44 protein-coding genes and 1 pseudogene are annotated in these 47,393 nt (G+C 70.9%); 26 read left to right on the top strand and 19 right to left on the bottom strand.

The genetic code is table 11. The features are described 5' to 3' along the window. Positions 1-172 precede the first annotated feature (172 nt). Complete coding sequence (locus F7R91_RS37215) at positions 173-562, bottom strand: hypothetical protein (protein ID WP_150957619.1); 390 nt, start codon at positions 560-562, stop codon at positions 173-175. Between the two features lie 70 nt (positions 563-632). Here F7R91_RS37215 and F7R91_RS37210 point away from each other — a divergent pair, with 70 nt between their 5' ends. After that, positions 633-1,547, top strand: a complete 915-nt coding sequence (locus F7R91_RS37210; protein ID WP_150957617.1) for an IS982 family transposase — start codon at positions 633-635, stop codon at positions 1,545-1,547. 90 nt (positions 1,548-1,637) lie between these two features. Beyond that, positions 1,638-2,090 carry a YbhB/YbcL family Raf kinase inhibitor-like protein gene (locus tag F7R91_RS37205; protein ID WP_150957616.1) on the top strand — a complete coding sequence of 151 codons (453 nt, stop codon included), beginning with the start codon at positions 1,638-1,640 and terminating at the stop codon, positions 2,088-2,090. A 17-nt stretch (positions 2,091-2,107) separates the two neighbouring features. Here the strand turns inward: F7R91_RS37205 and F7R91_RS37200 are convergent, their stop codons facing one another. Both F7R91_RS37200 and polX read right to left on the bottom strand, forming a co-directional pair. Next, positions 2,108-2,533, bottom strand: coding sequence for a CBS domain-containing protein (locus tag F7R91_RS37200; RefSeq protein ID WP_150957614.1), 426 nt, complete (start codon positions 2,531-2,533; stop codon positions 2,108-2,110). Positions 2,534-2,553: 20 nt separating this feature from the next. Beyond that, a complete protein-coding gene (polX, locus tag F7R91_RS37195; protein WP_150957612.1) occupies positions 2,554-4,317 on the bottom strand; it encodes a DNA polymerase/3'-5' exonuclease PolX in 1,764 nt (587 codons plus the stop codon). Positions 4,318-4,864: 547 nt separating this feature from the next. Here polX and F7R91_RS37190 point away from each other — a divergent pair. Further along, positions 4,865-6,574 (top strand): FAD-dependent monooxygenase, encoded by a 1,710-nt coding sequence (locus F7R91_RS37190; protein ID WP_225321007.1) that lies wholly within the window; start codon positions 4,865-4,867, stop codon positions 6,572-6,574. Positions 6,575-6,668: 94 nt separating this feature from the next. Here F7R91_RS37190 and F7R91_RS37185 read toward each other — a convergent pair whose 3' ends face one another. The 3 genes from F7R91_RS37185 to F7R91_RS37175 all read right to left on the bottom strand — a co-directional run bounded on the left by F7R91_RS37185 (position 6,669) and on the right by F7R91_RS37175 (position 10,736). Further along, on the bottom strand, positions 6,669-7,922 hold the full coding sequence (locus tag F7R91_RS37185; RefSeq protein ID WP_150957608.1) for a vWA domain-containing protein: 1,254 nt from the start codon (positions 7,920-7,922) through the stop codon (positions 6,669-6,671). Continuing rightward, positions 7,919-9,184, bottom strand: a complete 1,266-nt coding sequence (locus F7R91_RS37180) for an AAA family ATPase (RefSeq protein ID WP_150957606.1) — start codon at positions 9,182-9,184, stop codon at positions 7,919-7,921. The genes F7R91_RS37185 and F7R91_RS37180 overlap by 4 nt, the downstream gene beginning before the upstream one ends. A 115-nt stretch (positions 9,185-9,299) precedes the next feature. Then, the gene (locus tag F7R91_RS37175) at positions 9,300-10,736 is read right to left on the bottom strand and encodes a hypothetical protein (RefSeq protein WP_150957604.1); all 1,437 of its coding nucleotides are present in this window, start codon (positions 10,734-10,736) and stop codon (positions 9,300-9,302) included. A 405-nt stretch (positions 10,737-11,141) separates the two neighbouring features. On the opposite strand from F7R91_RS37175, the gene F7R91_RS37170 reads away from it, so the two are divergent. Next, a complete protein-coding gene (locus F7R91_RS37170; RefSeq protein ID WP_150957603.1) occupies positions 11,142-11,834 on the top strand; it encodes a hypothetical protein in 693 nt (230 codons plus the stop codon). A 56-nt stretch (positions 11,835-11,890) separates the two neighbouring features. Here F7R91_RS37170 and F7R91_RS37165 read toward each other — a convergent pair whose 3' ends face one another. After that, a complete protein-coding gene (locus F7R91_RS37165) occupies positions 11,891-12,157 on the bottom strand; it encodes a hypothetical protein (RefSeq protein WP_150957601.1) in 267 nt (88 codons plus the stop codon). Positions 12,158-12,243: 86 nt separating this feature from the next. Between F7R91_RS37165 and ligA the strand changes: the two genes are divergently transcribed. Continuing rightward, positions 12,244-14,331, top strand: coding sequence for an NAD-dependent DNA ligase LigA (gene ligA, locus F7R91_RS37160; protein WP_150957599.1), 2,088 nt, complete (start codon positions 12,244-12,246; stop codon positions 14,329-14,331). 60 nt (positions 14,332-14,391) lie between these two features. Here ligA and F7R91_RS37155 read toward each other — a convergent pair whose 3' ends face one another. After that, positions 14,392-16,134: a serine/threonine-protein kinase gene (locus tag F7R91_RS37155; protein WP_150957597.1), complete on the bottom strand. Its 1,743-nt coding sequence runs from the start codon at positions 16,132-16,134 to the stop codon at positions 14,392-14,394. Between the two features lie 174 nt (positions 16,135-16,308). Here F7R91_RS37155 and F7R91_RS37150 point away from each other — a divergent pair, with 174 nt between their 5' ends. Next, on the top strand, positions 16,309-17,208 hold the full coding sequence (locus tag F7R91_RS37150) for a restriction endonuclease (protein WP_225321006.1): 900 nt from the start codon (positions 16,309-16,311) through the stop codon (positions 17,206-17,208). Position 17,209: 1 nt separating this feature from the next. Here F7R91_RS37150 and F7R91_RS37145 read toward each other — a convergent pair whose 3' ends face one another. From F7R91_RS37145 to F7R91_RS37130, 4 genes are all read right to left on the bottom strand, one after another. Further along, positions 17,210-18,418 (bottom strand): cysteine desulfurase-like protein, encoded by a 1,209-nt coding sequence (locus F7R91_RS37145; protein ID WP_150957593.1) that lies wholly within the window; start codon positions 18,416-18,418, stop codon positions 17,210-17,212. 292 nt (positions 18,419-18,710) lie between these two features. Continuing rightward, positions 18,711-19,982, bottom strand: a complete 1,272-nt coding sequence (locus F7R91_RS37140; RefSeq protein ID WP_191971805.1) for a PP2C family protein-serine/threonine phosphatase — start codon at positions 19,980-19,982, stop codon at positions 18,711-18,713. 99 nt (positions 19,983-20,081) lie between these two features. Further along, complete coding sequence (locus tag F7R91_RS37135) at positions 20,082-20,840, bottom strand: IclR family transcriptional regulator (protein ID WP_150957592.1); 759 nt, start codon at positions 20,838-20,840, stop codon at positions 20,082-20,084. 68 nt (positions 20,841-20,908) lie between these two features. Then, on the bottom strand, positions 20,909-21,640 hold the full coding sequence (locus tag F7R91_RS37130) for a YqjF family protein (RefSeq protein ID WP_225321005.1): 732 nt from the start codon (positions 21,638-21,640) through the stop codon (positions 20,909-20,911). Between the two features lie 176 nt (positions 21,641-21,816). On the opposite strand from F7R91_RS37130, the gene F7R91_RS37125 reads away from it, so the two are divergent. Together F7R91_RS37125 and F7R91_RS37120 are read left to right on the top strand one after the other, a co-directional pair. Then, a complete protein-coding gene (locus tag F7R91_RS37125) occupies positions 21,817-23,472 on the top strand; it encodes a serine/threonine-protein kinase (protein ID WP_150957588.1) in 1,656 nt (551 codons plus the stop codon). Continuing rightward, positions 23,469-24,152 (top strand): hypothetical protein, encoded by a 684-nt coding sequence (locus tag F7R91_RS37120; protein ID WP_225321004.1) that lies wholly within the window; start codon positions 23,469-23,471, stop codon positions 24,150-24,152. Before F7R91_RS37125 ends, F7R91_RS37120 begins: the two co-directional genes overlap by 4 nt. A 14-nt stretch (positions 24,153-24,166) precedes the next feature. Here the strand turns inward: F7R91_RS37120 and F7R91_RS37115 are convergent, their stop codons facing one another. Next, complete coding sequence (locus tag F7R91_RS37115; protein ID WP_150957586.1) at positions 24,167-24,445, bottom strand: hypothetical protein; 279 nt, start codon at positions 24,443-24,445, stop codon at positions 24,167-24,169. A 174-nt stretch (positions 24,446-24,619) separates the two neighbouring features. Between F7R91_RS37115 and F7R91_RS37110 the strand changes: the two genes are divergently transcribed. Next, positions 24,620-25,264, top strand: a complete 645-nt coding sequence (locus tag F7R91_RS37110; RefSeq protein WP_150957624.1) for a class I SAM-dependent DNA methyltransferase — start codon at positions 24,620-24,622, stop codon at positions 25,262-25,264. A 125-nt stretch (positions 25,265-25,389) separates the two neighbouring features. Here F7R91_RS37110 and F7R91_RS37105 read toward each other — a convergent pair whose 3' ends face one another. Next, positions 25,390-26,781: a pyridoxal phosphate-dependent decarboxylase family protein gene (locus F7R91_RS37105; RefSeq protein ID WP_150957584.1), complete on the bottom strand. Its 1,392-nt coding sequence runs from the start codon at positions 26,779-26,781 to the stop codon at positions 25,390-25,392. Positions 26,782-26,896: 115 nt separating this feature from the next. Here F7R91_RS37105 and F7R91_RS37100 point away from each other — a divergent pair, with 115 nt between their 5' ends. The 7 genes from F7R91_RS37100 to F7R91_RS37070 all read left to right on the top strand — a co-directional run bounded on the left by F7R91_RS37100 (position 26,897) and on the right by F7R91_RS37070 (position 32,637). Next, the gene (locus F7R91_RS37100) at positions 26,897-27,388 is read left to right on the top strand and encodes a MarR family winged helix-turn-helix transcriptional regulator (protein WP_150957582.1); all 492 of its coding nucleotides are present in this window, start codon (positions 26,897-26,899) and stop codon (positions 27,386-27,388) included. Positions 27,389-27,424: 36 nt separating this feature from the next. After that, positions 27,425-28,963, top strand: a complete 1,539-nt coding sequence (locus tag F7R91_RS37095; RefSeq protein WP_150957580.1) for a CYTH and CHAD domain-containing protein — start codon at positions 27,425-27,427, stop codon at positions 28,961-28,963. Positions 28,964-29,299: 336 nt separating this feature from the next. Further along, on the top strand, positions 29,300-29,983 hold the full coding sequence (locus F7R91_RS37090) for a lipoprotein (protein ID WP_150957578.1): 684 nt from the start codon (positions 29,300-29,302) through the stop codon (positions 29,981-29,983). Positions 29,984-30,071: 88 nt separating this feature from the next. Beyond that, positions 30,072-30,641 carry a 3'-5' exonuclease gene (locus F7R91_RS37085; RefSeq protein ID WP_150957576.1) on the top strand — a complete coding sequence of 190 codons (570 nt, stop codon included), beginning with the start codon at positions 30,072-30,074 and terminating at the stop codon, positions 30,639-30,641. Positions 30,642-30,826: 185 nt separating this feature from the next. Further along, complete coding sequence (locus F7R91_RS37080) at positions 30,827-31,237, top strand: hypothetical protein (protein WP_225321003.1); 411 nt, start codon at positions 30,827-30,829, stop codon at positions 31,235-31,237. 124 nt (positions 31,238-31,361) lie between these two features. Then, complete coding sequence (locus F7R91_RS37075) at positions 31,362-32,066, top strand: class F sortase (protein ID WP_150957574.1); 705 nt, start codon at positions 31,362-31,364, stop codon at positions 32,064-32,066. 115 nt (positions 32,067-32,181) lie between these two features. Next, on the top strand, positions 32,182-32,637 hold the full coding sequence (locus tag F7R91_RS37070; RefSeq protein WP_150957572.1) for a hypothetical protein: 456 nt from the start codon (positions 32,182-32,184) through the stop codon (positions 32,635-32,637). Positions 32,638-32,664: 27 nt separating this feature from the next. On the opposite strand, the gene F7R91_RS37065 is transcribed toward F7R91_RS37070, so the two are convergent. Then, on the bottom strand, positions 32,665-32,997 hold the full coding sequence (locus F7R91_RS37065; RefSeq protein WP_150957570.1) for a helix-turn-helix transcriptional regulator: 333 nt from the start codon (positions 32,995-32,997) through the stop codon (positions 32,665-32,667). Positions 32,998-33,128: 131 nt separating this feature from the next. Here F7R91_RS37065 and F7R91_RS37060 point away from each other — a divergent pair, with 131 nt between their 5' ends. The 8 genes from F7R91_RS37060 (at position 33,129) to tgmB (ending at position 44,368) form a co-directional block, all read left to right on the top strand. Then, positions 33,129-33,845: an anti-sigma factor antagonist gene (locus tag F7R91_RS37060; protein ID WP_150957568.1), complete on the top strand. Its 717-nt coding sequence runs from the start codon at positions 33,129-33,131 to the stop codon at positions 33,843-33,845. 218 nt (positions 33,846-34,063) lie between these two features. Next, entirely contained in the window at positions 34,064-36,622 is a 2,559-nt protein-coding gene (locus F7R91_RS37055) for a SpoIIE family protein phosphatase (RefSeq protein ID WP_150957566.1), read from the top strand. Between the two features lie 82 nt (positions 36,623-36,704). Beyond that, positions 36,705-39,500: a SpoIIE family protein phosphatase/ATP-binding protein gene (locus F7R91_RS37050; protein ID WP_150957564.1), complete on the top strand. Its 2,796-nt coding sequence runs from the start codon at positions 36,705-36,707 to the stop codon at positions 39,498-39,500. Positions 39,501-39,685: 185 nt separating this feature from the next. Continuing rightward, positions 39,686-41,050 carry an FAD-dependent oxidoreductase gene (locus tag F7R91_RS37045; RefSeq protein WP_150957562.1) on the top strand — a complete coding sequence of 455 codons (1,365 nt, stop codon included), beginning with the start codon at positions 39,686-39,688 and terminating at the stop codon, positions 41,048-41,050. A 381-nt stretch (positions 41,051-41,431) separates the two neighbouring features. After that, positions 41,432-42,529: a hypothetical protein gene (locus F7R91_RS37040; protein ID WP_150957560.1), complete on the top strand. Its 1,098-nt coding sequence runs from the start codon at positions 41,432-41,434 to the stop codon at positions 42,527-42,529. 222 nt (positions 42,530-42,751) lie between these two features. After that, complete coding sequence (locus tag F7R91_RS37035) at positions 42,752-43,042, top strand: YkvA family protein (RefSeq protein WP_150957558.1); 291 nt, start codon at positions 42,752-42,754, stop codon at positions 43,040-43,042. A gap of 134 nt (positions 43,043-43,176) precedes the next feature. Next, on the top strand, positions 43,177-43,368 hold the full coding sequence (gene tgmA, locus F7R91_RS37030; RefSeq protein ID WP_150957556.1) for a putative ATP-grasp-modified RiPP: 192 nt from the start codon (positions 43,177-43,179) through the stop codon (positions 43,366-43,368). A gap of 16 nt (positions 43,369-43,384) precedes the next feature. After that, a complete protein-coding gene (tgmB, locus tag F7R91_RS37025; protein WP_150957554.1) occupies positions 43,385-44,368 on the top strand; it encodes an ATP-grasp ribosomal peptide maturase in 984 nt (327 codons plus the stop codon). Positions 44,369-44,372: 4 nt separating this feature from the next. Here the strand turns inward: tgmB and F7R91_RS37020 are convergent, their stop codons facing one another. From F7R91_RS37020 to F7R91_RS37010, 3 genes are all read right to left on the bottom strand, one after another. After that, complete coding sequence (locus F7R91_RS37020) at positions 44,373-44,594, bottom strand: hypothetical protein (protein ID WP_150957553.1); 222 nt, start codon at positions 44,592-44,594, stop codon at positions 44,373-44,375. A 154-nt stretch (positions 44,595-44,748) separates the two neighbouring features. Then, positions 44,749-45,003, bottom strand: a complete 255-nt coding sequence (locus F7R91_RS37015) for a DUF5133 domain-containing protein (RefSeq protein WP_150957550.1) — start codon at positions 45,001-45,003, stop codon at positions 44,749-44,751. A 135-nt stretch (positions 45,004-45,138) separates the two neighbouring features. Further along, positions 45,139-45,684: a hypothetical protein gene (locus tag F7R91_RS37010; protein WP_150957621.1), complete on the bottom strand. Its 546-nt coding sequence runs from the start codon at positions 45,682-45,684 to the stop codon at positions 45,139-45,141. A 271-nt stretch (positions 45,685-45,955) separates the two neighbouring features. Between F7R91_RS37010 and F7R91_RS37005 the strand changes: the two genes are divergently transcribed. Together F7R91_RS37005 and F7R91_RS37000 are read left to right on the top strand one after the other, a co-directional pair. Further along, on the top strand, positions 45,956-46,186 hold the full coding sequence (locus F7R91_RS37005) for a DUF397 domain-containing protein (RefSeq protein ID WP_150957549.1): 231 nt from the start codon (positions 45,956-45,958) through the stop codon (positions 46,184-46,186). A 124-nt stretch (positions 46,187-46,310) separates the two neighbouring features. After that, positions 46,311-47,231, top strand: a complete 921-nt coding sequence (locus F7R91_RS37000; protein WP_150957547.1) for a helix-turn-helix domain-containing protein — start codon at positions 46,311-46,313, stop codon at positions 47,229-47,231. Positions 47,232-47,292: 61 nt separating this feature from the next. Here F7R91_RS37000 and F7R91_RS43320 read toward each other — a convergent pair. Then, positions 47,293-47,393, bottom strand: a pseudogene (locus F7R91_RS43320) (IS982 family transposase); the annotation flags it as partial.

Here is a 47,393-nt window from a genome sequence, read left to right as displayed (position 1 = left end):
CCGTCCTCGATGACGCGGTGGCCACCCAGGATACCGTCACCCAGATCATCTCCGCGGTCCGCCGTGTGATCCGTGAGGTTCCCAGGGGCGAGGAGACCGCGGCGCAGTGGTGCCGCGCGCACGACTATGCTGGCGGCTACGGCACCGAGTCTCTACGCCCCGGCAAGTCCCATTAGGCGTCAGGGTCGACTTCGGGGTGCGTGAACCGCACGGGCTTGCCCAGCGACCGGGCGTAGGCGATTTCGGCTCGGGTGCTGTCTCCGATGTAGTCGCCGACTACGAGCACCTCATCAGCGAGCCGGATCTTCGCCCGGTGCAGATCGTCGAGTCGAACCTTCAGCGCCTCGGCCTCGACAGGATCGGACCAAAGTTCGTGCGGCGACTTCATGTCACAGCCCGGTTTGACGACAATCTTTCCGGCTTTGGTCTCCCGCAGATCTGCCTCGTTCATCTCGGTCATGAAGCGGGTGGAGCCGCAGATCACGACGATACGCGGGAGGCTCAGCTGCTTCTTCGCGTCGGCGAGCCTCTCCTCGGGGGTGAGCAGTTGCGGGTATGACACTGGTTCCTCCTGGTGGTGTGGTCCAAGGGGTGCCTGCGGAGACGAGAACGAGGGTGTCCAAGATCGTTTTGTGACGAACGACGTGGACACCCTCGCGACAGCACTCTATGCGACGACCGACGACATGCTGAAGGAGCATCCTGGGCTGGCGCCGTGGCGCCCGCCGGTCGGCATTACGCCCCGCCTGAGCGATGCCGAACTGGTCACCCTCGCCACGATGCAGGCCATACTCGGCTTCACCTCCGAGGCCAAATGGCTCCGCCATGCCCGTGCCCACCTGCGCCACCTCTTCCCCTACCTGCCCCAGCAGCCCGGCTACAACAAGCGGCTGCGCAAGGCCGCCGGTCTGATGCGAAGCATCAACCGGATCCTGGCCGCCACCACCTCGGTGTGGAGCGACGACGTATGGGTCGTGGACTCCACCCCGGTGGAATGCGGCCGCTCCCGCGAGACCGTCAAACGCTCCGACCTGGCAGGCTGGGCCGAATACGGCTACTGCGCCAGCCACAGCCGCTTTTTCTGGGGCCTGCGCCTGCACCTGGTGTGCACCCTTCAGGGCCTGCCCATCGCCTTCGTCCTGACCGGGGCCAAGGCCGACGAACGCGAGACCCCCCTTGACCTCCTGGCCGCCGAATGCGAGCTTCTGCGAGAGCGCCCCCGACAGACTCTCATCGGCGACAAGAACTACTTCGGCCGTGGTTTCGAACGCGAACTGTCCGAGCATGGAGTCCAGTTGCTGCGGCCTGCCCGTAAAGGTGAACGGGAACGGCCTGGTGCCGCCCTGTTCAAGCCGCTGCGGCAGGTCATCGAATCGATCAACGAGACCTTCAAGGGACAGCTTGACCTCGAACGGCACCGAGGGCGCACACCCGGAGGTGTCATAGCCCGCGTCATGCAACGCATCCTCGCGCTGACCGCCGCGATCTGGCACAACGACGCGACCGGACAAACCGTCCTACGCTCGCTGATCGCCTACGATCACTGACCCCTTGGAATAGATCATCTAGAGCCCGAGCCAGGGCGCGGGGACGGGCGACGCCGCATGTCAGGCCCCTCAAGGGGTACCCCGGGGCACATGACTGACATCGATCTCAAGAGCAGCGCGTTCAGTGATCAATCGTTCATCGCGCGCCGGTACGCGTTGGAAGGAGAGAACATCTCCCCTCCGCTGACGTGGAACGGCGCTCCGGACGACGCGGCCGAACTGGTTCTGCTGTGCGAGGACCCCGACGCGCCGTCGGGTACCTTCATGCACTGGGTCGTGGTCGGCATCGATCCGCACAGCGACGGCGTCGATCCAGGTCAGCGCCCGCCCGGCGGCACGGAGCTCGTCAACGGCTACGGCAGAGAGGGCTGGGGAGGACCGCATCCACCCCCGGGAGACGAGGCGCACCACTACGTCTTCCGGCTCTACGCCCTCACGGAACCCTGTGTCCTGCCCGACGCTCCGAGCGCCGAGCAGGTGCACCGGGCGGTGGACGAGCGGCAGATGGCCAGTGGGACGCTCGTGGGGCTGTACCAGCGCTGAGAGCCTGTGTCGGCGGCTCAGTGGTTCGCGGCGGCCTTGCTGATGTCCGCCAGGGCGGAGTGCGGGTCCTCGGTGGTGGCGAGGTCGCCCAGGCTCACCATGCCGACGGGGCAGCCACCGCGTTCGACGACCGGCAGCCGGCGTACCGCGTACTGTCGCATCAGCTCCACCGCACGGTCGGTCGTGTCGTCCGGCGACAGCGTCACCACCGGCGGACGCGTGCACAGGGAACCCGCCGTCGCGGTGTCGGGGTCGAGTCCCTCGGCGACGGCCCGGACCACGATGTCACGGTCGGTGAGCACACCGAACAGATCGCAGTCGTACACCACCAGGACGTCACCGATGTCGTGCTCGCGCATCAAACGGGCCGCGCGCGCCAGTGTGGTCATGGGCTCGACGGCAGCCGTGCCGGGCGACATCACGTCACGTATCAGTCGGGTCATGGACGCCTCCCAGGTCGGGATCAGTGGGGTGGCACACGCCGGCCGGGCGTCCCTTTGCGCAGGAAGCGCCGCAGCCGGGTCTCGGGCCAGGTGTTGATCACGTCGTCCTTGGTCAGCCAGCCGCGCTGCGCCGTCCCCACGCCGTAGCGCATGCCGGCCAGGTGCAGGGTGGCATGGGCGTCGCTGTCGATCGCGAACTTCACCCCGTGCCGTCTGGCCCGCAGGATGTCCTCGTCGCGCAGGTCGAGCCGGTCCGGATGGGCGTTGACCTCCAGGGCGGTACCCGTTCGCGCGCAGGCGGCGAAGATCTCGTCGAGGTCGGCGTCGATGCCCGGACGCTTGCCGAGGAGGCGGGTGGTGGGGTGGCCGATGATGTTGACGTACGGGTTCTCGCAGGCCCGTACGATCCGGCGGGTCATCTCCGCGCGCCCCTGGTTGAAGTGCGAATGCACCGAGGCCACGCACAGGTCGAAGCCGTCCAGGAACTCCTCCGGCCAGTCCACCTCTCCGTCCGGGTCGATGTTCAGCTCGGCGCCGTGCAGCAGCCGCATGCCGCCCCGCCGGCCCCGCTTGCCGTACGTGCGGTCGAGTTCCCGTACGTGATCACGCTGTTCCAGCATCCGCTCGTCGGTCATCCGCTGCATGTACAGGTTCGGCCCGTGATCGGTGACCGCGAAGTAGGCGTAACCGCGATCGGCGGCCGCCTGGACCATCTCCTCCAGCGGGGCGAGGCCGTCGGTGAGGTCGGTGTGCGTGTGCAGGTCGCCCCGGATGTCCGCCTCGAGGACCAGGTCGGGCAGCTCGTCGTGCAGCCCGGCCTCGATCTCCCCGCGGTCCTCGCGCAGGGTCGGCGGGATCCACGGCAGGCCGAGACGGGCGTACACCTCCTCCTCGGTCTCCGAGACGATCTTCTCGCCGCTCTCGACGTCGAACAGCCCGTACTCGGAGAGCTTGAAGCCCTTGTGCACGGCCAGCTCGCGGGTGCGGATGTTGTGCGCCTTGGAGCCGGTGAAGTACTGCAGTGCCGCGCCCCAGGAGTCCGGCGGCACGACCCGCAGATCGACCGCCAGGCCCTCGGTGGTGCGCACGGACGTCTTGGTCCGGCCGCGCGCGACGACCTCCGTGACGTACGGCAGCTCGGTGAACGCCTGCATGAGCGGTGCCGAGTCCTCCGCGGCGGTGAGGATGTCGATGTCGCCGATCGTCTCGCGGAAACGGCGCAGCGATCCGGCGTACGCGCACCGGCGACAGCCGGTCACCTCGGACAGCTCGGCGACGATGCGCTCGGCGAGGTCCAGGGCGACGTCGAGCAGGACGCGGTCGCCGGAGGCCTGGAGAAGGCCGATGCCGTGGAGGATGTTCTCCTCCGTCTTCGGCCCGAAGCCCTTCAGATCGCGCAGGCGCTCCGCGCGGATGGCGTCGGCCAGCTCGTCGATCGAGGAGATGCCCAGTTCCTCGTACACCGTCAGAGCCTTCCGCGGGCCGAGTGTGGGGATGGCGGTCAGCCGCCGTACCCCGGCGGGGATTCTCGCCCGGAGCTCCTCGACGGCGGACACGCTGCCGGTGCGGAAGTACTCGACGATCTTCTCCGCGATCGACTTGCCGACATTGGGTATCTGCTGGAGTCCCTTGACGTCCAGCGTGGAGGCATCGGCGTGGTAGCCGCCGATCGACCGGGCAGCCTTCTCGTAGACACGTGCTTTGAACGCGTCTCCTCCGGTGATCGAGATCAGGTCCGCGTATTCCTGGAACAGCGCGGCGACCTCGTCGTTGGACCGAGCCACACTTCCAGGGTAGGGCGCCGCCCGCCTTCTCGGTCGGCGGCCGGGACCGCACGGACGGAGCGGCGGTGGACAGCCGGTCGCGGTCACGATCGTCGGCGTTCGCACGATCGCCGGCATGCGCACGACCGCCGGCGTTCGATCGCGGCCCAGACCTCCGGTGCCATGTGCGGCTGTGACATCGGCGCGGAAGGGTCGAAGGGAGGGCGCTGTGGCCGGACCGCCTCGCGGCCCCAACGACAACGGACCCCACCCTCACAGAAATCGGGGGCGGGGTCCGCAACTCGAGCGCCGGGCAGGCCTTGCACCTGCATCTCCCCGCAGGAAGCGGGACGTCTTTCCTTGGACCACCAACGCACGGCCGACCAACCGGAGTTCGGTGGCCTGCTCGAAAGGCAAGCATAGCCCAGTCCATCGCCTGGTAGGACACCCCCCTTGGCTACGGGGCCTGGAACCCCCGGTCCCCGGCCCCGGCTCGCGACCCGTCCGCCGCCGGGTGACTATGGAGTACGGGACCGGTCCGGGGGCCAAGCACTGGGGAGGCACACCCGTGGCTCACACCCCGACAACCGACGTACTGATCGCAGGCGCCGGCCCGGTAGGGCTGAGCGCGGCCGCCGAGCTGAGCCGGCACAGAGTGCGCTGCCGTCTCGTCGACCGGCTGCCGGCCCGCCTCCCGTACGCGAAGGCGGTCGGCATCCAGCCGCGCACCCTGGAGATCTGGGACCGCATGGGCCTGGCCCGAACAGTCCTGGAGGCAGCGAGTGTGCTGCGCGGCCAGCTGATCTACGTCAACGGCAAGGAAAAGGCACGGATCGATCTCACGCTGCCGCCCGAGGTGCCGTACGAATTCGCCGCGCTGCCGCAGTACGAGACCGAGCGCCTCATCGAGGAGTACGTCGCCGGCCTGGGCACGTTCGTCGAACGCGGCACCGAGCTGCTGTCGTTCACCCAGGACGCCGACGGGGTCACCGCCCAGCTGCGCACCGCCTCCGGCACCGAGGAGGAGTTGCGTGCCGGCTATCTGATCGGCTGCGACGGAGCGCACAGCATCGTCCGCAAGCGGCTGGGTCTCACCTACGAGGGTTCGGCCTTCCCCGAGGAGTACATGCTGGGCGACGTCGAGACCGATTGGGACGTGCCGCCCGGGTACGGCCTGCGGTCGAGCCATCTCGCCGACGACGGATCCACGGACGACATACTGGTCTGCATCCCGTTGCCCGGCACGGGCCGCTACCGCATGTCGATGCTGGTCCCGCCCGAACTCTCCACGCGGGAGGCAGGCACACGGCCTGAGCAGGGCGACGGCGTGGCGCACGGCCTGGAGGGCCTGCGCGCCCCGGAACTGGCCCACATCCAGGCCGTGGTGGACCGCCTCTCCCCCAAGCCGGCCACCGTCTCCCAGCTGCGCTGGTCCTCCGTCTTCCGCATCAGCCACCGCATCGTCGACCGCTACGCCAAGGGGCGCGTCTTCGTCGCGGGCGACGCCGCCCACATCCATCCGCCCACCGGCGCCCAGGGCATGAACACCGGCATCCAGGACGCCTGCAACCTGGCCTGGAAGCTCGCCCTCGTCATCCGGGGCGAGGCGGGGCCCGCCCTGCTGGCCAGCTACGACGCCGAGCGCCGCCCGGTCGGCGAGGAGGTGGTCGGCCGGACCGTACGGCATGCACGGCAGGGCATCGAGACCGACCCCGAGGACCCACGGACCCTGATGCTCCGCGAGGCCCAACTCCTCGTCGGCTACCGGGGCGGCCCGCTCGCCGGCAGCCCGTACGGCCCGTCCGACGCACCCCAGCCCGGCGACCGGGCCCCGGACTGCCCAGGGCTGACCGCACCCGTGGCCGCCTACCCACTGCGCCTGCTGGACGTCCTGCGCGGCCGCACGGGCCACGTGCTGCTCCTGTACGCGGCCCACCTGGACGACCTCACCAAGGCGGCCGACACGACCGCGGCCGCCATCGCGGCTGCCGCGTCGCCGCCTGCGTCCAACCACAGCACGGGTACTACCGACCGTCCACCCGGACCCGACGTCCAGACCATCGCCCTCCTCGCCCGCGAGGCCTCGCTCCAGGCCGCCGACACCCTGGCCGTCCCCGCATACCGGGACGCCGCCGGAGAGTTCGCCCGGCTCTACGGCCCCGACGGCTCGACCGGATTCGTGGTGCGCCCGGACGGCTACGTCGGCGCGCGCTTCCCCCTCACCGACACGGCAGCAGCCCTGTCCGACTACTTCGGGACCCTCTCCTCGCCGAGGTGAACGCCGCGGCGCACGCCCACTTCAACGCTCTGAAGAGGCCCGAAGGGCCGGGACATGAACTTCGAGGCGGCCCTCGCTCACATGCGTAAGCTGCTCACCGAGTCGCGGTCGCCTGTCCGATGTCCACCACGCGTGCCCAAGCGGGCGGTGAGTCCGGTACGTAGTCGGGGTCGTCCTCGTTCCATGACGCGGCTGACCGGGGGAACAGGCCCACCACCGTCCGGCACGGTGGACGCGTGCCGGGCCAGGGTGTCTGTCCGTCGGTCAGGGCGACGATGACGTCCGGTCGGGGTCGCGCTCGCAGCGCCCTGGTGAAGCCCGCACGGAGATCCGTACCGCCGCCGCCCACCAGCGGAATGCCCTCGGCTCGGCACAGGGGGCGCACAACCCGGGCAGAGGAGTCGCAGGGCAGCACGGTGACCAGGTCACGGCGGCCGCCCACGGCACGGGAGATCGCGGCAACCTCCAGGAGCGCGCTGCCCAGTTCGGCGTCACTGACCGAACCGGACGTGTCGATGACCACGGAGACCCGAGGCGGCCTGCGCCGCAGACTCGGCAGAACCACGCCGGGCATCCCGGCCGAGCGCCGGGACGGCAGGCCGTAGGTGTAGTCCTCGCCCGCGCCGGGGCCGGACGCTGCCGAACGGACCGCCGCTCCCAGCAACTCCCGCCACGGCTGCGGCGGATGGAACGCCTCGTCCGCCCAGCGCTGCCACCCCTTCGACACGCTCCCCGGTCGGCCGGTGATGCCCTGCGCCACCCGGAACCGGACCGCGTCCCGTTCCTGCTCGCTCAGGCCGTGCGCGCCGTCCGGACCGAGGTCCCACTCCCGTTCCAGCCCGTCGGCGCCACTGCCGCAGTCCAGCCAGGCCAGATGCTGCATCCGCGGCCCGAGCCGGAACTGGCGCAGATAGTCCTCCATCAGCTGCCCCTCGGGCAGCATCAGGGTGGCCGGCTCGACGACGTCTTCGGGCCGGACCAGCCCCTCGCCGAAGACGTCGTCGTTGATCTCGCAGTCGGCGGCGATGTTCATCCGCAGCCGCTCCCCCGGACCGGTCAGCCCGCGCTCCTTCGCGACGCGGTCGCTGCGCCCGTGGTGGTCGCGCAACAGATGCGACACCTCGTGCACCCACACACCCGCCAGCTCCTCCACCGGCGTCCGGTCCACGAACGCGGGTGAGACGTAGCACCGCCAGTGCCGGTCGACGGCCATCGTCGGTACGCGCCTCGACTCCACGGTGTGCAGGGCGAACAATGCCGTCGCCAAGTACGGCCGGACGCGGGCGGCGTGCAGCCGGGCGGCGAAGAGCTTGTCGAGGTCCAGTGCCCCGGGTACGTCCGTCTTCATCGTCGTTCCTTCGCCGTGGCGAGCGCGGCACGGGCCGTCGCCTGGTCGGCGCGCCGGGACAGGGACACCGCTCCGGCGAGTTCCTCGATCGATGCCGGAACGTCCCAGTCCTCGCGGCGCAGCGTGGCGAGGGTGGTCGCCGGGACGACCACCAGGTCCGGGGCTCCCGTCTCCACCGCCCGGACCAGGAGCTCCCACGCGGCGTCCCAGCGGGCCCTCTCCGGGCGATTCCGTACGGCCGCCACCACACCGTCGAGGACGGCCTGCCGCAGGTCTCCGCGCTCGGGCAGGGCGGCGCCGGCCGGGTCGGCGAGCAGCACCTCGGGGTCCGGGAGGTCCATCCGGTCCAGGCCGGCCAGCAGCTCCAGTCCCGGACCGTCCCCCACCGTCCCTCTGACGAGCAGGGACAGTACGTCCCGTGAGGAACCGGCCGCGGTGGCGAAGGCGATCAGACACAGTGTCATCTCCCAGCTCCGGGGCGACGGCCAGGGGCCTCCCCGGCGCGTTTCGCTGCTGGGCAGTTGGTGCACGAGCTTGGGGCGGGCGGCCAGCAGCTCGCACACCGCGCGACGCGCGAAGTCCACCGCTTCCGGCAGCCTTTCCTGGGCGAGCCGGGGCAGGGCCGCCCGGGGCCATGTTCCGCCGAGGCCGCGGACCACGACCTCGTGGTCGTGGGTCCGCTGGAGATGAACGAACCGGTTGGCCAGAGGAGGACTCAGCTCCCACCCGTCGGCCGCCGAGGACCGCGGGTTGGCGGCGGCCACGATCCGTACTCCGGAAGGGAGTTGGAGGGCACCGATGCGCCGTTCGAGGACGAGACGGAGCAGGGCGGCCTGTACGGCCGGTGGGGCGGTGGACAGTTCGTCCAGGAAGAGCAGTCCTCGGCCGGCCCGCACCAGTCGCACCGCCCAGTCCGGCAGGGCCATCGGGACCCCCTGCTCAGCGGGATCGTCGCCGACGATGGGCAGTCCGGAGAAGTCCGACGGCTCATGGACACTGGCGATCACCGTTGTCAGAGGGACGTCGAGGGCCGCGGCAAGCTGTGTCAGCGCCGCGGTCTTGCCGATCCCCGGCTCCCCCCACAGGAGCACCGGCAGATCGGCGGCCACCGCCAGGGTCAGGGCCTCCAGTTGTGTGTCGGGGCGCGGTTCCGTGGTGGTGTCGCGCAGCAGGGCCAGCAGATCGCCGGCGATGTCGAGTTGGGTGGTGGGGGTCGGGTCGAGAGCGGTGTTGGGAGCGGCGAACGGGGTGTATGCAGGCATGGTTGGTCACCTTTGGGTCGGGGTCGGGTGAGTCGGGTGAGTGCGCGGGACGGAGGTCTGCCACGCACGTCGGCGCGCGCGTACAGGAAAGGGACTCAGGTCCCCCCGCCCCGCGTCAGCGAAAGGTCGCGTGCCGCCTGCGTGCACCGCGTACGCGGGGTCGGCCACGGCCCGGCAGCATGCGCCCGGACGTGGGCCCGGGACCGATCAAGCCCGCCCGGTACAGCCCGTACGTGATACGCCGCAGCGCTGCCGCCTCCAACTCGTCGCGCAGGGCGCCGTCGCGCAGCAGTGCGTCGGGGCCGAGCAGGCCCTCGACCACGGCCAGCGCACCGGCGGTGTCACCGTGGTCCAGGCGTTCGCGGACGCCGCTCAGGCAGTGCGGATGACGGTGCGCCTCGTCGATGGCCTGCAGGCAGGGCAGCGGAGAACCGGTCAGGGCTGCCAGCAGTTCCTCGCGCCGGATCTCGGCCGGGTCGTGGTCCAGCGGGGCCAATACGCCGTCGACCAGGCCGATCCGGTGCTGAGCCCCCCGGCATTCCACCACACGCGGTCGTCCTGCCGGGTCGGGTGGCCGGGACGGAACGGCAGCCGGTGCATGTCCCGGTACGAGGGCCGCAGCCACCAGCGGATGCAGTCGATCGGCGTCGATCAGTCCGGCGCGGAGCAGTTCCAGGTCAGGCAGTACCCAGGTGGCGGCGTCGGGCAGAGCCGGTAGCTCAAGGGCGCCGCGATCTGTGGACACCGACGCGATCCGCAACGCAGGAGGCCCGACGCCTGCGACGGCCTCGCCCCCGTCCGCGACCAGGTCCAGGACCAGCCGATGCCGGGCAGTGCCGAGCCGCACGAGGACGCTGCCGGCAGGCCGCCCCTCGGCATGGATCAGGATCGCCGCCTCCGCCGCCCACCGGTCCACGGCACAGCGGCGCTCCTCCGGCACCAACCGCGACAGTTCCGACTCCCATCCGAGGCTCCCGAGGCTGTCGTCTGCGGGCAGCTGATCGGCCCCGGACCGGCTCCGCAGCTCCTCCGTCCTGCGCGCGTCCCACAGGTGACGGTGCAGGTCCAGGCGGAACCTCAGGTTGGGATGGGGATGCGGATGGCGGGCCGCCCCGGCATCGGAGTGCGATCCGTCCCACAGGGCGAGGCTGATCCGCTGACCGGCGTCCGCCCAGGCCGGCGGAGTCCGGGCCACGAGATCCACTGGACGTGCGCGGCTGCCCCCCGCAGCGTCATACCGGGCCAACGAGAGGGTCAGCCCCGGACGCAGCAGGCCGTCGGGGCCGATCCTGGGCATGTGCCAGCGCAACAGGTCAGGGGCCAAATGACGTAGATCTGACCGTACTTGGGCCGTGAGTCCCCGACCATGCATACGCGCGACGGAACGCAGATCGAGATCGAGATCGACGCCTGCGGCAGCACACGCCCCTGCCCAGTCCCCGGAAAGGCGGCGAGTGGTCGCTGTCTCGATCATGGAGGGCGGCACGGCGAACTCACGCACGCGCCGCCAGAAGGAAAGCCGGGAATCCCCGTTCGCGATCTGAGTGAGCATCAGCACTCACCTTGCGCGGACGGGACCCCCAATCTGTGAACAGAGTGAGTCATCATCGCGAGGGATCGTACCGGACCCAACTCCGATCGGCGAGGCGTTATTCGGCGAGCACATGAGTCACGCCGGCGCCCGGACGTCACCACACGAAACACACAGCCTCTGCGCATCGTTGTACGGGGGGTCGCCCGTCGTTCATGCGGCCTTATCATCGGCGGACACGTGAGAGAGCGGGACAAGTGCATGCACGAGGCGAACGGTGCCTTCCGCTTGTCCGTACTATCTCTGCAACAAGGCACTGTGCTTTGGCTTGTTCCAGCGCCCCCGCAGGCATCAGGCCCGGAGTTCGACACACGTTCGACTGGCCGGACATCTCCGGCCCCGCATCGAGGAAAGGCTGTACACCCCATGTCCGAGAACACCGCAGTCACCGAACTGACATCGCACTACACCGCTCAGGTCACCTCCGACCTCGAACACAACGCCAAGGAACAAGAACGTATCGGCGTGGAAATCGCCACGCTGCAGGAGCAGTTGGCGGCTCTCCAGCGTGACCACACCGTGCTGGTCAACATTCAGCGAGCCATCGGCACCGCTCCGACGCCGGAGGCCGCTGAGCCTGCGGCTCCCGCTGACGGCAGCGTGGTGCCCGGCCCCCGCAAGAGGACGACCTCCAAGTCCGCTACGACCGCCAAGTCGACCAAGTCGGTCAAGTCCGCCACCGGCAAGCGCGCACGGCCGAAGAAGACCTCCGCCGAAACCCCGTCCGCCACCGTTCGGAAGCCCGGCACCACCAAGCGCGCGGCCAAGGACACGGCCGCGAAGACCGCACAGCCGACGCTGGTCGACCTGGTGCGCCGTCACCTCACCGAGCAGAGTGAACCGCGTTCGGCCGCGGAGGTGGCCACCGCTCTCGGCCAGACCCATCCCGAGCGCACCATCAAGACGACCGTCGTACGCACCACGCTCGAAGGCCTGGTGGCCAGGACCCAGGCCCAGCGCAGCAAGCAGGGCTCGTCCGTCTTCTACACGGCGCCCGAGGCTCCGGAGCAGACAGCAGCCCCGCAGGCCAAGGAGGAACCCGCACCGGCCGACGCCTGACATCGCCGCCGGACCGGAGTACGGGCTACGGGCACCGCTCCCGGGCCGGGTGAGCGTCAGGGTGTGTCGCCGCGCCAGTCGAAGCGGCGGCTTCCCTCGGCGCGGGGTGCGTACAGGGCACGGCCGCCCGGGCCGTAGCCACCTATCTCCGTCGGCAGGGCCACGCCCTCACGCAGCTCATGGCCGGGCCGGCTCGTGATATCCAGCAACAGGCCGTCCAGTGGCCCGCCGACCAGCTCCACATAGGCACGGCCGGGCACGGGACCGGCGTCGTCGTGGTCGGCGCCGTAGACCCGTCCACGCATGAACTCGAGCTCATCCATGCCGTGCAGCCTCGCACCCGGCACTGACATTCGACCTAAAAGTGCAGGTCAGCGGCGCTGTCAGTGGTGGAAGGCAAGATGGCGGCATGACATCACCTGCAGCAGTCATCGTGGATACCGCCGCCTACGCACAGGCCGTGGAGGACGCCGTGAAGGCCTCGGCCGCCTACTACTCGGGCGGCACCTCGGTGCTGGACGACGAGAGTTACGACCGGCTGGTGCGCGGTATCGCCGCCTGGGAGGCCGATCATCCCGACGAAGTGGTGCCCGACTCGCCGACCGGGAAGGTCGCCGGCGGCGCCGTGGAGGGGGACGTGCCGCACACCGTGGCGATGCTGAGCCTGGACAACGTCTTCTCGCCCGAGGAGTTCAGCGCCTGGACCGCCTCGCTGGCCCGGCGGATCGGCCACGATGTCACCCGGTTCAGTGTCGAACCCAAGCTCGACGGCCTCGCGATCGCCGCCCGCTACAGTCACGGCCGCCTCACGAGACTGATCACGCGCGGCGACGGGACGGCCGGGGAGGACGTCTCGCATGCGATCGGCACCATAGAGGGACTGCCGGAGGAGTTGGCCGAGCCCGTCACCGTGGAGGTGCGCGGCGAGGTCCTGATGACCACCGCCCAGTTCGAGCACGCCAACGAGGTGCGCACCGGGCACGGCGGGCAGCCGTTCGCGAACCCGCGCAACGCCGCGGCGGGCACCCTGCGCGCCAAGGAACGCGCCTACACGGTGCCGATGACATTCTTCGGCTACGGCCTGCTCCCCCTCGCCGACAGCGATACGGCACTCGCCGCACGGCTGAGCGACCTCGCGCACAGTGACCTCATGGCCCAGGCAGCCGAGCTCGGGGTGAACACCACGGCCACCACCGCCGTGCCCGGCATCACCGCCGAGACCGTCGAGCAGGTCCTGACCCGGGTCCAGGAGATCGCCGCGCTGCGCGCACAGTTGCCGTTCGGGATCGACGGGATCGTCATCAAGGCCGATCCGGCCGCCGACCAGCGGGCCGCAGGGTCGGGGTCGCGTGCGCCGCGGTGGGCGATCGCCTACAAGCTGCCGGCCGTGGAGAAGATCACGCGGCTGCTGGAGGTGGAGTGGAACGTGGGCCGCACCGGCATCATCGCCCCGCGCGCGGTCCTGGAACCTGTCGAGATCGACGGCTCCACCATCACATACGCCACCCTCCACAACCCGGCCGACATCACCCGCCGCGACCTGCGCAGGGGCGACCACGTCATGGTGTATCGCGCCGGCGATGTCATCCCCCGTATAGAAGCCCCCGTGGCCCATCTGCGCACCGGCGACGAACAGCCGATCGTCTTCCCCGAGGTGTGTCCGCGGTGCGGCTCGGGCATCGACACCAGCGAGCAGCGCTGGCGGTGCGAGAACGGCCGCAACTGCCATCTGGTGGCTTCGCTCTCCTACGCCGCCGGACGCGACCAGCTCGACATCGAAGGCCTCGGTATCACCCGGGTCGTCCAGCTCGTCGAGGCCGGGCTGGTGGCCGATCTCGCCGACCTGTTCTCCCTCACCCAGGAGCAACTCCTGAGTCTGGAGCGGATGGGCGAGACCAGCACCGACAACCTGCTCGGGGCGATCGGCGCCGCCAAGGGCAGGTCGCTGTCGCGGGTGCTGTGTGCGCTCGGTGTCCGGGGCACCGGACGGTCCATGTCCCGTCGTATCGCCCGGCATTTCGCCACCATGGACGCCATCCGCGCCGCCGACGCCACGTCCATGCAGCAGGTCGAGGGCATCGGCACGGAGAAGGCCCCGTCCATCGTGGCCGAACTCGTCGAACTCGCGCCGCTCATCGACAGACTCGTCGCGGCCGGGGTGAACATGACCGAACCCGGTGCGACTCCACCGGCCCCGGCAGGCATCGACACCGACGACCAGGAGCCCGGCGCGGAAGCTGCGAGCGGGCCGCTGGCCGGCATGACGGTGGTGGTGACCGGCGCGATGACCGGAGCGCTGGAGAAGCTCAGCCGCAACCAGATGAACGAGCTCATCGAGCGCGCCGGGGGCCGCTCCTCCTCCAGCGTCTCCAAGAAGACCACCTTGGTCGTCGCCGGAGAAGGAGCCGGATCGAAGCGCGCGAAGGCCGAAACCCTCGGCATCCGCCTGGCCGCTCCCGACGAATTCGCCACGCTCATAGCCGGCTTCCTCGGCTGACCCCCGTCGAGGGCGTGGAGGATGGTGCAAGGGGCAGCGAGGATCGTTCCGGGTCCGCCCTTAGCCGTCGGACGGCATCACCTTGGTCACCTTGCCCTGGGTGTCGGCGTCGATGTACCCGCCCGCGCCGTATTCGTCGCTCAGATAGACGGCCATGCCCGCGGGCTCGTCGAAGATGTTGTTCGGCTGCCGCACCACCAGGTAGCGGCTCGTCGGCTTCTCGACCTTCAGCTCGTTCTCCGCGCGCTTGAGCAGGGCGGGAACGGCGTCCCAGTTGAAGTTCTCCAGGCTCACGGGCTCGTCTCCCCCGGACAACGTGCCCTTGATGATGCCCTTCTCCACACCGCGGCCGACGTAGTAGGTGTATGTGTCGTACTTGGTCCTGCTGCCCTTGACCATCACTTCGGTCGAGACATACTCCGGATAGACGGTGAAGTCACCGAAGCTGTCCCTTCCTGTCTCCTCCTCGATGGCCTTGATCGCGGTCCTGATGCCGTCGGGAGTGAGCAGATTGGTGGTGTTCGAGGAGGTCCCGCCCGTCGACGCCCTCTCCGTGGGCGCCGTCGGCGTGGTCTCCTTCGGCGTGGACCCGCCCTTCCGGGTTGTCGTCGCAGCGCTGGGTGACGCCGACTTCTTCGCGTCGTTGCCGTCCGGCAGTGCGATCCACGTGAGCGTCCCCACCAGCACCACGCCCACGGTGGAGGAGGCGACCGCGACACGGCGCGAACGCTTCGGCCGCTGACCGCTCCTGTCGGTCTGGATGGCGTTGGTGGTCAACTGCCACGCCGGTGGGGGCGGTTGGTGGGGTGGTGGAGCGTCCTGCGGTCCCCATGTCCCTGGTGCCGCGGAGGGATGAGGGGTGTACGGCGATGCTGGGTACCCGGTCCCGCCGGTCATCGAGTTCGGCGCGGTGGGCCACGCGGGGGGCACGAGCGGGTAGGGCGTGGGCTGCTGGTGGTCCCCGGCCTGGGCCGCGGCGGCCAGCATCCGGTCGAGAGTCGCTGCGTCCGGCCGCGCCGCGGGGTCACGGACCAGCACCTGGGAGATGACCGGCGTCAACGATCCGGCCCGTACGGGTGGCGGTACGGGGTCATTGAGTACGGCGGCCAGCGTGGCCAGTGTCGTACCGCGCTGCAGCGGATGGTGGCCCTCGACGGCCACGTACATCATCATCGCCAGCGACCACAGGTCCGCGGCGGGTCCGCCGCCGTCGCCCGAGATGCGCTCCGGGGCCATGTAGTCCGGGGTGCCGATGATCGACCCGGTGGCGGTCAGGGTGGTGGACTCACGGATCGCGGCGATGCCGAAGTCCGTGAGCACCGGACGGCCGTCGGTGCGCAGCAGGACGTTGGCGGGTTTCACGTCACGGTGCTGGACGCCGACCTCGTGCGCCGCACGCAGGGCGTCGAGCACGCCGCGTCCGATCCGGGCGGCCTCCGCGGGGGCCATCGGTCCACGGGCCAACCGGTCGGCGAGTGAACCGCCCTCGACCAGTTCCATGACGAGCCACGGGTAGGTGCCTTCGCCGCCGTCGACGATGTGATGGATCGTCACCACGTTCGGATGCTCGACCCGGGCCAGCGCGCGGGCCTCGCGCAGGACCCGCTCGCGCAGCATCCTCGCCTTCGCGGGGTCGTGCTCGGCGAGGTCCACGTCCGGCGGCCGGACCTCCTTGATCGCCACACTCCGGTGCAGCAGCAGATCGCGGGCGCGCCACACCGTGCCCATGCCACCCCCGCCGAGCCGTGACTCCAGCTCGAAGCGCCCGTCGATGACCCGTCTGCCGGTCTCCCCCTCGTTCATGCGGAGGAGCATATGTGACGCCTGTGGTTGCGGTACGTCTGCCTCGATGGTCCGACACTTCCGACACCGCATACGATGAGGCGGCTCTGCAGCGGCTTGCCGCCCGGCCGCTGGGGTGGGTGCATGAGGGGGAACATGAGCGGGACGTCGAGAGGGGCTCAGCCCCCTGGGCCGATGCAGCCGATGCAGATCTCGTCGTGGCAGCAGGCCGAGCTCAACGCGGCCCGCTGGATGCGCCACTGGGGCTATGCCGATGCCACCGCCCGCCCCGGCGGCCCGGACTCCGGCGTCGACGTCCGTGCCGCCGGTGCGCTGGGACAGGTCAAGTACCAGGCGGCCCAGGTCGGTCGTCCGGAACTGCAGCGCTTCGTGGGAGCACGTCCCCGCGGGTCGAACGCGCAGCTGATCTTCTTCACGGGGAGCGACTACGCGCCGACGGCAGTGGCCTACGCCGAGGAGTGGAGCATCGCGCTCTTCAAGTATGGCCTGGACGGCATGATGACGCCGGTCAACGCCCCGGCCCGCCGTATCAGCCGCCCCTCCCCGTCGACTTCGCCCTCGCCTTCCCCGTCTCCCTCCGCGGCTGCCGCCGCGTCCGACGCGTCAGGTGAGTCGTTCTGGAAGCGGAACTGGCGCGTGGTCGCCGGGGTCAGTCTGCTCCTGGCACCGTTCGGCTCGATCGGGGACGAGAAGACCTACACGGGCCCGCTCGCCCTGGACGTCCTGAAGTTCATCGGCATCCTCCTGGCCTGCTGGCTGGTCGGCACATTCCTCCTCGCCACACGGTTCGGCTTCCGGACCGGCCCGATCGGCAGTGGCTCCGCGGCCCGCGCGGACCGCGGCCGGACCCGCCCTGCCGCCCCGGCCCCCACGCCTGCCTCTGACTCACCGGACGCTCTCGTGTCCGAGGCCGCGCGTCTGCTCCGCTCCGGCCGCAGACAGCACCAGGTGGACGCCGTGCTCCGCGAGCGCGGAGTGACCTTCATGGCGCGAGGCCGGATCCTCAACGAGGCCAAAAGCCTCAACAAGCGCACCCGCGACGCACGGCCGCACGGCCGCGCACCGCGACGGTGAATCACAGGCCCTCAGGGGGCGCCCCCAGTGTCTCCAACAACCGGTCCACATCCTCGACGCAGTTGTACGGCGCCAGTCCGATCCGGACGCCGCCCACCTCCCCGAGTCCCAGCCGGCGCGCGGCCTCCGCGGCGTAGAACGTTCCGGCCGGGGCGTCGACGCCCTGGTCTGCCAGGTGCTTCGACACGGCTGCCGAATCGCGGCCGGCGAGGGTCAGCAGCAGGGTCGGGGTACGCCGTACGGCCCTTGAGTACACGGTGATTCCGCCGATGTCCGCGAGACCGCGCTCGATACGGCCGCGCAGGACGTCCTCGTGCGAGGCGATCGCCCTGAAGGCCGCGAGCAGACGTTCACGGCGGGTGCCCGACGCCTCCGGTGCCAGGGCGGCGAGGAAGTCCACGGCCGCACGCGCACCGGCCAGCAGTTCGTACGGCAGCGTGCCGAGTTCGAAGCGTTCGGGGACGACATCGGTGGAGGGCGCGAGCTTGTCGGGGTGAAGCGTCTCCAGCAGGTCCGGGCTGCTCGCCAGGACACCGAGGTGCGGGCCGAGGAACTTGTACGGCGAGCAGACCAGGGTGTCCGCGCCCAGCGCGGTCAGATCGACGGCGGCGTGCGAGGCGTAGTGCACCGCGTCCACATGGAACAGGGCTCCGGCCTCGTGGGCCAGGGCGGCGATGGCCGGGATGTCGGGGCGGGTGCCGATGAGGTTGGACGCGGCGGTGACCGCGACCAGGCGGGTGCGCGGTGACAGTACGGCTTCGATGTGTTCGGGGTGCAGTTCGCCGGTCGCCGGATCGAAGTCGGCCCAGCGGACGGTGGCGCCGACCGCTTCGGCCGCCTGGATCCAGGGGCGGATGTTGGCGTCGTGGTCGAGGCGGCTGACGACCACCTCGTCGCCCGCGCTCCAGGTCTTGGCGAGTGTGCGGGACAGGTCGTAGATGAGCTGGGTCGCACTGCGGCCGAACACGATGCCGCGGGGCTGCGCACCCAGCAGGTCGGCCAGGGCTGCGCGGGCGGCGGTGACGATGCTCTCCGCGTTGCGCTCGCCCTCGGTGGTGAGTCCCCGGTTGGCGAGCGGGTTGGCCAGTGCGTCGGCCATGGCGTCGATGACCGGTTGCGGGGTCTGGGTGCCGCCGGGCGCGTCGAAGCGGGCGGTGCCGGACTTCAGGGCGGGGATCTGCGCGCGGACGGCGTCGACGTCGTAGGCCATGCGTACTCCTGGGACGACAGGCACGGGACCGGTGACCGGCCCGGCGGCCGCTCCGGGTGGGCGGCAGCCGTTCTTCCATCCTCGTACAGCGCCCGCGCAACGCCGTGGCCGGCCGGGCTCCTGTCGGGAGCCCGGCCGGCGATCAGTCGGAGGCGCCTCGGCGGGTGCCGATGACGAACGTGTCGGTGTGGCCGTCGCTCCACTGGATGTCCAGGATGTTGCTGGAGCAGGTCTTGTAGCCGGTGTACCCGTAACGGGCCTCCGGTAGTTCACGGGAGGCGGAACGCGACCGTCAGGCGTGCCCGTCCCGGCCGCACGGTGAGCAGGCGAGCGGGACATCCGGGTCCGGCGTGACGGGATGGGAACCGCCGCGACGGGCCACGGGCTCCTGTCCGGGGGTGGCCGCATGGGGAATGGCATGTTCGGTGGTGGCCGGTTTACGGAGCAGGAGCAGCGCAGCGTCGTCGTGCAGCCGGCCGCCCACATGCGCCAGGAGTTCGTCGTGCAGGGCGGCGAGGGTGCGTTCCGGCTCGTCGGACACATGGCGGGCCAGGCCGTCGGCGAGCGGGTAGAACTCGCGGCCGTGGTTACGGGCCTCGGTGACCCCGTCGGTGTAGAGCAGCAGCTGGTCCCCTTCGGTGAAGGGCACCACCTGGAGGCAGGGGCTCTCGCCGGTCAGGGCACGCAGCCCGAGCGGCGGGGCCGGACGGATGGGCTCCAGGGCCTCGACGCCTCCGGAATCACGCACCAGCAGCGGCGGCGCGTGTCCGCAGTTGACGACCTCCAGATGCCCCGAGTGCGGGTATCCGGCGACGACAGCGGTGACGAAGTCGTCGTGTCCGAGGTTGCGCGCCAGGCTGCGCTCGATCCGGCTGACGACCTGGAGGAGGTCGGGCTCGTCGTAGGCGGCCTCGCGGAAGACACCGAGGACGAGTGCGGCGGTGCTCACGGCCGGCAGCCCCTTGCCCCGCACATCGCCCACGATCAGCCTGACGCCGTACGGAGTCGGCACGAGCGCGTAGAGATCGCCTCCGATACGGGCCTCCGCGGCCGCCGCGCTGTAGCGGACGGCCACATGGAACGGGCCGACCGTCGCCGGTACGGGCTTGAGCAGCGCGTGCTGGGCGGCCTCCGCGACCGAGCGGACGGCTGCGAGAACCCGCTCCCGGCGTCCACGTACGGCGCTGGCGAGGCCACTCGCCAGGGTGACGGACACCAGGGCGGTCAGGACGGCCGCCAGCTCACGGTCCGGAACACCGTCCCGGGTGCCGAGCGTCGCGCCCAGCACGGCGGCGAGGAGACCCACGCAGAGGACCCCGCGCGGCCCGCTGGTGGTGGCGGCCAGCGCGGGCCCGGCCGCGAGCAGCGGCAGCCAGATCATCCCCGCTCCGCCGACAAGATCCACGAGTGCGATGACGGAGACGACCAGCACGGGCAGTACGGGCGTACCGGCGGCGAGCTGTGCGGCGACGCGTTTCAGGGCTGCCGCCCCGGGTCCGGCGAGTCGGTTCCTGAAGGGCCGCGGCGGCCGGGGACCGCCACGATGCTCTCGGGCCTGGCTCATGTTGTCGTCCGAAGTCCTCACCTGTGCGTGGGTGCATACCCGACCTGTGCGTTCCCTTCAGGAAACGGGTTCGGTCCGGACGCCACAAGGAGTGGATTTTCAGATAGTGAGCGACAGGCTCCTGGTCACGCGGCTCGCCGTCGGGATCAGCCGGGCCCGGATCTCCTCGATCCGGGACAGCCTGTCCGCGGGGAGCGAGACACCGAGCGAGCCGAGCGTGGCCCCGCGGTAGACGGGCACCGCGACGCAGACCGTGCCGAGGGAGTACTCCTCCAGGTCCGTGACGGCCGGCGCCACCGGCGAGGCGTCGATCTGTCGCAGCAGTACCGGGGTGCTGGTGATGGTCCTCGGCGTGAGATCGGCGAGGGCGTGCCGGGAGAGATAGTCGTTGCGGGCGTCCTCGTCCAGTTCTCGCAGGACGGACTTCCCCAGCGCCGTGGCGTGCCCCGCGTCCTCGAAGCCCACCCAGAGGTCGACCCGGGGCGTCCTCGGGCTGTCGACGATCTCGGCGACCCTGATCTCGCCCTCCTCGTAGAAGGTGAGGTAGGCGGCGGTCGCGAGTTCGTCGCGCAGGGCGGCGAGCGTGGGCCGCACCCGGCTGAGCGTCGTCTGTCCTCGGCCCGTGTCGTTCAGGGTCTGCACTTTGTCGCCCAGGACGAAGCCGCCGTCGTCCAGCTTGCGCAGGTAGCCGTCGTGGACGAGCGTCCGCAGCAGGTGGTAGGCCGTGGCCAGGGGCAGATCGGTCTCACGCGCCAGCTGCTTCGCCGGCGCGCCGTTCACATGCGAGCCCACCGCCTCCAGCAGCCGGAAGGCCCGCTGCACGGACGTGATGAGCGTAGGGCCGTCCTGTGCACCCATACGCCCAGCCTGCGCCAGGCACAGGGGACAGGCAAGGCACCTGCGGCGACACGTGACAGCCGCAGGGATCAGGGGGTCGGGATGCCGGCCGGGCGGGCGGGGCGGCCGAAGCGCGCCGGCACCCCGGACGAGTACAGGACGCTCACCGGCTCTCCCACCGGTTCGGGAAGACCGGCCGCGGCCACCAGATCCTGGTCGCACTTGAGCAGTTCGGCACGGCACAGGGGCCAGCGCGGGTGGGCGTTGGGCAGGTACATCGGCCGGCCGAAGAAGGCGCCGTGCATGCCCCAGCGCGCGGTCAGGAAATGCTCCAACTCGGTCGGTTCCTCGATGGGTTCGCCCACGCGGACGGTGATGCCGCTGCGGGCGCCGCGCGGGCCGGGCCACCGCCGCGAGCTGGTGTAGGTGACCATGTCGCCGTCGTGGCGGACGGCCATGCGCGACCACAGGTACGGCATCCCGAAGCCGAGCCGCCCGACCGCCACCGGCAGCAGACGGGACGCGTCGAGCGAGCAGAACACGACACCGCGCCGCCCGTGGGCGTCCACCGAGTAGAGGCGGACATTGGTCTCGGGGAAGCTGCCGAGGTAGGGGACGCCCGGGAGGCGGAGCCACCCGACGCGATGCATCCGGAACGCGACCAGGCCGACGTAGGTGACGCCGTCCAGGGTGTCGGGCACCGTCCCGGGCGGCAGCGCGTGGGCCACGTCCGCCGGATCCGCGGCCCAGTGCAGGAAGGTCAGGTCGAGCCAGGACTGGGTGAGCAGGGGGCGTCCGATCGTCTGAGGGGCATCGGGCATGATGTCCTCCGGCAGCACCGGGGGGTGTGGGTCCGTTGGCGGCGTCATCGCGTCAGTATGTCCGTCACGTCCCGTACACACGGGCGCGGTGCAACCAAAGTGGCCGAAACTGTGTCTCTGGTCGCGTGGCCTGAAGCTTTTCACGGCCATGGAGGCTCCGCCCTGGGGGGTTATGGATGAACACATGGGCAGTGCCCGGGTACACCGAGTCGCTGGAGCTCGGCTCCGGGGCGAGCGGGCGCGTCGTGCTGGCCGTGCACGAGGACACCGGCGTCGAGGTCGCGGTGAAGTACCTCAGCGAGTCGCTGCACACCCGCCCGGGATTCGTGCACGACTTCCGCGCGGAGGCACGGCTGCTCGGCGGCCTGGACAGCCCGTACGTCACCGGGTTGTACGAGTACGTCGAGAGCCCCGAGGGTGCCGCCATCGTGATGGAGCTGGTGGACGGTGTCTCACTGCGGTCCCTGCTGGCCGGGCAGGGTCCGCTGGACCCCGAGGCCGCGCTGGCGATCCTCAAGGGCTCGCTGCTCGGGCTGGCCGACGCGCACCGGATCGGCGTCGTCCACCGCGACTACAAGCCCGAGAACGTCCTGGTCATGCCGGACGGCGCGTCGAAGCTCGTCGACTTCGGTATCGCCGTGTCGGCCGGTGACAGCGCGAGCGTGGCCGGAACACCGTCCTACATGGCCCCGGAGCAGTGGACCGGTGCGCCCGCCTCCCCCGCGGGCGACGTGTACGCGGCCACGGCCACCTTCTTCGAGTGCCTGACCGGCCGGAAGCCGTACACGGGCGGCAACTTCGCGGAACTCGCGCTGCAGCACGTCGACGCGCCCGTCCCCGCCGACGAGGTCCCGGAGGCGGTACGGTCCCTGGTCCGCCGTGGCCTGGCCAAGTCGCCGGAGCAACGGCCATTGCACGCCGAGGAGTTCGTCACCGAGCTGGAGGCGGCTGCCGTCGCCTCCTACGGTCCCGACTGGGAGGACCGCGGTCGCGCCAGGCTCGCCGCGCTCGTGGCCCTGCTGGCGCTGCTGCTCCCCTCGGCCCGTACCGGCCGCTCGGAGACCGCCACCGACACCGCACGCACCGTCCTGCGCCAGGGACGGGGCCGCGCGCCCGCACACGCCTGGCGGCCCACCGGCCCGGGACTGCTCGTGTCCGCCGCCGCCGCGATCCTCGCGATCCTTCTGGCGTACGGCACACCGCAGAACAGCAACGCCGCCGGCGAGCAGGCCGCCGAAGCGCTCGCCACGACCAGCGCACAGCCGGGAGTGGAGTCGGGACCCGCCACGGCCACCCCTTCCACCGACCCGTCCGCGTCCTCGACGTCCAGCGAATCGCCCAGCTCCTCGCCGTCCGAGTCCGCGTCCTCGGCTTCCGACGACCCGTCAGCCTCGGCGTCGGCGTCTGCCTCGGACACGGCGGAGGAGACGACGCCGCCCGGCGGAGCGACGGCCACGCCCACCGAGACGACCGAATCCCCGACCGCCCCCACCGGGCCCGTTGCGCCGGCGGTCAAGGACGTCGCCGTGTCCGACTTCCGTCAGACGGGCCCGTCCACGGGCACGACGACCATCACGGTCACCACGGACGGCCCCGGGCCGGTCTCGATCACCGTGACCTGGTACACGGGCAACACGAGCGGGCAGCTCGGCACCCCGGACGGCGCGCCCCAGACGTTCGCCCGCAGCGGCGCCAAGCAGTACACGCTCACGCTCGACCACACATTCCTCGGCAACGGCTGCTACTGGGCCGTGCAGGCCACGACGACCCCCGCTTCTGCCGACGGCGGCGCGTCGCAGCAGCTCCTGACGAGGCGGTGCACCATCCGATGACCACGGCCGACGACCGCACTCCCGCGCCCGGCAGCGACATCCCGCCCGCGGGCCACGCCGACGACCCCGAGTACAGCGCCACCGTGCTCGCCAGCCACTGGTTCCAACGACCCGAGCCGGACACCACTCTGGTCGAGGACCGCACCGTCCAGCTGCCACCCGGCCAGGAGACGCCGCCCGATCGCGTCGAGGGCACCGTGCTGCGCTTCGGCCCGGGTGTGACCGCCGCCCTCGCGCACCGCTCCCACACGACGCTGCCCAAGCTGACGGTGCCCGCACCGCGCCCGCGACGAGGACTGCGCCGTCATGCGCTGCCGGCGCTCGTGCTGATCGTGGTCATCGCGTTCCTGGCCTGGCACCGCTCCACCACTGCCCTCGGCCTGGAGGCGGTCACGGTCACGACCCGCCAGACGACCGTGGAATGCGACGGCACCGCGGACATCGTCGGACTGCTCACCACCAACGGACGGCCGGGCACCGTCTCCTACCGCTGGGTGCGCAGCGACGGCACGACCTCGGACGTCCTGCGCGAGGTGACCCCACAGGGCCGCAAGCAGGCACGGGTGCATCTGCTGTGGACGTTCCAGGGTGAGGGCCGCTACCGGGCCCAGGCGGAGCTGCACATCCTCTCCCCCACCCGCGACACGGCCACCATCCAGTTCACCTACGACTGTTTCTGACGACCGGAGCCAGCCTAGTTGCCCGAGCCGCTCTGCCGCAGAGCCTCGTTCAGCTCCGTCTCGATCTCCTGTCGCGGACGGCTCTGTTCCCTCGCGTACTCGGCCACCGCGGAGCGCGCGTCCCGGTCGAGGTCGCGCCAGGCCCGCAATGCGGTCTCGTAGGTCTCGGTCTCCTGCGCGGTCCAGGTGTGCTGGGTGGGCGGCCCGTAGGAGTTCCGCAGTTCATCCACCCGGTTGTGCGCCTGACGTGCTGCGCGCTGCTTCTCGACAAGCTCGGCGAATGTATGTGCCACGCGTAACGATCATAGGCACCATGGCTGCCTTCCGCGCGTCGAGCGGAACCGAACTCGCGTCCGCGCATTCGTGCATGCGCCCGACCGGCGTTCACGGTTTGTGAAACAATCCACCATGCTCTTCGAAGGATTACTTTGGTGATCGACAGAGACAGCGGCGCTGCCTATGGGCGCATGCCGATCGATCGCACGGGTCAGGCCGAGGCCTTCGACGCCATCGGCGACCGCTATGACGAGGCCTTTCCGCACAAGGAGGGCCAGGTGTCCGCCGGCGACTGGCTGATCGAGACCCTGCCTCCGGGATCACGTGTGCTGGACCTCGGCTGCGGCACCGGAGTGCCGACCGCGCGCCAGCTGACCGACGCCGGCTTCGATGTGGTGGGCGTCGACCTGTCCGGCGGGATGGTGGACCTCGCCCGACAGTACGTCCCCGCCGCGACGTTCCATCAGCTGGACCTCGCCGACCTGCGCCCCGGCGGTCCCCGCGACCTGGGCCGCTTCGACGCCGTCGCGGCCTTTTTCTCCCTGCTCATGCTGCCCCGCGCGGAGATCCCCCTCGCCGTACGGACGATCCACCAGGTGCTGGCTCCCGGTGGTCTGTTCGTCCTGTCGATGGTGGAGGCCGACGTGGACGACTTCGAGATCCCGTTCCTCGGACACACGATCCGGGTCTCCGGCTATCTGCGGGAAGACCTTCGCAAGGTCGTCGAGGACGGGGGCTTCGAGATCGTCAGAGAGTTCTCGTACACCTTCGCTCCGGCGGTCGCCGACGTCCCGCCCGAGGAGCAGGTCTTCCTCTGCTGCCGACGATCCGACTGAGCAGGCACGGACGATCAACGCGGCCCGCGGCCCGCGGCCCCCGGGCCCGGCGGCCGTCCCGCCTTCGCGGACACGATCATCATCCCTCTGCACGATCCGTTATCCGTCGGGGAGGAGTAGCCCGCCTACAGACACGGGCGGGCCTCCGCGACCCGTACATCGTCGGCGAGCTGTTCCACGCGGGCGTGAAGGTGTTCGACGTAGTGCTCGGACTCCGGTTTCATCAGCACGCTGCGCAGGATCCGCGCCCCTTCGGCATCCGCGGTGATCTTGGGGTGGCGTGCGGTGAACGCCGCCCGGCCGGCTTTGAGTGTGCTCAGGAACACCGGGTCGGGGCTGCTCATGCCGTTCGCCAGGATGCGGGCGGACGTGGTGTCGATGCCGGTCAGAGTGGCCGGTTCGACCACGGGGAAGTAGCTGAGGATGTCCAGTTCGGGCCGCTGGTACAGCTCCAGGACGTCGGACGCGGTGATCAGGTCCGCCCACTGCAGCGCGGCGCGCCGGCCGGCGCCCAGGACCCGGCCGAGTCCTTCCGGGGTGGGCGCCAGGAGCTGGAAGGTGAGCCACAGGGCGGCGGCAGACGCCCCGGCACGTGAACACTCCAGGCTGATCTCCCCGAGATGCAGCTCGGCGGAGGTGAAGTAGGTGTAGGGCGAGTCATGGAGGTAGAAGCGGCCCACCTCGGGGTCGCGGAAGAGGACGGCGCCGCAGCCGTAGGGCTGGAGCCCGTGCTTGTGCGGGTCGACGACGACGGAGTCGCACCGCGCGATCGCCCGCCACGGCCCGGGCGGAAGCCCTTCCGGGCCGTCGGCGCCGGCCAACAGGGTGAAGAAGCCGCCGTAGGCCGCGTCGACGTGGACGCGGACCCCGTAGCGCTCCGCAAGAGGCAGAGCGTGGTCGACGGGGTCGACGGCGCCCAGTCCGGTGGTGCCGGTGGTGAGGACGACGGTGCCCACGTCGCCGGTGCGCAGCAGCTCTTCGAGTGCGTCCAGGTCGATGCGGCCGCGGCTGTCGGTCCGTACGGGATGGCCCTTGATGCCCAGCACACCGCACATACGGCCATGGGTGTAGTGGGCGTCCTCGCTGTAGGCGACGCCCCGTCCCGGGTGGAGCTCCCGGGCGACGAAGAGGGCTTCGAGGTTGGCGATGGTGCCGCTGGTGGTGAGGTGGCCGAGGTGGGTGTCGAAGCCGAACATCGTGGCGAGCTGCGCGACGGCCTCGCGTTCCATGCGGGCGGTGGCGGGTCCGCCGTCCAGCGCGTGGTTGTTGGGGTTGATCAGCATGGCGGTGAGGTAGCCGACCACCGCGGCGGGGTGCGGGGGCTTGAGCATCTGCCCCGCGTAGTGCGGGTGGAAGAACGGGTAGTTGTCCTTCAGCCTCCCGGTGAACTCCTCGAAGACCGCGCCGAAGCGGTCGTCGTCGACCAGGACGGACGGGTGCGGCTGGTAGGGGCCGAAGGTGTCGGCCCAGTCCTGTATCGCGTGGGTGGCTCGGCCGAGCCAGCGCTGCAGATCCATGGATCTCCCTCTCGCTCGCGGGCTGTGCGGCCATTCTAGAATTTAGTTGAGTACTCAGCAATTGACTGCTCGGCATTTGAGACGGCAGTAGGTGCCGAAGCAGTAAAGTCGACGGGTGATCCCTGAGAGCCGACAGGACGACAAAGCCATCGCACGCGCCGCCAACAGCCGCCTCGTGCACGACTTCGGGCTGCTGATCAAGTCCGCCACCCTCCTGGAACAGCGGATCGACAGCGCGCTGCGGCGGGAGTGCGGAATCAGCCACACGATGATGGAGGTCCTCATCCGTCTGTGCCGCAGGCCCGGCGAGGAGGTCTCCCAGCGTCACCTGGCCGATGACCTCACGCTCACCAGCAGCGGCACGACCCGTCTGATCGACCGCATGGAGGAGAGCGGCCTGGTACGCCGGGTGGCGTCGCCGGAGGACCGGAGAGTGGCCCTGGTGGAACCGACCGAGGACGGCCGCAGGGTGTTCCTCCGGGCCGCGGACATTCACGCCCACGTGGTGGAGAGATACTTCGTCGAGCCGCTGGCCCGGGACGACTACACGCGGCTGACCAGCGCCCTGAGCGAGATCCACAAGGCGCTGCGAGAAGACGTCACGTAGGCGTTTGAGCCGCGCCCAGCGGTGTACGCGCAGGATATGGCCCAGTCGACGCGTGAGACAGAGCGAAAGTACGAAGCCCCTTCCCCCGACGACACCTCCTGGCTGACCGAGCTCACCGGCGTGGACGGCATCGAGTCCGTCGTGGAACGGGACACCGAGGAACTGGACGCCGTGTACTACGACACGGACGACCTGCGCCTCGCCGGCACCTCGGCCACCCTGCGGCGAAGGATCGGCGGGGCCGACGCCGGCTGGCACCTCAAGCTGCCCCTGTCCGACGACAGCCGGGAGGAGGTGCAGGCCCCCCTCGGCGACGCCGTGCCGGACACCGTGCGCGACCTGGTCCTCTCCCGCACCCGTGGCACGGAACTGCGGCCGTTGGTCCGTCTCCGCACCATCCGCGGCACACGGCAGCTCGTCGGCTCCCAGGACACCGTCCTCGCCGAACTGAGCGTCGACGCGGTCCACGCGGCCTCCCTCCGCGGCGGGGCCACCTTGGCCTCCTGGACCGAGATGGAGGTGGAACTCGCCCAGGACGCCGACCCCTCGCTGCTGGACCTCGTGGACAAGACGCTGAGCAAGCACGGCATCGAGCGTGCCCACCACGCGTCCAAACTGGCCCGGGCCCTGGAGGAGACCGGGGTCGCAGCGCCCCGCCTCCCCGACAAGCGTGCCGAGAACGTCGCGCCGGGCTCTGCCGGCGAAGAGGTTCTGACGTACGTCGAGCAGCAGGTCCACCAACTTGTCGACCTCGACCCGGCCGTACGCCGCGATCTGCCCGACTCGGTGCACCAGATGCGCGTCGCGTGCCGCCGGCTGCGCAGCATCCTGCGTTCCTACCGGTCGGTGCTGGATCGCGAGGCCACCGATCCGGTCCGCGCGGAGCTCAAGTGGCTCGGCGGCGAACTCGGCGCGGAGCGCGACCACGAGGTCCTGGAGGAGCGGCTCCGTACCGGCATCCGGGGTCTGCCGCGGGAGCTGGTCCTGGGCCCCGTCACCGCCCGGCTCCAGGTCTGGCACATCACCAGGAGCTCTGAGGCGCGTCAGCGCACGCTCGACGCGCTCAACACCCCCCGATACCTGAGCCTTCTGGACTCGTTGGCCACGCTCACCGCCCGGCCCCCGCTGCGCCGCAAGGCCGCCCGCAAGCCGGAGAAGGTGATGGTCAAGGCGATTCTCAAGGAGTACGACCGACTGGCCGGCCGAGTGGCACACGCGCTGGAGCTCTCCCCCGGGCCGGAGTGCGACACAGCTCTGCATGAGGCCCGTAAGTCCGCGAAGAAGGTCCGCTACGCCACCGAGCCGGCCCGTGTCCCGCTCGGCAAATCCGCGAAGCGTCTCGGCAAGCGCGTCAAGGCCGTGCAGCAGGTCCTCGGCGACCACCAGGACAGCGTCGTGGCCCGGGGTGCCCTGCGGAACCTGGCACTTGCCGGACATACGACGGGTGAACCCGGCTTCACCTGGGGCCTGCTGTACGGCCAGGAACAGGCCGTGGCCCGCAAGCGCGAACGCGAGCTGCCGGGGGTGTGGGCCCGCGCGTCGAAGCCCAGGCTGCGCAAGGCGCTCCGCTCCTGAGGGCCGGTGTCACCTCCCCGGTCGGATCAGCGCACGTCGTCATGAGGTCCCGGCGCGAGCGCGCCCGAGTGGGTGAGCGTGCGATCGCAAGGCGCCGGAGCGCCCTCGATGGGGGTGCCCCCGCTCGGGCGCAGTCGAGAGTGGGGCGGAGCCACGCGAGCGGTTCGGCAACGCGGCATGGGGTCCCCCGCGCGAGCGAAGCCGAGCGTGGGGAGTGCGTGCCAGACGACGTGCGCCCGGCCGGGGATGTGACACGGGCTCTCGGGCCGGGCGGGCAGATGGCCTGTCGGTGCCGTCGGCTACTGTGACCCGCCTGGTTCGAGAGGGGAGCGTTCTGTGCTGGTCGGGGTGGGGAAGCCGTGGCGGCAGCTGGCCCATGTGGCCTTGCTGGCGGGGGTGCTGGCGGGCTGTGCGCAGGCGGAGAGCAAGGCGGGGACGGCGTCCGCGAGCCCGTCGGAGTCGGCGGACTCGAAGGGTGCGGAGGTGGCGGTCGCGCAGAGCGGCGGCACCGTCGGCGCCACCGGTTCGGCGTGTGAACTCCCCGTCGTCTTCGACATCGCCGAAAGCTGGAAGGCGGAGGCCATCGCCCCCGGGGCGGGCGCCGGCGGCGGGGAGGACGAACTGTCCGACGCGGTCGCCGACGCTCTCCTGCACCAAGGGCCGGTCACGGCCGCGTGCGAGGTCGACGCCAAGCCCGCGGGGAACATCGGCTACCTCCGGGTCTGGACCGGTGAGCCGGGCGACGACGAGGCCCGCACCGTACTGGAGGCCTTCGTGGCGGCCGAGGAAGGCACGAGCAAGGAGAAGTACCGGACCTTCAAGGCAGGCGACCTCACCGGTGTCGAGGTCGAGTACCTCCACACGAGCGAGCTCCTGGACGAGACCAAGATGGAGCGCGCCCTCGCTGTCATCACGGAGGAGGGTCCGGTCGTCCTGCATCTCGGCGGGATGGACACCGAGGAACACGAGGCGATGCTCCCGGCGTACGAGCTGGCGCAGCGGACCCTGCGCGTGAGCTGACCGCGCGTGACCTGAGCGCCCCGCGGGGTTCCTTGGCCGCGCGCAAAACCAGGTGCCGCGGACTCGGTGCCGTCCTTACGCTCCCGCCATGGACACCACCGGGGCCGAGCATCTGCTGAATGTCGTGGACGTCGAAGCGACGTGCTGGCCCGGCTCTCCGCCGCCTGGCCAGGTCAGCGAGATCATCGAGATCGGGCTGACCGTCGTCGACACCGCCGCTCAGGAACGCGTCGCCCGGCACCGGATCATGGTGCGGCCCGCCCGCTCCGGTGTCAGCGACTTCTGCACCGAGCTGACCGGCATCACCCCGGAGGAGGCCGAGCAGGGGGTGCCGTTCGCCGAGGCGTGCCGGCTGCTGGCGGCCGAGCACCGGGCCGGGGCTCTGCCGTGGGCCAGCTGGGGCGACTACGACCGCCACCAGTTCACCCGGCAGTGCCGGGCGACGAGAACCCCGTACCCCTTCGGCCAGTACCACACCAATGCCAAGGCCGTCTTCACCGAGGCGCACGGTCTGCGCAAGCGCCCCGGCATGGCCCAGGCCCTGCGCATCGCCGGGCTGCCGCTCGAAGGACGCCACCACCGGGGTGAGGACGACGCCTGGAACATCGGCGCCCTCGTCCTGCAACTGTCGGCTCGGGGCATGTGGCCTCGTAGCTGAGGAGTCATCGTGCCGCGTGCACCCGACTCCTCGTCCCGTCCGGGACGCGCCATGTCGCGAGTTCCCCCGAGTGCGCGCCTTGAGTGGTGGGACGGGAGGAACTGACTGACGGTCGATCACATCAGGGCCGGGTCACATCAGCTGACGAAACGGCAGCTGCCCGGCCGTGTCGGAAGGACTGTCAGATGCGCTCTGCCCGCATGCTTCTCTCGGTGGCGGCGGTATCGGCCGTCATCGCGATCGCCTCACCCGGCGCATACGCAGCCGGGGACGACTGGAGCCACGACGACTCCTCGTACAGCAAGGAGAAGGAGCACTACAAGGACAGCGGCTACGGCAAGCCGTACGGCGGTGTGCACACCGGCGGCGGTGCGCTCACGGCGGCCGGCGACGACTGGGCCGTGGCGAAGGATCCCAAGTACGACCCCGAGACCTACAAGCAGCGCGACCACGCCAAGCCGCGCGGCGGTATGCACACCGGCGGGGGCGCGCTCGCCGCGCCCGACGTGACCGCCGGCGGGCTCGCCGTCCTGGCAGTCGCCGGCACCGGCTTGTACGCCGCGCGCCGTAAGAAAACCGCCGGAAGCGTGGCCTGACCCATGCCCGACGCGATAGCGGCAGGGCCGCCACCCGCGCACTGTGTGGCGGCCCGGTCCGCATGCCGCCGCCCCCCGTCCCATCTGCTGCCGTGCCCCAGAAGACCAGAAGAAGTGATGTCCGATGGCAATGCATCCGTCCGCCCCCACCGGAGCCGAACCGGCGCCGGCCGACCCCGGAACCCGCACCAGTGTGATGATGCTGTCCGCCGTGGTCCTCTTGGTCCTGGCCGTGGGCCTGTTCGGCGGCCGCCATGACACATCGTCCGACACCGCCCGCCTGCCACCACCCGTCGGACAGGCCGCTCCGGCGGCCCCGCCCCCGCCCCCGCCCCCGGCCGCCCGCACTGCCCCCGCCGCCCCGGCGGGCAAGCACCTGCCGCGCTCGAGACCGGTACGGCTGCTCATCCCGAAGATCTCGGTCGACGCTCCCTTCACCGACCTGGTCATCGGCCCCACGGGGCAGCTCCAGCCCCCGCCCGCCAATGACACCAACCTCGTCGGCTGGCACGCCGCCGGAGCATCCCCCGGCGAGGCGGGCACAGCGATCATCGCCGGGCACGTCGACACGAAGACGTCCGCAGCCGTGTTCGTCGGACTCGCCCAACTGAAGAAGGGGGACGGCTTCTCCGTCGCACGAGCCGACCGGCACACGGCGTCCTTCGTCGTCGACAGCGTGGAGAAGTTCGACAAGGACAACTTCCCCAACGAGCGGGTCTACGGCGACACCCCCCAGGCCCAGGTCCGGCTCATCACCTGCGCGGGTTCCTACGACCGCAGCGCCAAGGACTACACGGAGAACCTGGTCGTCTTCGCCCACCTCGTCTAGGGGGTGTCCGGCGGCTGCTCCGTTCGAGTGGTGCGCCGCCCGGGGCGGTCGTAGCGTCGTACCGGGACGAAGGCCGGTGCGGGGCCATGCGTCTGTGGACAGGCGGGAAGCGGACATGCGCAGACATACGCTGAGGACAGCCGTGGCCCTGTGTTCCGCCGCACTGCTCGGAGCGGCCGTCAGCACGGCCTGCGCCGCTCCGCCGGCCGCGCAGGCCGTGCGACAGCAGCCCAGGGCGCCGGTGCTCGTCGACTGCTTCTGGCATCCAAAGGTCCGTCCCGCCGACTTCATGCTCGCTTGCGGTGACGGCAACAGCCGGCTCACCTCCCTGCAGTGGACCAAGTGGAACGCGCACTCGGCGACGGCCCGGGGCCTCAACCTGGTGAACGACTGCAAGCCGTACTGCGCGGCGGGCAGATTCCACACGTACCGGGTCGATGTGCGCCTCGACCACCCGCGGCCCTGGAAGAAACACCCCCAGCTGCAGCACTACACCCGGATCAGCCTGACCTACCCCGACGGCCGGCCGGAGAGCTTCACGCGCGTGATGACGTATCCGCTGTGGGACTGAGCGGCCGGGGAGCCGGCCGGGGCGGCGTCAGCCTCGCTGCGGAGGCCGCCTTGTGCGGTGGGCCTCGTCCTTGACGAGCAGCGACAGCAGCGCGGCCACGGAGAGGCCGGCCTCGGCGGGGTGCCGCAGGACCTTCTCCGGTTCGATCCGGTAGGTGTTGCTGCGTCCTTCCCGGGTGTGCGACAGAAAGCCACCCTGCTCCAGATCAGAAATGATCTTCTGGACGGCACGCTCCGTGAGCCGGCAGTGCGCGGCAATGTCTCTGATACGCGCGCTCTGATTGTCGGCAATGGCGGCCAATACGCGTGCGTGGTTGGTGATGAACGTCCATCCCATGTGCGGCTGAGGCACTCCATCCATGAGCGCATTATACGGCTACGGGTTCACGTAACCAAAAGACTGAAATTTGTTTCATGTATCTGTTGACGTGTTCGGTGGGGGTGAGCGAGCTTGGAGGGGCAAGGGACGAGCACTCCTGGGGAGAGGCGGCCATGCCGGAGCCGGCGAACTCTGCACCGTCCGGGAAGAGGGAGGACGTGTCCGCGCGGCACACCGAACCGACGATCACCACATGCGCCGACGGCGACCGCGTGATCGTCACCGTCCGCGGCGAACTCGACCTCGGGACCGACCAGCGGCTGCGACGCGCGCTGCGCTCCGCGCTGTCCCGTTCGGTCCGCGGCATCGATCTGGACATGGGCGGCGTCGAGTTCTGCGACTGCTCCGCCCTCAACGTCCTGCTGAGCATCCGGCAGCAGGCCCTCGCACAGTCCAAGACAGTCAGGATCGAAGCCGCCGGGCCCGTCGTCGAGCGGGTGCTCACGCTCACGGACACCCGGCCGCTGTTCACGGCCGCGGACCTGGACGATGCCGCGGACACGGACGATGCCGCGGAGGGCGACCGGGGGCCGGGCCCCGCGGAGGAGGACCTGCGCATCGAGGTGGTGCAGCTGCGGCGGGCGATGCAGACCCGGCCGACGATAGACCTGGCCCGCGGCATCCTCATGGCCGCCTTCGGTCTCGATCCCGACGATGCCATGACCGCGCTGGTCACGGCCTCCCAGAACACCAACACCAAGCTGCACCACCTGGCCCAGGATCTGGTGGACGCCACGAATGGCTCTCCGCTGCCGGAGTCGGTGCAGAAGGAACTCTCCACCGCGGTGGCGAAGGTGAGCACGTCCCCCGTGTCCGACGAGGACGGCTGAGTCAGCAGACGCGCCAGGCGTACGCGTCCGCTTCGGCCGCAGCAGTACGAGCCGAGACCGACGGCACCGGCACCCGTCCGCCGTCGGCCCTCGCCCCGTCCGGTGCAGCAGCACCCGGAAATCGCCGCTGTCCCTGCTCTACCAGGTGCGCTCCGGGGCCGTCGTGGCGCATTCTTGCTGTGTCGCCCGCTGTACGGCGCACGGACGAGGTAGGGCCGATGACTGGGAGCGCCGAGGACGGACACCCGCAGCCCGGGCGGCTGGCGGAGCTGCTGATCGACGCCTCGACACAGGCGGTCAGCGCGGCCGGCGGCCACACGGGAGGGGTCTATCTGCGATCCAGCACGCCCGGACTGCTGCGTCTGGCCGTGCTCGAAGGCCTGCCCGGGCCGCTGTTCCGCCCCTGGTGGCGGGTGCATGTCGACCGTCCGTTCCCGCCCGCCGACGCCCATCGGCTGGGCGTGGAGGTGGTCCTGCCGAACGTCACGGAGACGATGCGGCGCTACCCGCAGTTCGCGGCGGGCCTGCCCTTCCAGTTCGGCTCCCTGTACTCGCCCGTCGTGGCCGGATCGACCTCCTACGGCGTACTGACCGTGCTGCGCCCCGCCGTGTCGGACGCCACCGAGCTGCTGTCGGAGCGTGAGCGCCTGGCACGGCTGGCCGAGGATCTGGGCGAGGCCCTGCGGAGCCTGGAGGGCCCCGACGGGCCGGCGGTCGTGTGGGACGGCGAGCCGCTGTGCCTCAGGCCGCCGGCCAAGCGCCGTGAGACCGGGCGTGTCGGGCGCTTCACCTGGGATCCGGCGACGGCCGCCGTGACCGTGGACGAGCATCTGCCGGTCCTGCTGCACGTGGAGCCGGAGACCCTCACGGGGTCCGTTCAGGCATTCGCGGACGCGGTCACTCCCAGCGAGGCGCACCGGGTCCTGACCGCGCTGCGGGAGACGGCCGCCGGTACACCGCCGCTGCTGCCGCTCTACCTGCGGGCCGGGGACGGCCGGAACGTGCTCATGGACCTGTGGAGTGCGCACGACACGGCCACGGCCCGGACCGTCCCACCGCCCGGTGCGCGCCCGGTACGGGGCTTCGTCCTGGATCCCGGGCCGGGCCCGGCGGCCGACGCGGCGGCCGACCTGCTCCCGGACGGTGTGCTGTCCCTGGACCGGATGGGACTGATCGTCTACGCCAATCCGCGCGCCGCCGAACTGCTGAACCGTCCGCGGGCCGAGCTGTTCGGCCGGCCCCTGTGGGAGGCCGTGCCGTGGCTGCGCAGGCCCGACGCCGAGGATCATCTGCGCAGAGCACTGCTGTCGCCCGACCCGGTGCACTTCGACGTACAACGGCCCGCGGCCCAGGACGCCGAGTCGGAGTCGTCCCCGTACGGCGGAGGGTGGGTGACCCTGTCCGTGCATCCCGGCCCAGATGTCCTGACCTGCACGGTCCGTCCGGCGAGCCGTATGGCGCACGCCCCCGCCGAACCGGCCCCCGCTGCCGGTGAGGCCGGGGACACCAAGGCGGAGGACGACGGCCTGCCCCCGCACGCGCCGCTGTACCGGCCCATCGTCCTGGCCATCGCGCTGACGGAGGCGGTCACCGCCCGCCAGGTGTCCGCCGTCGTCGTCCGCGAGCTGCTGCCGGCGTTCGGCGGCCGCCGGCTGGCCATCTACCTGCTGCAGGAACGGCATCTGTACCTGGCGTGGGAAACCGGCTTCCCGGAGGGTTTCCTCGCCCCGTTCGACGGCGTGGGACTCGACGAGCACCTGCCCGGCGTGGAGACGCTCTCGACCGGCCGTCCGCTCTTCTTCGAGTCGATGGAGCAGCTGTCGGCCGCCTACCCGGGCATCGCGCTGGACGCGACGGAGGGGGCCCGCGCGTTCCTGCCGCTGATCGCCTCCGGCCGTGCCGTCGGTTCCTGCATCCTCGGCTTCGACCGGCCCCGCGGTTTCAGCACCGAGGAACGCACGGTGCTCACCGCCCTCGCCGGGCTCATCGCCCATGCCATGGAGAAGGCACAGCGGTACGAGACCGAGACCGCGCTCGCCCGCGGTCTCCAGCGCGCCCTGCTCCCCCGGCGGCTCGCGGAGCACCCGGAGGTGGAGACCGCCGGCCGCTATCTGCCCGGCACCGAGGGCATGGACGTGGGAGGCGACTGGTACGACGTCATCGAGGCCGGGGACGGGCTCGCCCTGGTCATCGGCGACGTACAGGGCCATGGCGTGCAGGCGGCCGCCACCATGGGCCAACTGCGCACCGCGGTACGGGCGTTCGCGCTCGGCGACCGGCCGCCCGACGAGGTGATGAGCAGCACCAACCTGCTGCTCATGGACCTCGATCCCGGACTGTTCGCGAGCTGCTGCTACATCCGTCTGGACCCGGTCACCGGTCTGGCCCGCGCGGCCCGGGCCGGGCATCCGCCGCCGCTGCTGCGCGACCGGGAGGGCCGCACCCACATCCTCGATCTGCCCGGCGGGGTCGTGCTCGGCGTCGACGCGCAGGCCCGCTACCCGGTGACGGAGCTGGTGCTGGAACCCGGCAGCATCCTGGCGCTCTACACGGACGGGCTGGTCGAACAGCCCGGCGGCGACATCGACGACGGCATCACCGCGCTGCGCCTCGCCCTGGCCAGGGCCGGCGGTCCCGCCGTCCGCCCGGGCGGACGCTCTCTGGCGGGCGTGGCGGACCGGCTCACCGCGACCGCCCGGCACGCCACCGACCGCCCCGACGACATCGCGCTGCTGCTCGCCACCAGACGCACCAACTCCGGGGCGGGCTCGCGATGAAACGGACATGGCAGGCCCGCGCCGGCCTCACACCATGTGACGCCCCTCGCCTCGCGGGGCGCGGCAGTGTAGACATGGGCTCATGGTCCGACTAGTGGGTCGATCCGGAGCCCGGTCGACCGGTCGCCCCGGCACTCTCCTCCGTCGGCGGGCGCCCGAGCTCACCGACGACACACGAGAGCGGCGGACGCGGAACAAACCGCACGGTCAGTCGGGACGGAACGGGGACCGGGCCGCCCACGGACGGGCCACGGCAAGGGGCTCCGCGCTGCGGGGACGCAGCGTCGCCGGACAGGTGTTCCTCCTGCAAGTGGTGATCGTGCTGCTGCTGGTCGTGGCCGCGGTGGTGGCGCTGGTGCTGCAGGTGCGCCACGACAGCACACAGGAGGCCCGCAACCGGTCGGTCGCCGTGGCCGAGGCGTTCGCCAACGCGCCGGGCACCCGCGAGGCACTCGAAGGCCCCGACCCCACCGCCGTGCTGCAGCCGCGCGCCGAAGCGGCACGCAAGGCGACCAAGGTGGACTTCATCGTCGTCATGAACACCGACGGCATCCGCTTCACCCACCCCAAACCGGACCGTATCGGCAAGAAGTTCGTCGGAACCCTCGCACCCGTGCTGGCCGGCAAGACCGTGACCGAGCAGATCACGGGGACCATCGGACCGTTGGTCCAGGCCACCGTGCCCATCGAGGAACCGGACGGCAGGGTGGTGGGCGCCGTGTCGGCCGGCGTCACCCTGAAGAACGTGGGCGTCGCCGCGAACCGGCAGCTGCCGCTCCTGCTCCTCGCCGCCGCCGCGGCCCTCGTCCTGGCCACCGCGGGAACCGCCCTGGTGAGCAGGCGGCTGCTGCGCCAGACGCACGGCCTGGGCCCGCACGAGATGACCCGTATGTACGAGCACCACGACGCGGTCCTGCATGCCGTCCGCGAGGGCGTGCTCATCGTCGGCGGCGAGGGACGGCTACTGCTCGCCAACGACGAGGCACACCGCCTGCTCGACCTGCCCGAGGACGCCGAGGGGCGCCATGTCCTCGACCTCGGCCTCGCACCCGACATGACCGCCCTGCTCGCCTCCGGGCGGGAGGCCACCGACGAGGTGCACCTGGTCAAGGACCGGCTCCTTGCGGTCAACCAGCGGACCACCGACAGCCAGGGCGGCCCGCCCGGCGCCGTGGCCACGCTGCGCGACTCGACGGAGCTGCGGGCCCTGTCCGGCCGCGCCGAGGAGGCCCGGGAACGCCTCGACATGCTCTACGACGCCGGGGTGGGCATCGGCACCAGCCTGGACGTCACCCGCACGGCCGAGGAGCTGGCCGAACTGGCGGTGCCCCGGTTCGCGGACTTCGCCACCGTGGACCTGTTCGACGCCGTACTGAGCGGCGGGCAGCCGGACGTGTCGGGCAGCATGCACCGCACGGCGATGAGCGGGATCCGCAAGGACGCTCCCCTGTACGCGGTGGGCGAGCGGATCGCGTTCGTCGGCTCCTCCCCGCAGGCCCGCACCCTCACCACGGGCCAGGCCGTTCTCGAACCCCTGCTCGGCGACGCCCCCGGCTGGCGCGCACAGGACCTGGAGCGCTCCGCGCAGGTAGTGGAGTACGGCATCCACTCGCTGATCACGGTGCCGCTGCGCGCGGGCAACTCGGTGCTGGGCGTGGTCAGCTTCTGGCGTTACGACAAGCCCGAGCCGTTCGACACCGAGGAGCAGGCCCTCGCCGAGGAACTGGTCGCCCGGGCCGCGGTCTCCATCGACAACGCCCGCCGCTACACACGTGAGCACAGCATGGCGGTGACGCTGCAGCGAAGCCTGCTGCCCCGCAGTCTGCCCGAGCAGGACGCCCTGGAGATCGCCTACCGCTATCTGCCGGCTCATGAGGGTGTGGGCGGCGACTGGTTCGACGTACTGCCGCTGTCCGGGGCCCGGGTCGCCCTCGTGGTGGGAGACGTCGTCGGCCACGGGCTGCACGCCGCGGCCACCATGGGACGGCTGCGCACGGCCGTGCACAACTTCTCGTCCCTGGACCTCCCGCCCGACGAACTGCTGTCCCTGCTCGACGAGTTGGTCGCCCGTATCGACCAGGACGAGACGACGGACGGCGGCAGCGCCCCCGTCACCGGGGCGACCTGTCTGTACGCCATCTACGACCCGGTCTCACGGCTGTGCACCATCGCCCGCGCCGGGCATCCGCCGCCCGCCGTGATCCGCCCCGACGGCAGCGTCGACTTCCCCGACGTTCCGGCCGGTCCCCCGCTGGGGCTCGGCGGCCTGCCGTTCGAGACGGCCGACCTCGAACTGGCGGAGGGCAGCCGGCTCGTCCTGTACACCGACGGCCTGGTGGAGGACCGCGAGCACGACATCGACGTCGGGCTCGACCTGCTGCGCGCCGCCCTGGAACGGGCCGGGCAGTCGCCCGAGGACACCTGCCGGGCGGTCCTCGACTCCCGGTTCCCCGCCCGGCCGAGCGACGACGTCGCCCTGATCGTGGCGCGCACCCGGGCGCTTCCCGCCGACCGGATCGCCGAGTGGCAGGTGCCGTCCGACCCGGCGGCCGTCGGACGGATACGCGCCCTGACCACGCAGAAGCTGGCCGAGTGGGAGCTGGAGGAGCTGACGTTCACCACCGAGCTGATCCTGAGCGAACTGGTCACCAACGCGATCCGCTACGGCGGCGACTCCGTCCATGTCCGGGTGCTCGTGGACCGCAACCTGATCTGCGAGGTCTTCGACAGCAGCAGCACCTCGCCGCATCTGCGCTACGCGGCCATGACGGACGAGGGCGGGCGCGGTCTGTTCCTCGTGGCGCAGCTCACCGAGCGCTGGGGCACCCGCTACACGCCCGAGGGCAAGGTCATCTGGGCGGCGCAGTCCCTGCCCTGACGCCCCGGCACGTGACCGCCGGGCCGAAGACGTTCCGTCCGGCGGGCCCGCCGGTGAGCGATACCGGGCCGCCGCTCATAAAGGCGGCTTATGAGCTCATAGATGGGACCCGCGTACCAGCTTAGGCTTGCCTCAGCTTAGGCTTCCCGACGAGTCGCCTGTCATCGCTCGAAGGGAACCTGATCATGCCCCGCCCCCTGCGGGTAGCCATCGTCGGAGCCGGCCCCGCCGGGATCTACGCCGCCGACGCCCTGCTCAAGTCCGAGGTGGCCGCCGGACCCGGCGTGTCCATCGACCTCTTCGAGCGCATGCCGGCCCCCTTCGGGCTGATCCGCTACGGCGTCGCCCCCGACCACCCCCGCATCAAGGGCATCATCACGGCCCTGCACCAGGTGCTCGACAAGCCGCAGATCCGCCTCTTCGGCAACGTCGACTACCCGACCGACATCAGCCTGGACGACCTGCGCGCGTTCTACGACGCCGTCATCTTCTCCACCGGCGCGACCGCCGACCGGGCGCTGCCCATACCCGGCATCGGCCTCGACGGCTCGTACGGCGCGGCCGACTTCGTCTCCTGGTACGACGGGCACCCCGACGTGCCGCGCACCTGGCCGCTGGAGGCCGAGAAGGTCGCCGTCCTCGGCGTCGGCAACGTCGCGCTGGACGTCGCGCGCATCCTGGCGAAGACGGCCGACGAGCTGCTGCCCACGGAGATCCCGCCGAACGTGTACGACGGTCTCCAGGCCAACAAGGCCCTGGAAGTCCATGTGTTCGGCCGTCGTGGCCCCGCGCAGGCGAAGTTCAGCCCGATGGAGCTGCGCGAGCTGGACCACTCCCCCACCATCGAAGTCATCGTCGACCCCGAGGACATCGACTACGACGAGGGCTCGATCGAGACCCGGCGCGGCAACAAGCAGGCCGACATGGTCGCCAAGACCGTGGAGAACTGGGCCATCCGCGACGTCGGCGAGCGCCCGCACAAACTGTTCCTGCACTTCTTCGAGTCGCCGTCCGAGATCCTCGGCGAGGACGGCAAGGTCGTCGGTCTGCGTACCGAGCGCACCGCCCTCGACGGCACCGGGAACGTCAAGGGCACCGGCACCTTCAAGGACTGGGACGTCACCGCGGTCTACCGCGCCGTCGGCTACCTCTCCGACAAACTCCCCAAGCTGCCCTGGGACATCGACTCGGGCACGGTCCCCGACGCGGGCGGCCGGATCGTCCAGGAGTCCGGCGAGCACCTGCAGTCCACGTACGTCACCGGCTGGATCCGGCGCGGTCCGGTGGGCCTCATCGGCCACACCAAGGGCGACGCCAACGAGACGGTGGCCAACCTTCTGGACGACTACGCCAACGGGCGTCTGCAGACGCCCGCGTCGCCCGAACTCGAGGCCGTGGACACGCTCCTGGCGGAGCGGAACGTCCGGTTCACCACCTGGGAGGGCTGGTACCGCCTGGACGCGGCCGAGAAGGCGCTGGGCGAGCCGCAGGGACGCGAGCGCGTGAAGATCGTCGAGCGCGAGGACATGCTCAGGGAGAGCGGCGCGTAAGGCTCTGTCCGACCCACGCCGACAGGCGCCGTACCGAACAGGACCCGCCCCAAAGCGGATGGTGGGCGGGCCCTGTTCGAGGGGCCATTGTGGCCGGTGGGCGGTGGCCGCGGTACGCGTGAACTGCTGTCGGCCGGAGTGGATCGCGCACACCCCGTGCGCGGAGCGCGGCTCCCGTGTGCGGCGGGCGCCGACGGTCCGTTTGCGAGGCGGTCGGCGTGGCGTGCATGGAGACCCGCGTCGCCGGGTAGGGTCTGCCGTTGCGCCCCCCTGACCGCCCTCCCGACGATCGATGTCGTCGCAGGTCCGACCCGGTTGGTCTGCCGCCGGGCCCGGCGACGATACTGGCATTAGCACGCGCCCCCGCTTACCGATGGACTCATGCCAAGCTCCTCCACCACCCACGCCACGATTCCCCCGACTGTCTGGCTGGGCCGCGGTCGCCATGCCGGGCCCGCCGCCGAAGACGTTCTCCGGCTCCGTCTGCAGCAGCTCAAGGACGAGGCCGTCCTCCACGACTTTCTCGAACCCCCCGCCGAGGACACCGCCGGCGAGCGGGTCTTCGAGGCGCGCTGGCTGGTCCCGGAAGCGGTGACCGTGCGCGCCCGGCTGAGCCTCGCAGCCGGTGCGGACGGTGGACGCGACTGGGTGCTGGTGGCGGAGGCCGAGCGTCCGTGGGACCCCCGCTGGCCCTCGCCCGCCACGATGTTCTGGCCCGAGACGCCGGACGAGGCCTGGGACCACGAGCCCGTCACCGGCCTGCGCTTCGGGGAGCTCAACCTCCTCCCCGAGGACGACAAGGACATGCGGCGCCTGTTCAAGGGCGCGGCGCGCGCAAGCTGGGCCGTCCATGTCGTCGTCCACGAGGCGATGACCACCGACCGGCAGGGCCGCAGGCCGCTGACCCGGCTGCTGCCGCCGAGCCTGCGCCACCGCGTGGTGGAGCACCGTGCGGCGCCGCACCAGTTCCGGGTCGTGAACTGGGCCCTGCGCGATCTGGGCGTGCAGATGCCGCGGGGCGGCGCCGTGGTCCTGCCCGGCACTCCCCGTGCATCCGGGTCCGGAGATCACGACTTCTCCGTGCGCAGTGTCTTCCTGGACGGCTCGGAGCCGGTCGAACTCATCGACATGGTGACCCGCTTCGCCGTCTCGCCCAGGCCCCTGCCCCAGGGCGCCGACGACGCGGTCACCGCGCTGCGGGAACAGTGGCACCTGCTGACGCTCGAGGAGGAACTCGATCGCGAGCGCAAACTCGTCACCATGTACGCCGAGGCGCTGGAGGCGATGACGAAGTCCCGTGACCTGTACCGGGAGGCCGCCGAACGGGCCAACGAGGCGCTGGCCGCCTACCGCGAGTCCGCCCAGGACGCCGACACGGCCGCCCGCCCCGTTCCTGCCCAGGCGGGCTCGCCGCTCCAGCAGCTCACACGGACCTTCGAACGGCTCAAAGGCGCCCGTAGGGAGCCGCCCCGCAGCTGAGGAGCGGCAGGCGCCAGAACATCGCTGCCCGGGAGCCGTCCGCCAAACCCGTCGCGGGTCGGCGGACGGGGGCGCACAGGAGCGTCCACTCTGCGCCTCCTGCCCCTGCCCCACTCGGGTGATCCAGGGCCCCGTAGGCCTGCCGGTGTCGTGAGCGGGAATTCGACTAGTAGCGCCTAGTAGCGCCCGCCGCACGGCGCATCGGCATGAGGGAGGGTGGCTGTGGACTCGGTCACACTTTTGATCGTCGCCGGGGTCCTCGCGGCCCTCGCGCTGGCCGTCGCCGTCGGGGTCCTCCTGCGGCTGGTCCGAGCCCGGCGCGGGCTGCGGGCCGCCGGCCTTCCGACGGGGCCGCGCTGGGTCTTCTGGGGCGCTCTGCTGTACTTCGTGCTGCCTGCCGACCTGCTTCCCGACCCCGTGTACCTGGACGACATCGGTGTCCTTCTCCTCGCCCTGCGCACCGTGCGCGGCTCCGCCGAAGGACGCGACGGCGGTGCACCGGACCGACTTTGATTACAGAAAGTAAGGAAACCAACCACCCGTTCGATTCGTATAAGTATGTAGAAGCCGAAGGAAGTCGGCGGACCGGACGGGGGTCCCAGTGGGAGCACCGCCCGACCGAAGCAGTACCGGCAAGGGGAGTGACGATGCAACCGTTCGCGCTCAGTTACGCACGTCCGGCAGCGGAGTTGGAGTTCGTGGTTCCGTATGTCTACGACTCCGGGCGGCAGTTGAACGTGCTCTTCGACGGACGGCCGGCCGCCGGCGACCACGCACTGCTGCGAGAACTGGCGACCACGACCTCCACCGCGGGCTCAAAGACTCACTTCGACGACTGAACGCGGGACCGAGCACATGACCGTGTTGATTCTGACCTGTGAAGAGGACGTGACCGCCGACATGGTGGTCGTGCACCTGAGCGCCTCCGGCGTCCCGGTGGTCCGGCTGGATCCGGCGGACCTGACCGGTGGGGTCGCCCTGTCCGGCGAGTATGTGCACGGCGCCTTCCGCGGTCATCTCTCCGCCGCGGGGCGCCTGGTGAGCATCGGCGGACTGCGGTCGGTCTGGGTGCGCCGCCCCGGCCCCGCGGCCGGGCGGGCGGCCGAGCCCTCGGCCTGGCTGACCGAGGAGTCCTCGCAGGCGCTCTACGGCATGCTCCGCGGCTCACAGGCCCGCTGGATGAACCACCCCGACGCGGCCCGCCGCGCCCGTCACAAGCCCTGGCAGCTCCGTCTCGCCCAGCGCTGCGGCCTGCCCGTGCCGGCCACCCTGATCACGACCTTCCCGCAGGCCGCCCGCGAGTTCGCGGCCCGCTACCCGGACCTGGTGGTCAAGCCGGTCTCCGGCGCCCACCCGCAGGACCCCCCGCGGGCAGTGCCGACCAGCCGGGTCGCCCCGGAGACGGACTTCTCCGCCGTCGCGTTCGGCCCCACCCTGCTGCAGCGCAGGGTCGCCAAGCGGGCCGACATCCGGCTCACCGTCGTGGGCGAACAGCTGCTGGCCGCCCGCAAGGCGACTCCCGCGGATGCCGACCCCGACGAGGTCGATGTCCGTTTCGCCTCCGCCGCGACGCCCTGGCTCCCCGCGGACGTACCGCACCGGGTCGCCGAGGCCGTCCTCCGGTACATCCGTGAGGCCGAACTGGCCTACGGCGCCTTCGACTTCGCCGAGGACTCCGACGGAACCTGGTGGTTCCTGGAGTGCAACCAGTCGGGGCAGTTCGGCTTCGTCGAGGTGGAGACCGCGCAGCCGATCGCGCGCAGCATCGCCGAGTGGCTGGCCGGTCCGGGCCCGGACCGCCGGGACCACATCAACGGGACGAACACGACGGTTCTCTGACGGGTCAGAACGACCGCTGGCCGGGCGCCGGCGGCAGGGCGGCGCGCTGCCACCCCCCACCCGGCGACGACGGGCGTTCCGGGGCGAGGGCGGGGCCGAGGGACTGCAGCGGTCGCATGACGTACTCCAGCTCCCTGTTCACGCGCTCGGCCTCCCTGCGCACCTGGGCGGGGACGTCGCCGCGCTCCGCGACGAGTCGGTCGTAGATGGGGGAATCCTGGAACACCCGGGGACGCGCCTTTCCTGTCGTGGCCCATGCGGCATGGGCACGACCGTCAAGTGTAGGGGCCGCGCCACCCTTGGGTGGGACTTCCGTGGGGGCGCTTGACGGCGACGGGGGGTGTGTGGGCGGCCGGTGCGGCGGCCGCCCACCGGGTGGATCACACGGCCAGCAGGTCGCTCTTCCCGTCCGGGCCGGACGCGGTGGCGGTGGCGCGTCCCGCGGCGAGCAGTACGGCGTCCGCCGCGGCCACCGCGTCGTGGACACTTGTGGTCCCCATGGTTACGCACAGCGTGTAGCTGACGTCGTCCAGTTCACGTGCCGCTGCCACGTTCTCCCGCTGCGCCTGAGCGATCCGCAGCGATGCGTACCGCGTCAGGAGCTCCCTGACGACCTTCGGGTCCGGAACGAGCACGAAGCGCCCCTCTCTCGAGTTTTCGCACCCTATGCCCGGGTGGCGGCGAACCATTCGCAACCGGCGGGCGGCGACACACGTTTGGCGCAATGCGGCTGCCTGGCGTCGCTTTCCCGTCCGCCGGACGCCGGGCCGCTACTCGCCGAGCGCACGGGCGAGCTCCGTGGTGGCCCGGGCGATCTCGGTGTCCTCCTCGTCCATCAGCCGTCGCAGGACCCCGCGCCGGTCGTGGACCGCCTGCCGGGCCGCGCGCTCCCACACCACGGGGTTCTCGCTGCGGTGGAGAAGCTTGGGGTAGACCGCGGCCGTGGTCTCCCACTGCCGGGCGTCGGCGATGCTCTTGAGCAGTTGGATGACCTCGGCTCGGCAGGTCACCTGGGGAAGCTGGGCGAGTTCCCACAGGAAGGGCACCGTGGCCGCGGTGGCCTGCTCCACGACGAAGCCGTACTGGCAGATGCGTTTCCTCAGATCGTCGAGGGCGGCCCGAGCGGTCTCGGGGTCGCCGCAGGCGACCGTGCCGAGCAGCAGGGGGATGGCCGCTGCGCAGCCGGTGGAATCCTGGATCTCGCGCCACGGCACCCGGTCCAGGGCCATGAGGGGCGTGGTCCGCGCCACCCCCTGGTGCGGCACGGTGTGGTCGGTGCGCTCGGTGCTCGGCTGGTGCGTCGGAGCGGTGCGCATGGCGTGGGGCCTTTCCGCGGCGGACATGTCAGGGAGGAGAGAAGGCCGACAACCCGACCCACGCGGGGTCGGAGACGGCGAGCATCAGAGGGAGGGGATCGAGATCAGGCAGTGATGACACGCCATCTCCCTGATGCGACGTCAATGCGGCGCGCCATCCGCGGGTTGACGCCACGGCTATTATCCACGCTGAAGGCGCCCGCGTGCAATTGCACGAGAAATTGCGCGCCAGAAGGGTGGGGCGCGGAACGTGAACAGCAAGGAGACTGCGGTGCCACCAGTGCAGAACGGAGTGCGGGCGAGTTCTCTCGACGCCCGCTGGACCAAGAGCCGGCACAGCAACGCCGAGGGCAACTGTGTCGAGGTGGCCGCCCTGACCGGCGGCGGGATAGCCCTGCGCAACTCACGCGACCCCGACGGTCCCGCCCTCGTCTACACCCCGGCGGAGGTCGCGGCCTTCCTCGCCGGCGCGAAGGAGGGCGAGTTCGACCATCTGCTGTGACGGCCGCACCGGCCGCCACCACCGAAGCGGAGGTCAACTCCCCATATCTGTACGGATGATGCGATGTGGCCCGGCAGGGTGCGATAGTGTGAACGACCTCTGTGCCAGCCAGCTGGGAGTCAGGATGTCTGCCGAGTTGCATCGCATCTCCCGCCTGGAACCGTACCTGGAGCGTCCCGAGCCCGCGCCGACCCTGCTGAAGATGCTGGTCGGTGTGCAACTGGCGGGCTTCCGCGAGGATGCGGGGTACGCCCAGGACCAGGCGGCCCGCTCCCTCGGCTTCAGTGCGGCGAAGCTGTCACGTATCGAGTCGGGCAAGAGCCGCCGGCCACCGGCGGAGGCCGACGTCCGCGCCCTGCTGCGGCTGTACCGCACGGACGACTACGAGGCCTCGGTCCTGCTCAAGCTGCTGCGGCGCGCAGGCGAGCCGGGCTGGTGGCAGCGCTACGACAAGCGGCTGATGCCGGAGTGGTTCGACCGGCTGGTCGGACTGCAGGAGGCGGCCGCCGCGATCCGTACGTTCGAGATCCAGTACGTCCCCGGCCTGTTGCAGACCCCGGCCTACACCGAAGCCGTGGTGCAGCGCGGGCTGCCCACCGCGCCGGCGGCCGAGGTCCGGCGGCGCGTCGAACTCCGCACCCGGCGTTCGCTGCTGCTGCACAAGGCGGACGCCCCGCAACTGTGGGCGGTCATAGACGAGTCCGTTCTGCTGCGTGTCCTGGGCAGCCGCGACATCATGCGCGAGCAGCTCGCGCATCTCATCGACATGGCCCGGCGTCCTCATGTCACCGTGCAGGTCGTGCCACTGGATGTGACCAACGCGTCGGCCCCGGCGATACCCGTCACCTATCTGCGGTTCGGCGGCCTCGACCTGCCCGACGTCGTCTACTTGGAGCACATCCGCAGCGCCAACTTCCTCGAGGACCGCGACGAGACCGAGGAGTACCGGGTGGCCCTGGACCGCCTCGCCGACGAGGCCCTGACACCCCGCGAGTCGCTGGAGCTGCTGCGCGAGACGATGGAGAGCCGCTACGCGGCACGCTGACCGCAGCCGCGTCGGCCGCGGTCAACCGCAGTGCTCCGCCTAGATGATCTATTCCAAGGGGTCAGTGATCGTAGGCGATCAGTGAGCGGTGGATCGGTTGCCCGCTCTGGTCGTTGTGCCAGATGGCGGCAGTGAGGGCGAGAATGCGCTGCAGAACACGGA

It is taken from the genome of Streptomyces luteolifulvus (genome assembly GCF_008806595.1).
Lineage (GTDB): Bacteria > Actinomycetota > Actinomycetes > Streptomycetales > Streptomycetaceae > Streptomyces > Streptomyces luteolifulvus.
The sequence above is the reverse complement of the archived record's forward strand: the minus strand, read 5'-3'. Positions and strand labels throughout refer to the sequence as shown.

What these genes read in the sequence shown, in the direction of transcription:
- ligA (WP_150957599.1), top strand. Translation starts at nt 12,244, where the DNA reads ATGACATCACCTGCAGCAGTCATCGTGGATACCGCCGCCTACGCACAG.
- F7R91_RS37140 (WP_191971805.1), bottom strand. Translation starts at nt 19,982, where the DNA reads ATGAGCCAGGCCCGAGAGCATCGTGGCGGTCCCCGGCCGCCGCGGCCC.
- F7R91_RS37095 (WP_150957580.1), top strand. Translation starts at nt 27,425, where the DNA reads ATGGCCCAGTCGACGCGTGAGACAGAGCGAAAGTACGAAGCCCCTTCC.
- F7R91_RS37105 (WP_150957584.1), bottom strand. Translation starts at nt 26,781, where the DNA reads ATGGATCTGCAGCGCTGGCTCGGCCGAGCCACCCACGCGATACAGGAC.
- F7R91_RS37120 (WP_225321004.1), top strand. Translation starts at nt 23,469, where the DNA reads ATGACCACGGCCGACGACCGCACTCCCGCGCCCGGCAGCGACATCCCG.
- F7R91_RS37180 (WP_150957606.1), bottom strand. Translation starts at nt 9,184, where the DNA reads ATGCCTGCATACACCCCGTTCGCCGCTCCCAACACCGCTCTCGACCCG.
- F7R91_RS37080 (WP_225321003.1), top strand. Translation starts at nt 30,827, where the DNA reads ATGCGCTCTGCCCGCATGCTTCTCTCGGTGGCGGCGGTATCGGCCGTC.
- F7R91_RS37200 (WP_150957614.1), bottom strand. Translation starts at nt 2,533, where the DNA reads ATGACCCGACTGATACGTGACGTGATGTCGCCCGGCACGGCTGCCGTC.
- F7R91_RS37050 (WP_150957564.1), top strand. Translation starts at nt 36,705, where the DNA reads ATGGTCCGACTAGTGGGTCGATCCGGAGCCCGGTCGACCGGTCGCCCC.
- F7R91_RS37205 (WP_150957616.1), top strand. Translation starts at nt 1,638, where the DNA reads ATGACTGACATCGATCTCAAGAGCAGCGCGTTCAGTGATCAATCGTTC.
- F7R91_RS37045 (WP_150957562.1), top strand. Translation starts at nt 39,686, where the DNA reads ATGCCCCGCCCCCTGCGGGTAGCCATCGTCGGAGCCGGCCCCGCCGGG.
- F7R91_RS37000 (WP_150957547.1), top strand. Translation starts at nt 46,311, where the DNA reads ATGTCTGCCGAGTTGCATCGCATCTCCCGCCTGGAACCGTACCTGGAG.
- F7R91_RS37135 (WP_150957592.1), bottom strand. Translation starts at nt 20,840, where the DNA reads ATGGGTGCACAGGACGGCCCTACGCTCATCACGTCCGTGCAGCGGGCC.
- F7R91_RS37145 (WP_150957593.1), bottom strand. Translation starts at nt 18,418, where the DNA reads ATGGCCTACGACGTCGACGCCGTCCGCGCGCAGATCCCCGCCCTGAAG.
- F7R91_RS37040 (WP_150957560.1), top strand. Translation starts at nt 41,432, where the DNA reads ATGCCAAGCTCCTCCACCACCCACGCCACGATTCCCCCGACTGTCTGG.
- F7R91_RS37130 (WP_225321005.1), bottom strand. Translation starts at nt 21,640, where the DNA reads ATGCCCGATGCCCCTCAGACGATCGGACGCCCCCTGCTCACCCAGTCC.
- F7R91_RS37055 (WP_150957566.1), top strand. Translation starts at nt 34,064, where the DNA reads ATGACTGGGAGCGCCGAGGACGGACACCCGCAGCCCGGGCGGCTGGCG.
- F7R91_RS37110 (WP_150957624.1), top strand. Translation starts at nt 24,620, where the DNA reads ATGCCGATCGATCGCACGGGTCAGGCCGAGGCCTTCGACGCCATCGGC.
- F7R91_RS37170 (WP_150957603.1), top strand. Translation starts at nt 11,142, where the DNA reads ATGTCCGAGAACACCGCAGTCACCGAACTGACATCGCACTACACCGCT.
- F7R91_RS37060 (WP_150957568.1), top strand. Translation starts at nt 33,129, where the DNA reads ATGCCGGAGCCGGCGAACTCTGCACCGTCCGGGAAGAGGGAGGACGTG.
- F7R91_RS37175 (WP_150957604.1), bottom strand. Translation starts at nt 10,736, where the DNA reads ATGCTCACTCAGATCGCGAACGGGGATTCCCGGCTTTCCTTCTGGCGG.
- F7R91_RS37155 (WP_150957597.1), bottom strand. Translation starts at nt 16,134, where the DNA reads ATGAACGAGGGGGAGACCGGCAGACGGGTCATCGACGGGCGCTTCGAG.
- F7R91_RS37125 (WP_150957588.1), top strand. Translation starts at nt 21,817, where the DNA reads ATGAACACATGGGCAGTGCCCGGGTACACCGAGTCGCTGGAGCTCGGC.
- F7R91_RS37165 (WP_150957601.1), bottom strand. Translation starts at nt 12,157, where the DNA reads ATGGATGAGCTCGAGTTCATGCGTGGACGGGTCTACGGCGCCGACCAC.
- F7R91_RS37065 (WP_150957570.1), bottom strand. Translation starts at nt 32,997, where the DNA reads ATGGATGGAGTGCCTCAGCCGCACATGGGATGGACGTTCATCACCAAC.
- F7R91_RS37010 (WP_150957621.1), bottom strand. Translation starts at nt 45,684, where the DNA reads ATGCGCACCGCTCCGACGCACCAGCCGAGCACCGAGCGCACCGACCAC.
- F7R91_RS37150 (WP_225321006.1), top strand. Translation starts at nt 16,309, where the DNA reads ATGCAGCCGATGCAGATCTCGTCGTGGCAGCAGGCCGAGCTCAACGCG.
- F7R91_RS37185 (WP_150957608.1), bottom strand. Translation starts at nt 7,922, where the DNA reads ATGAAGACGGACGTACCCGGGGCACTGGACCTCGACAAGCTCTTCGCC.
- F7R91_RS37070 (WP_150957572.1), top strand. Translation starts at nt 32,182, where the DNA reads ATGCGCAGACATACGCTGAGGACAGCCGTGGCCCTGTGTTCCGCCGCA.
- tgmB (WP_150957554.1), top strand. Translation starts at nt 43,385, where the DNA reads ATGACCGTGTTGATTCTGACCTGTGAAGAGGACGTGACCGCCGACATG.
- F7R91_RS37085 (WP_150957576.1), top strand. Translation starts at nt 30,072, where the DNA reads ATGGACACCACCGGGGCCGAGCATCTGCTGAATGTCGTGGACGTCGAA.
- F7R91_RS37075 (WP_150957574.1), top strand. Translation starts at nt 31,362, where the DNA reads ATGGCAATGCATCCGTCCGCCCCCACCGGAGCCGAACCGGCGCCGGCC.
- tgmA (WP_150957556.1), top strand. Translation starts at nt 43,177, where the DNA reads ATGCAACCGTTCGCGCTCAGTTACGCACGTCCGGCAGCGGAGTTGGAG.